The organism is Sulfurovum sp. MH2-6, from assembly GCF_058374785.1.
In genome coordinates, this window is record NZ_CM178170.1 from 1,719,313 (window position 1) to 1,776,983 (window position 57,671).

The 57,671-nt window shown below is 45.7% G+C and carries 58 protein-coding genes and 1 riboswitch (2 of these 59 only partly in view); of the genes, 17 read left to right on the forward strand and 41 right to left on the reverse strand.

Going from position 1 to position 57,671, the window contains the following annotated elements:
- Positions 1-1,000: the 3' portion of a heavy metal translocating P-type ATPase gene (locus tag AC4JOV_RS08855; RefSeq protein WP_229937941.1), read on the forward strand. The gene continues 917 nt to the left of window position 1, outside the view; 1,000 of the gene's 1,917 nt are visible here — the last part of the coding sequence; its start codon lies beyond the left edge, outside the window; the stop codon is at positions 998-1,000.
- A gap of 20 nt (positions 1,001-1,020) precedes the next feature.
- On the opposite strand, the gene AC4JOV_RS08860 is transcribed toward AC4JOV_RS08855, so the two are convergent.
- Positions 1,021-1,692: a DUF4386 domain-containing protein gene (locus tag AC4JOV_RS08860; protein ID WP_229937940.1), complete on the reverse strand. Its 672-nt coding sequence runs from the start codon at positions 1,690-1,692 to the stop codon at positions 1,021-1,023.
- A 340-nt stretch (positions 1,693-2,032) separates the two neighbouring features.
- Between AC4JOV_RS08860 and AC4JOV_RS08865 the strand changes: the two genes are divergently transcribed.
- Positions 2,033-3,205, forward strand: coding sequence for a sensor histidine kinase (locus tag AC4JOV_RS08865; protein WP_229937939.1), 1,173 nt, complete (start codon positions 2,033-2,035; stop codon positions 3,203-3,205).
- Between the two features lie 102 nt (positions 3,206-3,307).
- Here the strand turns inward: AC4JOV_RS08865 and AC4JOV_RS08870 are convergent, their stop codons facing one another.
- Complete coding sequence (locus AC4JOV_RS08870; protein WP_229937938.1) at positions 3,308-3,577, reverse strand: CDGSH iron-sulfur domain-containing protein; 270 nt, start codon at positions 3,575-3,577, stop codon at positions 3,308-3,310.
- A 52-nt stretch (positions 3,578-3,629) separates the two neighbouring features.
- Entirely contained in the window at positions 3,630-4,028 is a 399-nt protein-coding gene (locus AC4JOV_RS08875) for a hypothetical protein (protein WP_491522134.1), read from the reverse strand.
- A gap of 125 nt (positions 4,029-4,153) precedes the next feature.
- On the opposite strand from AC4JOV_RS08875, the gene AC4JOV_RS08880 reads away from it, so the two are divergent.
- Together AC4JOV_RS08880 and AC4JOV_RS08885 are read left to right on the forward strand one after the other, a co-directional pair.
- The gene (locus AC4JOV_RS08880; RefSeq protein ID WP_229937936.1) at positions 4,154-4,849 is read left to right on the forward strand and encodes a rhodanese-like domain-containing protein; all 696 of its coding nucleotides are present in this window, start codon (positions 4,154-4,156) and stop codon (positions 4,847-4,849) included.
- Between the two features lie 22 nt (positions 4,850-4,871).
- Positions 4,872-5,564, forward strand: coding sequence for a rhodanese-like domain-containing protein (locus tag AC4JOV_RS08885; protein ID WP_229937935.1), 693 nt, complete (start codon positions 4,872-4,874; stop codon positions 5,562-5,564).
- On the opposite strand, the gene proB is transcribed toward AC4JOV_RS08885, so the two are convergent.
- The 14 genes from proB to AC4JOV_RS08955 form a co-directional block, all read right to left on the reverse strand.
- Entirely contained in the window at positions 5,559-6,332 is a 774-nt protein-coding gene (gene proB, locus AC4JOV_RS08890; protein ID WP_229937934.1) for a glutamate 5-kinase, read from the reverse strand. The two genes, AC4JOV_RS08885 and proB, sit on opposite strands and share 6 nt — an antisense overlap.
- Before the next feature lie 136 nt (positions 6,333-6,468).
- The gene (locus AC4JOV_RS08895; RefSeq protein ID WP_229937933.1) at positions 6,469-6,624 is read right to left on the reverse strand and encodes a hypothetical protein; all 156 of its coding nucleotides are present in this window, start codon (positions 6,622-6,624) and stop codon (positions 6,469-6,471) included.
- The gene (locus AC4JOV_RS08900) at positions 6,611-6,829 is read right to left on the reverse strand and encodes a hypothetical protein (protein WP_229937932.1); all 219 of its coding nucleotides are present in this window, start codon (positions 6,827-6,829) and stop codon (positions 6,611-6,613) included. Before AC4JOV_RS08900 ends, AC4JOV_RS08895 begins: the two co-directional genes overlap by 14 nt.
- Entirely contained in the window at positions 6,829-7,362 is a 534-nt protein-coding gene (gene mog / locus AC4JOV_RS08905) for a molybdopterin adenylyltransferase (protein ID WP_229937931.1), read from the reverse strand. Before mog ends, AC4JOV_RS08900 begins: the two co-directional genes overlap by 1 nt.
- 177 nt (positions 7,363-7,539) lie before the next feature.
- On the reverse strand, positions 7,540-9,039 hold the full coding sequence (locus AC4JOV_RS08910) for an SEL1-like repeat protein (protein ID WP_229937930.1): 1,500 nt from the start codon (positions 9,037-9,039) through the stop codon (positions 7,540-7,542).
- 176 nt (positions 9,040-9,215) lie between these two features.
- Positions 9,216-10,031: an SDR family NAD(P)-dependent oxidoreductase gene (locus tag AC4JOV_RS08915; RefSeq protein ID WP_229937929.1), complete on the reverse strand. Its 816-nt coding sequence runs from the start codon at positions 10,029-10,031 to the stop codon at positions 9,216-9,218.
- On the reverse strand, positions 10,028-10,711 hold the full coding sequence (locus AC4JOV_RS08920) for a 3-methyladenine DNA glycosylase (protein ID WP_229937928.1): 684 nt from the start codon (positions 10,709-10,711) through the stop codon (positions 10,028-10,030). The genes AC4JOV_RS08915 and AC4JOV_RS08920 overlap by 4 nt, the downstream gene beginning before the upstream one ends.
- Positions 10,712-10,723: 12 nt before the next feature.
- Positions 10,724-11,143 (reverse strand): NUDIX domain-containing protein, encoded by a 420-nt coding sequence (locus tag AC4JOV_RS08925; protein WP_229937927.1) that lies wholly within the window; start codon positions 11,141-11,143, stop codon positions 10,724-10,726.
- 168 nt (positions 11,144-11,311) lie between these two features.
- Complete coding sequence (bioV, locus tag AC4JOV_RS08930; protein ID WP_229937926.1) at positions 11,312-11,824, reverse strand: pimelyl-ACP methyl ester esterase BioV; 513 nt, start codon at positions 11,822-11,824, stop codon at positions 11,312-11,314.
- Entirely contained in the window at positions 11,811-13,478 is a 1,668-nt protein-coding gene (locus AC4JOV_RS08935; protein ID WP_229937925.1) for an AAA family ATPase, read from the reverse strand. Before AC4JOV_RS08935 ends, bioV begins: the two co-directional genes overlap by 14 nt.
- On the reverse strand, positions 13,453-14,700 hold the full coding sequence (mtaB, locus tag AC4JOV_RS08940) for a tRNA (N(6)-L-threonylcarbamoyladenosine(37)-C(2))-methylthiotransferase MtaB (RefSeq protein ID WP_229937924.1): 1,248 nt from the start codon (positions 14,698-14,700) through the stop codon (positions 13,453-13,455). Before mtaB ends, AC4JOV_RS08935 begins: the two co-directional genes overlap by 26 nt.
- A complete protein-coding gene (locus tag AC4JOV_RS08945; protein WP_229937923.1) occupies positions 14,701-16,356 on the reverse strand; it encodes a mechanosensitive ion channel domain-containing protein in 1,656 nt (551 codons plus the stop codon).
- Positions 16,353-17,405: a 3-dehydroquinate synthase gene (gene aroB / locus AC4JOV_RS08950; RefSeq protein ID WP_229937922.1), complete on the reverse strand. Its 1,053-nt coding sequence runs from the start codon at positions 17,403-17,405 to the stop codon at positions 16,353-16,355. The genes AC4JOV_RS08945 and aroB overlap by 4 nt, the downstream gene beginning before the upstream one ends.
- Before the next feature lie 106 nt (positions 17,406-17,511).
- Positions 17,512-18,942, reverse strand: a complete 1,431-nt coding sequence (locus AC4JOV_RS08955) for a COG3400 family protein (RefSeq protein WP_229937921.1) — start codon at positions 18,940-18,942, stop codon at positions 17,512-17,514.
- Positions 18,943-19,053: 111 nt separating this feature from the next.
- On the opposite strand from AC4JOV_RS08955, the gene tgt reads away from it, so the two are divergent.
- From tgt to AC4JOV_RS08975, 4 genes are all read left to right on the forward strand, one after another.
- Positions 19,054-20,181 carry a tRNA guanosine(34) transglycosylase Tgt gene (gene tgt, locus AC4JOV_RS08960; protein WP_229937920.1) on the forward strand — a complete coding sequence of 376 codons (1,128 nt, stop codon included), beginning with the start codon at positions 19,054-19,056 and terminating at the stop codon, positions 20,179-20,181.
- Positions 20,182-20,393: 212 nt separating this feature from the next.
- Complete coding sequence (locus AC4JOV_RS08965; protein WP_229937919.1) at positions 20,394-20,900, forward strand: DUF2726 domain-containing protein; 507 nt, start codon at positions 20,394-20,396, stop codon at positions 20,898-20,900.
- A 437-nt stretch (positions 20,901-21,337) separates the two neighbouring features.
- Entirely contained in the window at positions 21,338-21,763 is a 426-nt protein-coding gene (locus tag AC4JOV_RS08970) for a hypothetical protein (RefSeq protein WP_491522135.1), read from the forward strand.
- A complete protein-coding gene (locus tag AC4JOV_RS08975) occupies positions 21,756-23,477 on the forward strand; it encodes a bifunctional lysophospholipid acyltransferase family protein/GNAT family N-acetyltransferase (RefSeq protein ID WP_229937917.1) in 1,722 nt (573 codons plus the stop codon). The genes AC4JOV_RS08970 and AC4JOV_RS08975 overlap by 8 nt, the downstream gene beginning before the upstream one ends.
- Positions 23,478-23,545: 68 nt before the next feature.
- On the opposite strand, the gene AC4JOV_RS08980 is transcribed toward AC4JOV_RS08975, so the two are convergent.
- Positions 23,546-25,171, reverse strand: a complete 1,626-nt coding sequence (locus tag AC4JOV_RS08980; protein ID WP_229937916.1) for a Na/Pi cotransporter family protein — start codon at positions 25,169-25,171, stop codon at positions 23,546-23,548.
- A gap of 87 nt (positions 25,172-25,258) precedes the next feature.
- Here AC4JOV_RS08980 and AC4JOV_RS08985 point away from each other — a divergent pair, with 87 nt between their 5' ends.
- Positions 25,259-26,695, forward strand: a complete 1,437-nt coding sequence (locus AC4JOV_RS08985; RefSeq protein ID WP_229937915.1) for a CYTH and CHAD domain-containing protein — start codon at positions 25,259-25,261, stop codon at positions 26,693-26,695.
- 110 nt (positions 26,696-26,805) lie between these two features.
- Positions 26,806-27,234 (forward strand): heme-binding domain-containing protein, encoded by a 429-nt coding sequence (locus AC4JOV_RS08990; RefSeq protein WP_229937914.1) that lies wholly within the window; start codon positions 26,806-26,808, stop codon positions 27,232-27,234.
- On the opposite strand, the gene AC4JOV_RS08995 is transcribed toward AC4JOV_RS08990, so the two are convergent.
- The 4 genes from AC4JOV_RS08995 to gltB form a co-directional block, all read right to left on the reverse strand.
- Positions 27,231-27,806, reverse strand: a complete 576-nt coding sequence (locus tag AC4JOV_RS08995; protein ID WP_229937913.1) for a thiamine phosphate synthase — start codon at positions 27,804-27,806, stop codon at positions 27,231-27,233. The genes AC4JOV_RS08990 and AC4JOV_RS08995 overlap by 4 nt on opposite strands.
- Positions 27,807-27,815: 9 nt before the next feature.
- Positions 27,816-28,649, reverse strand: a complete 834-nt coding sequence (gene accD / locus AC4JOV_RS09000) for an acetyl-CoA carboxylase, carboxyltransferase subunit beta (protein WP_229937912.1) — start codon at positions 28,647-28,649, stop codon at positions 27,816-27,818.
- Between the two features lie 15 nt (positions 28,650-28,664).
- The gene (locus AC4JOV_RS09005; protein ID WP_229937911.1) at positions 28,665-29,387 is read right to left on the reverse strand and encodes an inositol monophosphatase family protein; all 723 of its coding nucleotides are present in this window, start codon (positions 29,385-29,387) and stop codon (positions 28,665-28,667) included.
- 108 nt (positions 29,388-29,495) lie between these two features.
- Complete coding sequence (gene gltB / locus AC4JOV_RS09010; RefSeq protein WP_229937910.1) at positions 29,496-33,917, reverse strand: glutamate synthase large subunit; 4,422 nt, start codon at positions 33,915-33,917, stop codon at positions 29,496-29,498.
- Positions 33,918-34,107: 190 nt separating this feature from the next.
- On the opposite strand from gltB, the gene recO reads away from it, so the two are divergent.
- Positions 34,108-34,710: a recombination protein RecO gene (recO, locus tag AC4JOV_RS09015; RefSeq protein ID WP_229938367.1), complete on the forward strand. Its 603-nt coding sequence runs from the start codon at positions 34,108-34,110 to the stop codon at positions 34,708-34,710.
- Between the two features lie 98 nt (positions 34,711-34,808).
- Positions 34,809-35,009, forward strand: coding sequence for a hypothetical protein (locus tag AC4JOV_RS09020; RefSeq protein ID WP_229937909.1), 201 nt, complete (start codon positions 34,809-34,811; stop codon positions 35,007-35,009).
- 55 nt (positions 35,010-35,064) lie between these two features.
- Here AC4JOV_RS09020 and AC4JOV_RS09025 read toward each other — a convergent pair whose 3' ends face one another.
- The 19 genes from AC4JOV_RS09025 to AC4JOV_RS09115 all read right to left on the reverse strand — a co-directional run bounded on the left by AC4JOV_RS09025 (position 35,065) and on the right by AC4JOV_RS09115 (position 54,799).
- The gene (locus AC4JOV_RS09025) at positions 35,065-35,634 is read right to left on the reverse strand and encodes a PhnA domain-containing protein (RefSeq protein ID WP_229937908.1); all 570 of its coding nucleotides are present in this window, start codon (positions 35,632-35,634) and stop codon (positions 35,065-35,067) included.
- Positions 35,635-35,844: 210 nt separating this feature from the next.
- Entirely contained in the window at positions 35,845-36,234 is a 390-nt protein-coding gene (locus AC4JOV_RS09030; protein WP_229937907.1) for an allophanate hydrolase-related protein, read from the reverse strand.
- Between the two features lies 1 nt (position 36,235).
- Entirely contained in the window at positions 36,236-37,558 is a 1,323-nt protein-coding gene (gene atzF / locus AC4JOV_RS09035; protein WP_229937906.1) for an allophanate hydrolase, read from the reverse strand.
- Between the two features lie 13 nt (positions 37,559-37,571).
- Positions 37,572-38,462, reverse strand: a complete 891-nt coding sequence (locus AC4JOV_RS09040) for a DMT family transporter (protein ID WP_229937905.1) — start codon at positions 38,460-38,462, stop codon at positions 37,572-37,574.
- Positions 38,459-39,307 carry a sugar phosphate isomerase/epimerase family protein gene (locus AC4JOV_RS09045; RefSeq protein WP_229937904.1) on the reverse strand — a complete coding sequence of 283 codons (849 nt, stop codon included), beginning with the start codon at positions 39,305-39,307 and terminating at the stop codon, positions 38,459-38,461. The genes AC4JOV_RS09040 and AC4JOV_RS09045 overlap by 4 nt, the downstream gene beginning before the upstream one ends.
- A gap of 8 nt (positions 39,308-39,315) precedes the next feature.
- Complete coding sequence (uca, locus tag AC4JOV_RS09050; RefSeq protein ID WP_229937903.1) at positions 39,316-42,918, reverse strand: urea carboxylase; 3,603 nt, start codon at positions 42,916-42,918, stop codon at positions 39,316-39,318.
- Positions 42,919-43,014: 96 nt separating this feature from the next.
- Complete coding sequence (locus AC4JOV_RS09055) at positions 43,015-43,797, reverse strand: N-acyl homoserine lactonase family protein (protein WP_229937902.1); 783 nt, start codon at positions 43,795-43,797, stop codon at positions 43,015-43,017.
- A gap of 10 nt (positions 43,798-43,807) precedes the next feature.
- Positions 43,808-44,815, reverse strand: a complete 1,008-nt coding sequence (locus tag AC4JOV_RS09060) for a fatty acid desaturase family protein (RefSeq protein WP_229937901.1) — start codon at positions 44,813-44,815, stop codon at positions 43,808-43,810.
- A 4-nt stretch (positions 44,816-44,819) separates the two neighbouring features.
- Positions 44,820-45,440, reverse strand: a complete 621-nt coding sequence (locus AC4JOV_RS09065; protein ID WP_229937900.1) for an urea amidolyase associated protein UAAP2 — start codon at positions 45,438-45,440, stop codon at positions 44,820-44,822.
- 10 nt (positions 45,441-45,450) lie between these two features.
- Entirely contained in the window at positions 45,451-46,188 is a 738-nt protein-coding gene (locus tag AC4JOV_RS09070) for an urea amidolyase associated protein UAAP1 (RefSeq protein WP_229937899.1), read from the reverse strand.
- Positions 46,189-46,282: 94 nt separating this feature from the next.
- Positions 46,283-47,047: an ATP-binding cassette domain-containing protein gene (locus tag AC4JOV_RS09075; protein WP_229937898.1), complete on the reverse strand. Its 765-nt coding sequence runs from the start codon at positions 47,045-47,047 to the stop codon at positions 46,283-46,285.
- Positions 47,044-47,868, reverse strand: a complete 825-nt coding sequence (locus tag AC4JOV_RS09080; RefSeq protein ID WP_229937897.1) for an ABC transporter permease — start codon at positions 47,866-47,868, stop codon at positions 47,044-47,046. Before AC4JOV_RS09080 ends, AC4JOV_RS09075 begins: the two co-directional genes overlap by 4 nt.
- Before the next feature lie 8 nt (positions 47,869-47,876).
- Complete coding sequence (locus tag AC4JOV_RS09085; protein WP_229937896.1) at positions 47,877-48,950, reverse strand: putative urea ABC transporter substrate-binding protein; 1,074 nt, start codon at positions 48,948-48,950, stop codon at positions 47,877-47,879.
- A gap of 43 nt (positions 48,951-48,993) precedes the next feature.
- Positions 48,994-49,091: riboswitch (guanidine-I (ykkC/yxkD leader) on the reverse strand.
- Positions 49,092-49,231: 140 nt separating this feature from the next.
- Positions 49,232-49,732: a protein disulfide oxidoreductase gene (locus tag AC4JOV_RS09090; RefSeq protein ID WP_229937895.1), complete on the reverse strand. Its 501-nt coding sequence runs from the start codon at positions 49,730-49,732 to the stop codon at positions 49,232-49,234.
- The gene (locus AC4JOV_RS09095) at positions 49,729-50,580 is read right to left on the reverse strand and encodes a fructosamine kinase family protein (RefSeq protein WP_229937894.1); all 852 of its coding nucleotides are present in this window, start codon (positions 50,578-50,580) and stop codon (positions 49,729-49,731) included. The genes AC4JOV_RS09090 and AC4JOV_RS09095 overlap by 4 nt, the downstream gene beginning before the upstream one ends.
- Positions 50,581-50,799: a hypothetical protein gene (locus AC4JOV_RS09100; RefSeq protein ID WP_491522136.1), complete on the reverse strand. Its 219-nt coding sequence runs from the start codon at positions 50,797-50,799 to the stop codon at positions 50,581-50,583.
- Between the two features lie 18 nt (positions 50,800-50,817).
- Positions 50,818-51,792 carry an AAA family ATPase gene (locus AC4JOV_RS09105; protein WP_229937892.1) on the reverse strand — a complete coding sequence of 325 codons (975 nt, stop codon included), beginning with the start codon at positions 51,790-51,792 and terminating at the stop codon, positions 50,818-50,820.
- A 54-nt stretch (positions 51,793-51,846) separates the two neighbouring features.
- The gene (locus AC4JOV_RS09110; RefSeq protein ID WP_318532954.1) at positions 51,847-53,730 is read right to left on the reverse strand and encodes a TRAP transporter large permease subunit; all 1,884 of its coding nucleotides are present in this window, start codon (positions 53,728-53,730) and stop codon (positions 51,847-51,849) included.
- A gap of 559 nt (positions 53,731-54,289) precedes the next feature.
- Positions 54,290-54,799 carry a hypothetical protein gene (locus AC4JOV_RS09115; RefSeq protein WP_229937891.1) on the reverse strand — a complete coding sequence of 170 codons (510 nt, stop codon included), beginning with the start codon at positions 54,797-54,799 and terminating at the stop codon, positions 54,290-54,292.
- A 253-nt stretch (positions 54,800-55,052) separates the two neighbouring features.
- On the opposite strand from AC4JOV_RS09115, the gene AC4JOV_RS09120 reads away from it, so the two are divergent.
- The 5 genes from AC4JOV_RS09120 to AC4JOV_RS09140 all read left to right on the forward strand — a co-directional run.
- Entirely contained in the window at positions 55,053-55,535 is a 483-nt protein-coding gene (locus AC4JOV_RS09120; protein WP_229937890.1) for a DUF4405 domain-containing protein, read from the forward strand.
- Between the two features lie 20 nt (positions 55,536-55,555).
- Entirely contained in the window at positions 55,556-55,822 is a 267-nt protein-coding gene (locus AC4JOV_RS09125; protein WP_229937889.1) for a DUF2798 domain-containing protein, read from the forward strand.
- Positions 55,823-55,836: 14 nt separating this feature from the next.
- Positions 55,837-56,682 carry a YitT family protein gene (locus tag AC4JOV_RS09130; RefSeq protein ID WP_229937888.1) on the forward strand — a complete coding sequence of 282 codons (846 nt, stop codon included), beginning with the start codon at positions 55,837-55,839 and terminating at the stop codon, positions 56,680-56,682.
- Positions 56,683-56,912: 230 nt separating this feature from the next.
- Positions 56,913-57,653: a Rieske 2Fe-2S domain-containing protein gene (locus tag AC4JOV_RS09135; RefSeq protein ID WP_229937887.1), complete on the forward strand. Its 741-nt coding sequence runs from the start codon at positions 56,913-56,915 to the stop codon at positions 57,651-57,653.
- Positions 57,654-57,666: 13 nt separating this feature from the next.
- Positions 57,667-57,671 carry the 5' portion of a hypothetical protein gene (locus AC4JOV_RS09140; protein ID WP_229937886.1) on the forward strand. The gene runs 421 nt beyond the window's last position, so 5 of the gene's 426 nt are visible here — the first part of the coding sequence; the start codon lies at positions 57,667-57,669; its stop codon lies off the right edge, out of view.

A 57,671-nucleotide genomic window follows, 5' to 3' on the forward strand; every position in this document is an offset into this window, starting at 1 on the left:
AACCTCTTTAGGTGCCAGAAAAGGGATACTGATACGTCACCGTGAAGCCTTTGAAAAGCTCCGTGATATAGATGTGATATGTTTTGATAAAACAGGAACGCTCACCGAGGGAAAACTGAGTGTCACTGAGGTCTATCTCTTGGAAGAGGAAGAGAGAATGCTGCAGTATGCTCTCTCTTTGGAACAAAACTCCGAACACTCCCTGGCAAAAGCAATCAGTGATTATGCAAAAGAACGACAGATCAAACCCATACCGATAAAAGCGTTTGAAGCCTATCCAGGGATAGGAGCCAAAGCCGAAATCGAGGGGAAAAGAGTCATGATCGGAGGTATGCAGCTCCTGGAGAGAGAGTCACTCGATATTCCTGAAGCGATACAGGAGTATCAGAGTAAAGAGGCAAGTAAAGTATGGTTGGTCATCGATGGGAAGATCATGGGGGTATTTTTGCTTGAGGACTCTATCCGTAGAGAGACACAACAGACGATAAAAACCCTGGAGCGTATGGGCATCCAAAGTTATATGCTTACCGGAGACAATGCCCTGGCTGCTTCAAAAGTCGCAAGAGAGACAGGCATCACACACTACGAAGCAAACTTACTTCCGGATGAAAAACTTGAAAAGATCGACCAGCTCAAACAAGCAGGCCATATCGTCGCCATGGTGGGAGACGGCATCAATGATGCTCCGGCACTCTTAGAGGCAGATATAGGGATCGCTATCGGTGCAGGTACGGATATCGCCATAGAGAGTGCAGATATCATCCTGACAAAAAGTGAGCTTCTTCGTGTCACCGATGCGATAAAGCTGTCAAAAACAACCTACCGTAAAATGGTACAAAATTTATGGTGGGCCAGCGGTTACAATCTCATTGCGATCCCGTTGGCTGCAGGAGTACTCACATCATGGGGGATTATGATCAAACCTGCACTTGGTGCGGTATTGATGTCACTCAGTACCGTGATCGTTGCGCTCAATGCACAACTCCTAAAAGACCGATAAGCGTTATAAAGGCTTAAGTGTCAGCTCTGAATACCCCGGATCAAAAGCCATAAACAAAACGAAAGTTCAGTAACAAAAGCGATGATATAGATCGGCTCGATCCACGGTAGATACTCGGGGAGTAAAAATCGTGTATAACTCCCTATCAAGTAGACAACACCGGCTGCCAAAAGCCCGTACCCTAAAAGCGCCGGAAAGTAATCAGCTTTGATCAGCAGAGATCCAAGAATAAGCGTGGAAAGGGCAAAGAAGAGGAGAGCAAGGTCATACCCATAACTATGCATATCCAAAAACAGCATGACCAAAGCATTGACCTCCTCCCTATCAAAAGCCTTTCTATATACACTGCCGTCCAGAAGCAGTGCTACCGCATAATAATGGAGCAGATTAAGTCCCAGTATAGAAGCCTGCACCAACCTGAACACGGCTGCACTCAGTGCCAGTGTTTTGTCTACAGGTTTAAAGAGCAGGTAAAAGAGTACAGCGATAGCAACATCACAAAGCAGCATCACAGAGTCAGCAGCAAAGGCTATAAGGAAGTCTGTTTTGGAAGCCATAATATTGGCTACTGTAGCCGAAGCATCACCGCTGACGATCAATTCGGAACGGATAAACACCTCGCTATAGATTCCAGAGACTATGATAAAGAGATAGAGTATTCCTGCTGCTCTTGCATACACTGACAGTGACATACCTCTCTTTAAACCTCTCATTGCCGTACCCCTCACTTTCTAACGCTGATAGTGACTGTTTCCTTTTGGTTAAAAGATAATTCTATCACAAATATAAGGTTTTATACCCTGCTGAGTTTTTTAACAACCTTGAAGTCAAACAACTCCATTGAACGGCAAATCGTACCCACTCTCCCGCTTTTATGAAAAACGGTGAAGTTATGATAAAATAAACATATAATGCAAAGCGGTGATTTCAGGATATCTTATCTTTGATCTTCAATGGTTTCAGAGAAGATGGGTTTGTGGACACCGCTACTGACATTTTCAAATCCTATACCAATAAGTATGCAACAATCCTATGAAAAATGATCTCTACCACCGAAATACACAACAACTGTTTCTAAGACTGAGCAAACTCTTTTTTATCATCTCAATGTTTATTATCAGCGTAGATACCTATGAGAGTTACAAACATCATTTTTATACGATGGTGTGGCTGGAGACCACTGCGCTTATTGCACAAATGATAGGTTTTATACTCTATTATTTTCGTCTGATCTCACTCAGGCACTTTGCATCCATCCTGATCATTTCCGTCTCACTGCTGGTCACTATGGCACTTTTCATTATCGGTGAGAACCCCGAGTTTTCTCTCTTTGCTCTGGCTATCCTGCCGGTCTTTATCTTCTTCTTTTTAGGGGTAGAGAATGGAAAGAGATTTAGCCTGTTTATTGTGTTAATGTTGGCTTTGGCGGTATTAAACAGCGAATTGAGGATACTTGAACCTATTATATTTCCCTCTTCACTCTATGTCGAGATCTTGATCGGATATGTCGGTATCTCCTTTCTGCATTATCGGTTTGAGGAGTATCGACAAAGTTTTCAAATAGAACTGCTCACCTTCAGTAAGTCACAAAAAACACTCCTCAGAGAGCTGAACCACAGAGTCAAAAACAACCTCCAGATGATTATGGGACTGCTGCTTATGCAATCAAACAGAGTCAAAAGTGATCAATGCAAAAAAGTCTTATCTTCCCAGGTAAATCGTTTAAAAACGATCGGGCTGGTACATGAGCAACTCTCTTTAAGCAGTGAATCCACCACGGTAGATATAGAGAAGTATCTCAGAAGTATCATAAAAAGTCTGCAACTGCTTACAAAACATACAATCGTATTGAATGTGGAAAACGGACTAAAGCTGGATACCGCAACGGCAACCTATCTGGGATTATTTATAAATGAAGCGGTATCCAATGCCATCGAACATGCTTACCTCACACAGAGCGGTGAGGAGATCAGGGTATCATGTCTGGCGGAAAACCATACCTGCCGTTTAACGGTTGAAGATAGAGGACAAGGCTTTAACAGCAATGATGCACGAAACTCCCTGGGTCTATCATTGATGGAAAATATCAGTGATTTTTTAGAAGAGAGTTTTATGACACTGGAGCTTGAAAACGGTACCAAGATCACGCTTGAGTTCAATATCAAAAAAGACTCAAAAAAACTCCTCAACAGCGATCTGCTCTAAGTATACCATCGGACTGGCATAGGACAACAGAAAAGATTCTTCAGGGAAGTGCCTCTCAACCAAAGGCCAGAAGAACATCTCTTCGCAGTGTTTTCCTCACACTTAATCCACCGCTTTGCCCACATCCTCCTGACTGAACTTCTGATGTGTTCCGTCACAGTATGGCGGATTGCCGGTATGTTTACACATACACATCCACTTCTGGGTAGTGGCTTTGGCAGTAAACTTCAAGGGCTTTAGAGTGCTTCCTTTATGACTGCCGTCACAAAACGGCTGGGTTTTGGCCAAACCGCACGTACAGAAGAGATAGTTCTTTCCCTCTTCCAGAGAGGCGATGACCGGGGAATTATCCGCAATAACAGGCTTATCCATACCGACTCCTTTCAACGCTGTATTGCACTATTGTAGCATGATTTTGACAGTATCAAAAATTTGGATTGAGAAAGTAGGAACAGACATCGTCCTGTCCCAGATCACAGGCTCTTCTGAGCAGTCCTCTCCCCTCATTCTTATCTGCAGGAATACCCGCATGCTGATCTCCATAGTAAAGTGTCATCCCCGCAGTGAAACACCCGTCCCTATCATTAAGCCTACATCCTTTTTTTGCATAATAGAGGGCCTTTTTCTTATCTGCCTTCAGATCAGCAAGATAGGAGCGTTTACTGGAGATAAAATAGTAGTAAAGTTTGGCACATGCCGCACCGTTCTCCTCTTTTTCACATTGTTTCAAGGTCTGTTTGAATGCTGCCTGTGTCATCTGACCACCATAGAGAAAGAGAGTGAGCGATGATACCAGTATAAATAAACGTAGTGTTTTTTGCATGGCAGATTGTAGCATAATTGTCAGAGCCTGCTCAAACATTCTCTCTCTATTTTCTCAGTTACACATTGCTACACATGCCTTATGCTATTATCCGTAGAGAAGATCACAGTAAAAGAGGTATGGGTATGAATCTACAGATATTTATCATTTTTATCTTACTGAGTATACTCTGTGTTGCGGGAGATAAAGGCATAGAGTACAGCGGCGTCATGGCGAAGCATCACCTAGGTAAAAAAGATACGCAGCAGATACTTGTCAAAAGGAATATCCCTGCCCAGTGTGACAGACAAGCGTTTTTAACGAATGAAATGGTCTGGACAGGCAACTATGCCCATGCAAAAGTCCCCGAAGCATGTAAATCCACCTTTGTGCATACGACAGGACACCTGCAGCCTATGATACTACACAAAGAGTTGGAGACTTATGGTGAGCTTGAAACCCTGAAGTTCATCAAAGAGATGCAGTCACGTCAGGATATGATGCTGATCGACTGCCGTAAAAAGAAATGGTATGACTATATGACGATACCCGGTGCGATAAATATGCCGTTTCACTATTTCAAATACCGGGAAGTACATGAGTTCGAGTTTGAACATGCATTGCAAGAGATGGACGTAAAGGTGATCGATGATGAAGGGCATTATGATTTTACACAGGCCAAAACGATTCTACTCTTCTGTAACGGCCCATGGTGCAGTCAATCCCCAAAAATGATCCATGCCCTCCTTGAGGTCGGCTATCCTCCCCAGAAGATCAAATGGTACCGTGGCGGGATACAATCCTGGGTAGGAGCGGGGATGACCTCAATAAAAAGGAGATAAAAATCCTACAAAGGAGCCCATGATGAAAAGACTACTCTGTTTGACTCTCATCTTAGGTACGCTCTGTTACAGTGATACGGATCTGTTCATAAACGGTGTAAAGACCAAACATATCGATGAGAAGGGTCAAGAGGTTATCATCACGGTAAAACGCCGGATCGACACCTCCTGTACAAAAATCCCCATCACAAATGAAACTTTTTGGGAAAACGGGTATGCCCACGAGACTATCCCACGGGCATGTAAATCCACCTTTGTTACCAGTGCAGGAAAAACGATTTTCCCTATGATGCTCCACCCCAAGATAGAAACTGTATCAGAATCTGAAGTTCTGGACTTTATCCGGATCATGCAGGATGACCCAAATATGCTTTTAGTTGATACACGGGGTGAGGAGTGGTATCACTACCGAACTATCCCCGGTGCTGTCAATATCCATTACCTCTATATTCTGAAAGCCAAACTTTTCCCCGAGGAGTACCAAAAAGCACTTACTACTTTGGGCATCAAAACCGTGCATCATAGGCTGGACTTTTCAGAAGCCAAAGAGCTGCTTCTATTTTGTAACGGTGCATGGTGCAGCCAATCACCCCAGATGATCAAGGCACTGTTAAAATTGGGATATCCGCCGCAAAAGATGAAATGGTACAGGGGAGGAATGGAGGATTGGCTCGGGTTCAATATGACAACAACCAGAGCCAAGAACGCTCTATGAGTGAGGCTTGAAGAGTGTACCTTTGTTATGTCTCCCCTCCAAAAGATACTCTTTTGCAGTTGTCAGATCAAAACCGCTGCATAAAAACATCTCACGTCCTTTAGAGATCAGGAAGTCAGCCGCTACCAACTTGGTCACGATCCCTCCCGTGGCAAACTCATTATTCGGAGAATGGCTGGCCTGCAGCTCTTTCTCGGTAAGTCTGTTCACCTCTTTCAAGATTTTTGCATCGGGATTGTCGCTTGGATTGCTATCATAATATCCGTCAATATCACTGAGTATCACAAGTAACTCAGACTTCGTATGGTGTGCGACACGGGCAGCAAGCTGATCATTGTCACCGAAAAGCTGGTCCGGCGTACTGGAGATATCGTTTTCATTTACAATGGGAAGGATACCTTTTTCAAGAGAAGTATTGATGATCTGCCGAAATATCTCCGTACGTTTTCTCGAATCAAAATCATCTTCTGTGAGCAGTATCTGAGCAGTATCAACATCATAGATATCAAATTTTTTCTTATAAGAGCTCATCAAAATCGGTTGACCGACTGCAGCCAATACCTTCTTGCTAATATCTTTTCTCTTGTCAAGCTTCAAAGTGGTATAACCTGCTGATACGGCACCGGAAGTCACGAGTACCACTTCATACTTTTTACGCAGTTCTGCGATGAATGATACAAGGTTGTACATTCTCTCTTTTGCGATCTCACCGTCTTCAGTGAGTACCGAACTTCCTACTTTCAATACAATTCGCTTATAGGGTTGCATAATAGCCTTTTGAATGTTGGAGTGAGCCCGATAATATCAAAATAACTTTAAGTAGTGGTTAAGAGTAAAATAAGGTATGCTTCAGGAGGGAGTGAAGAAGCTTTAGAACTTTTTCACTCCCTCTCCCCCCATTCTGCTAAAGCATAAACATTGCCACGATCAGCAGCCCCATTGGTACCATTGCCCAAAGATAGACCTTCTTTTGTGTTTTCATCGCTTTGAGCGTTCCCCAAAAAAAGAGAACGATTGCAATGACGAACAGAAACAGTACGATACCGTTAGTCAGCTGCATCTTCCATCTCTTTCGTACTTACCTCTTCCACCATCTTGATACTCTCCACCGCATTGAGCAATATCTGTTTGGTAGACTTGAGCGGCTTCATACGCAGATTGGTCTGCTTTTTATCCAGAGATTGATCGGAGATCACCTCTATCACCTCTTTTTCAAGCTCTGCAATGATCTCATTGATCTTTGATTCGATAAATGTAACGTCCATTACTTTGCCTTAGGTCTAAACACTTTGATCACCTCTTCGTTCGCTTCCATATACGCACCGCCGATCAGGTCGATACAGTACGGTACTGCCGGGAATACCGCATCAAGGCACTCTCTGATCGACTTTGGTTTACCCGGCAGGTTGATAATGAGTGATCCGTCACAGATACCCGCTGTCTGGCGTGAAAGGATCGCTGTAGGTACATACTGCAGACTCACCGCTCTCATCTGCTCACCAAATCCAGGTAGAAGCTTTTGACAGACACTCTCGGTCGCCTCTGTCGTCACATCTCTTGGTGCCGGTCCCGTTCCGCCTGTAGTGACGATAAGATCGCAACTATGATCACGTGCCAGTTCAATGAGCGTATTCTCGATCAGATTCTGATCATCCGGGATACATCTATACTCATATTCACACTCGTTTTTCAGATACTCTTTCATTGTATCCATGATCGCAACCCCCGAGATATCTTCATAGATCCCCTGGCTTGCTCTGTCACTTGTAGTTACTACACCTATTTTGATCTTATCCATATCGTTCACCTAAATAATTGTTTTGAGGCATTATAGCGTAGAACTCTTTATTGATTTTTGTTTTCACTCTGTAGTACACTAAAAGAAAAGTGGATGAGAATATTTGATCCCTCACCCAAAGCTCCAGCTTCACGGTGAGATAAAACGCCTTCAGAAAAGAGGAGTGGACCGCATCTCTTATTTACAAAGCGAGGGATTTTCTTTACAAAGAATATCAAGGGTATATTGCGCCTTGGGAAATCCCTGCTCGGCCGCTTTCCGGTAAAGCTCTACCGCTTTTTGATCATCCTGCTTCACCCCTCGGCCATGAAGGTACATATCCCCTAGATCAGTTTGAGCCCTGGCAGCCCCCTGATCGGCCGCTTTCTGTAAAAAGAGTGCGGCTTTTTGATCATCCGGCTGCATCCCTTGACCCTTCAAGTACATCACTCCAAGATAATATTGAGCCCTGGCTATCCCCTGTTTAGCTGCCTTCCTGTAAAGCTCTGCCGCTTTTTGATAATCTTTCCGGACCCCCTGGCCGTCAAGATACATATCTCCAAGGTTACTTTGGGCCATAGCGTATCCCTGCTTGGCTGCCTCCCGGTAACACTCGACTGCTTTTTGATAGTCCTGCTGTATCCCATGACCATTTTGATACATCATACCAAGGATCGTTTGAGCCCTGGCATGCCCCTGCTCCGCCGCCTTTCGGAAAAGCGCTGCCGCTTTTTGATAATCCTGCCTTACCCCCTGGCCCTCAAGATACATATCCCCAAGGTTGGTTTGGGCCTCGGCAACCCCCTGATCCGCTGCCTTCCGGTAACACTCGGCTGCTTTTTGATCATCCTGCCTTACCCCACGACCATTCTGGTACATCACCCCCAGGATCGCTTGAACCTCACCAATCCCCTGATCCGCCGCCTTCCGGTAACATTCGGCTGCCTTTTGATCATCCTGCCTTACCCCTTGACCATACTCATACATCATACCGAGGATCGTTTGAGCCGTAGCATGCCCCTGATCTGCCGCCTTCCGGAAAAGTGCTGCCGCTTTTTGATAATCCTGCTTGACCCCCTGGCCGTCAAGATACATACTCCCGAGGTTGGTTTGAGCCGCTACGATCCCCTGATCGGCTGCCTTCCGATAAAGCGCTGCCGCTTTTGAATAATCCTGCTTGACCCCTTCGCCATGATCATACATCACCCCAAGGTTATAGTGTGCATCAGCATCTCCCTGCATCACTGCCTTCTTATAATACTCGGCTGCCTTGTGATAATCCTGTCTTACCCCACGACCATGTTGATACATGCCCCCAAGAATCGTTTGCGCCGCTGCAATTCCTCGATCCGCCGCCTTTTGATAAAACTCTGCGGCTTTTTGATCATCCTGAGTTACTCCCTTGCCATGCGCATACATTACCGCAAGGTTATAATGGGCATCAGCGTCTCCATGTTCGGATGCCTTTAGGAAAAGCGCTGCCGCTTTTTGGTAGTCCTGCTTGACCCCTTTACCATTTTCATACATCACCCCAAGGTTATTCTGGGCATTGACATCTCCATGCTCAGCCGCCTTTTCGAAAAACGCTGCCGCTTTTTGATGATCTCCCGCATTATAAGCGGCAATTCCCTCTTCAAAATCCCCACCAAATACCATAACAAAAAGTACGATAAATGCAGGAAGTAGTTTGCTTATCATCTTCTTCCCCTTTTCTTCCACTTTTAATTGTAATAAAAGCATTATCAATTTTAACTGACTTTTACGCTGCCAAGGCAACTTTGTAAGAACTCTCTTTAAAATTCATTGATGTGAGATGTAAGATGTGATAAAAAAATTTTGCCACAGAGAAAGAAGGGAAAGGAAACGAGAGAAAGTTACCCCACTCTCATCAGTATCTTATCGAGTAGAGAAGTACTCAGTATCCTCTTTAGATTCCCAAGCAGATAGGTTGCCTTGGTGATGTAGTATCGCGGCTTTGGCTTCTTGGCTGCAATGATCTCATAGACTACAGAGGCTACGGCATCAGCCTCCAGGTTGAATGGTACTTTTTTTCCTGTACCCCTGATATTTGCTTCATACTTCTCTTTGAAACGTGAATGCGCTATATCCACATTCTCCTGGAGTTTTTGCATCGCATTTTGGCGGAAATTACTGGTGATAGGACCTGTGTTGAGCAGAGAGACAGAGATACCGGTATCCATAAGTTCCAGTCTGAGCGTATCACTGAGCCCTTCGATGGCGTATTTGCTGGCATTGTACGCTCCCCTGCCAAAGAGTGAGATAAGCCCCAGTACCGATGAGTGCTGGATGATCTTCCCGTACCCCTGCGCTTTCATCACTCTGAGTACCTGAAGTGTACACTCATGCAGGCCAAAGAGATTGGTCTCAAACTGTGCTCTGAGCATTGCTGTGCTAAGGTCCTCTACCGCGCCCGGCTGTCCGTAACCTGCGTTGTTGAACCATACATCGATCTTTCCCTCAAGCTCCATCACTTGGCTGATCACCGCTGCTATCTGCTCAGGCTTGGTCACATCAAGCACCATGGCATGCTCAAATCCCAAGTTTTTGAGATGCGCCACATCTTTCTCATCCCGTGCTGTCGGATAGACAGAGATATATCTCTCCTTCAGATATAGCGCCGTCTCCAACCCTATACCTGTACTGCATCCCGTGATCACGATATTGGTCATATACTCTCCTCCAACGCTTTTAAAAGCGGTGCAACATCAACCTGTTTACCGCGGATATGTTTTTTGGCATATTCTACTATTTTCCCATGAAATCTGGCATAGACCGTTGCAAGATCTGCCTCTTCACCGTAGAGAACTTTGATCTTATGAAAGTTTTCCTCTATCCCCTGCTCCATCCACTCCTGAAGCTCTGTATAGCTGTCAAACGTATAACCGAATGCCCCCAGAAGCCTTTGTGTGTAACTGTCAACCACACACACCGGCCTATGACACGCATAGCATAAGATAGAGTCTGCACTCTCCATCCCTATGCCCTTTTGCGAGAGCAGCCACCTTCTGTCAACCTCATTGACAAATCTATCAAAGGTAGCAAAATCCTGACGTATATTTTCACAAAGTTTGATCACTCTTTGTGCCTTGGTATTGTAAAATCCGCTTGGTTTGATAAGTGAAGCTATCTGTTGTGCATCAGCATAGGAAAGTGCCTCAAGGGTGAGCAGGTTTGCCGCTTTAAGATGGGAGAGGGACGCTTCTACTCTTTCCCATTTGCTCTGTTGCGTAAGCAGTGCACCAACCACTACCTCAAATGTTCCGCTCTGAGGCCACCAGAAGGGATCTCTCCCGTTATGAAGAAAACCTAATTCTTTGAGTGCGATAAGCAGATCGAAGCTATCTTGCACATCCTCTCCCCGCTACTTACAGGTTTTCAAGTAGTCTGTTACGATCTTTCCATGATCAAATACGAGTTTTTCCACCGGAAGATCCGACAAGGTATAGAGGCTTGCAACTTTGGCATCATCACCGCCTTTTGGCTGACCTGAAGCTTTGGCTACATAGACAACCGTTGCCGTATGAAAACGCGGATCTCTATCAGGATCTGAGTATATACCTAATATCCTATCGATCTCCACATCCAAACCGGTCTCCTCTTTCATCTCACGTACCAGTGCCTCTTCAATCGTCTCTCCAATTTCAACAAATCCACCCGGTAAAGCCAACCCTAACGGTTCACACTTACGATCGATCAATACGATACCCTGAAATATACCCTCCTCATATACTTCGATAATACCATCTATTGTCAAATGTGGGGTTTTAGGTGTGAATGACATAATCTATCCCTTAATTCTCTTTATAGTAAAAGTATAACATATAAAACAGTGTTTCATCTCTTCAAATGTATCAATTTTCTCTTAAATAGGCAAAGTATCACACCCCTGAGATGAAGAGGAAAACACTCTATGAGATACGATCCGGCCCACCTCTCAATTATTTGAGATTTAATCCCTTAACAGATGCCCTGCACCCTTGATCAGATAAGTGACTGCATGCCGGGCAAAGAAATCAAAAGCGGCGGCAGCATCAATGATCCTGTCTTCACTCCCCAGGAAGACTTCGATCGTGGTACCTCTCGCCAGAATCTCACTGATCTTTTCACTCTCCCACCGGTAAGTCAGTAAAGATTCAAGTTCTTCATAGGTACCTGTATGGAGAGATGCAGAGAGATCATCCTCTGAAGGGTAAGCCGCATTGGCCAGAAACTGTTTGATATAGGCTTCCTCACCGCTTTTAAAATAACGCAGCTGGGTACGGAGGAAACTTGGCTTTTGATGCTGAAAAAAAGCCGGAGAGAGAAGGATAAGTCTATCTACCCGCCGGGTAGTGTTATAGACATACTCAAATGCCTGCTGTGCCCCGTAACTGAACCCGGACACACATAGGTCGCTTTCTATCAGGAACTCACGGAAAAACGCCTCTTCACCCTGAAGAGAGAAGCCGTTAAAATATCTCACGAAGTATCTCTCTACACTGGTCTTGGTCTATATTTTCATGCTCCAGAAGATAGGCTGAAGTTTTTTGCAGTGCTACATTGAGTGAGTTAAGAAGATTCGTCACTTCAGTCACAGAACTCTTCAGAAGCTCCTCTTCCTGAGATGGCGTGATAATGAAGTTCTCATTCATCATATACTCATAGACGACTTGATGCACCATCGCTTTCGCCTGCTTGATATCACTGCTTGCATTGGTAAACTGTTCATTGAAGTAGATCGAGTTTGCGATACTTCCTGACAGGTATATCTTGATACGGTTTAGCAGCTGTCCTTTTGAGAGTATCTCATGGTCTTCTCTCAGCAGCATCGTATTGACCAGGCCTATCTTGTCAAACTCGATATCAAACCATGTTGCTACAAGTGCTTTGGCTGCCTGATAGACGGCCTGAATCTCACGCTCTCTATCGGTCAAACTCATGATCTTGCGTTTACCCAGCAGCACCTTCTCTTTGACTGCTTCAAAGTCTGAGGTCTCGATCGCAGAACGGCCGTTACGCATCGCATAGATCGCTGCTTCATTGGTGAGCGTTGCAAGGGCTGCGGAGTTGAATCCTACCGTCATTCTGGCCACATGAGCGATATTCACGCTGTGAGGCTTTTTAGCCAGATAGAGTTCGAGTGTTTTTGCTCTCTCCTCAAGGTCAGGGAGTGAGATATGGATACGTCTGTCAAAACGCCCTGCGCGAAGCAGCGCTTCATCCAGTACATCGATCTTGTTCGTTGCCCCGATAACGATCACTCCCGAACTCTCCTCAAAACCATCCATCTCGGTCAAAAGCTGGTTGAGTGTCGCTTCTCTTTCATCATTCCTTAGTTCACCACGGCTTTTCCCAACCGCATCGATCTCATCGATGAAGATAATACTCGGTGCCATCTGTTTGGCTTTTTTGAAAAGTTCACTGACCCTTTTGGCTCCCATACCTACATAGATATGCACAAAAGAGGCCCCGCTTTGATAAAAGAACGGTACACCCGCTTCCCCTGCAACTGCCTTGGAGATCAGTGTTTTCCCCACTCCCGGAGGTCCGACCAGCAGTACCCCTTTGGGTAGACTGATATCCAGTGCCTTATATTTCTGCGGGGCTTTAAGAAAATCAATGATCTCCTCAAGCTCCTCTTTCACCGCACTGATCCCGGCGACATCCGAGAACCTTACATGTGAAGTAATCGCCTGTACCGGCTCACTTTTCCCTGTTTCATCTTCTCTTTGCAGATTGAGCTTCAACTGCTTGAACTGCTGTGCTCTGTTCTCTTTGATCATCTTAAAGAGCAGGAGGAATGCTCCCAGTATAATCAAGAGGGCAAGAATATCATAGAGGTATTCGTTGTTCTCTTTGACCTCTACAGGATATTTGGTAAAAAAGCTGTTTTTGTTGATCGCGTCCTGATAGACCTTATACTCTTTATCTGCTGTCTTGATACGGATATAGTCACCATCTACAACCAGCTTTGTGATCTTCTCTTGCGTAAAAAGCGCATTGGCCTGCTTGTGCGTAATTACCTCAGCACCATCTCTCAGTATGGCAAATGCCAGCAAAAGGCCCAATACCGCCAGAAGCGACAGAATGATCTTAAGGTGTTTGGTTGCTTTAAAGTGCTGCTTTATTGCCTTCACTGCTCACCTCGATATCATTTAACACTACCCAGTTTGAACTGAGGTCCTCATCACTTGTGACAGAGATACGGTTGAAGTACTGATCAAATCCCTGATAGACGCCGTCTTTTCCGCTCTCCAAAAGTACTTCCAGGTTACTGGTATGCTCACGTCTAAAGAGGTAATTTTTAGCCTTGACGATCTCTGTCAGCTCTCTATGTCTGGCTTTGGCGATATCCCCTTTTATTTCAGGCTTCATTGTAGCGGAAGGGGTATTGTCGCGCTTGGAGTAGGTAAAGGCATGGATATGCGTCAATGGAAGTTCTTTGACCCTGCTAATCGCTTCAGCCCACGCCGCATCATCTTCACCCGGGTGTCCTACGATATAGTCCGTACCCAAAGCATACCCTTTTTCAGCGATCTCCTGGAAGAGTTTGATATCGCTCTCAAAACGGTTACGCCGGTTCATCAGCTCCAGCATCTTGTCACTGGTGTGCTGCAGGGCGATATGCAGGTGTTTTGCCATCCATGGTTCCGTGAGCAGCTCCTTGAACTCCTCATCGATCTGGATAGGCTCCAGGCTACCGATACGGATACGTCTTACGCCACGTACCTGGGAAAGCTTTTTAAGCAATTTGGCCATGGATGACCCCTGGTCTTTCCCGTAACTTCCGACATTGGTCCCCGTCAGGATAAACTCACCGAAACCGTTACCGGCCAACCTGGTCACCTGCTCGATGATATCTGCCTCTCTGTGACTTCTGGCATCTCCTCTCACCGCAGGGATGATACAGTAGGAACATCTGAAGTCACACCCCTCCTGGATCTTGATAAATGCCCTGGACTTACCGACAAACTCCTCGACGATCGTGGAGTCGATATGGGTAAGGTCACCGATCTGATAGAAGGGCTGCTCCTGCTTGAGTATCTCGTTGATCTTCTCTTTTTCCGAGTGTCCCATCACGCCATGCACTTTTTTATCGCTGAAGAGTGCTTCGCCTTTGGAGTGTGCACCGCATCCCGCAAGGATCACCTTGGCATCCGGGTTTTTACGTTTCATGGAGCTGATGTAGTTTCGCACAGAAGAGTCTGCGCCGTTGGTCACGGTACAGGAGTTGACGACAACAATGTCCGCACTCCCCTCATCCATACTGATCTCATAATCTTTCAGCTTTGAGATCATGATCTGCGTATCAAACTGGTTGGTACGGCATCCGAACGTTTTAAAAAAAACTTTTTGCATTTACACTATATCCTTTGTAGGTGCTTCTATTGGTGGTTTTCTTACATCTTTATCCACATAGATAGACTGTGTAGGGAATGCCAGGTTGATATCCTCTTCCTCATGCAGCCTTGCAATGATCTCAGCCGAGATCGTACTTCTCAGTGTCAAAGTCGCATAGGAGTTGGTGAGGTACCATACACTGATCTTCATCCCGTAAGTGTCAATCAATGTAAAGATACGCGGTTCAACATTGGTATTCTTCATATGATATTGACTTCTCAGTTTATTGAGCTGTTTTCTGGTGATGTCAGTATACCCTTTAGAGTATTTTTTGGCAATCTCTTTAGAGATAGAGGCAGCTTTTTTGAAATTTGAGTCAAATGTCACGACAAACTCGATCCCGTCCCATACGGTCTTCAGCCCCGCGTGTGCATAGTTTGAGATCATATCCGTAAAGATGAAGTTGTTCGGTATAAAGACGATACGCCCTGCTCTACGGTTTGTCATCTGTGTTGTCAGTGTCACATCTTCATGCATCGTCATACGGAGCAGAGAGATATCGACGATATCCCCTACGTACTCCGTATTGCCGCGTACAAACTTCACACGGTCACCGACATGGATCGCACCACCGATCACGATCACAAACCACCCCATCACCGACATAAACCAGTCTTTCATCGCGATCGCAATACCCGCTGATGCAAAACCGAGGATCGTCACCAGGTAGCTCACGTTCTGAATATAGGCAAAAAGCAGTGTAAAGATCACAAAAATAAAGAAGGTCAGGTTCAGTGCTTTGTTGATCGTATAGTATCTGTCGATATCGGACATATAACGTTTGACGATATACTTTGCCAAGATCAGAAGAACAAGGAAAAAGAGGACCAATCCGCCGATATAGACAGTTTTCTTACTCTCATCAGCGATCTGCTTTTTGAGACTAAGGGTGATCTCATCTACCTTTTTACTGTAGACATTCTGCGTGGTCTTGAAGATATCCAACACTGATGCAAAGGTCATGATCTCCTCTTTGATATCGAGCAGAACCTTATGATACTTTTCATCCTTCCCTGAAATCTCATACATCTCTTTAATGATCTTCTCTTTGGCACGAAGCTTCTCTATCACATCTTCAAGCGTTTCATAGCGTGAAAGGTACTCATCCTGGGCAGAGATAAGTTTCTCCCGGTAAGAGATCGCACCGATAATCGCAAAAGGGTTACCTACAGTCGGCACCTCTTCGATCTTGGGAGGCTCAAGATATTTTTTGAAAGGATCCTTTTCATACTCGCTTAAAAGTTCCAGTTTCCCCTGCAGTGTTTCACTCTCAAGCAATAATGTATCCAAGTGCTCCTGCTCGTCTTGCGTCAGCCTCTTCTTGAGTTTAATACTATCGATGCTTTTTTGAATGGCATCATACTGTTTTTGCAGGATTTTGAGCGTAGAGTAGTTACTGTATATCTTTGCAAGCACACTTCTATCCAAAATCTCTTTATCGATTGCATCAGCCTGTAACTGCAACTGTGCCAAACGGGAAACGATATGCTGCTGTAGATTCTGTGTCTCCTGAATGTTTGATCTGTTGACTTCAGTGGTGTTCCCGTCAACTACTATCTCAGCAAATGCCAGATTTGCCAAGAAGAGTAACGAGAGAAGCAGCCTTGGTATCATTGATCTGCTCCAAACTGTTTCAATACTTTTTTGACGATCATCTCATCAATGTCATTGACGATCTTGTGGTTACCCATCCCCTCAGGCAAGATAAACTTGATACTTCCCTTGGCACTTTTTTTATCCAAAAAGAAATGCTCATAAAATGCATCGACATCTTTGATCTCGTAGCTTACAGGCAAAGCGGCTGACTCAAGCAGTCTCTTCACCCGGTCAGCCTCTGCCTGCTCGAAAAGCCCCAGTTCCACTGCCAGTGCATTGGCCATCACCATACCGATCGCTACAGCTTCACCGTGAAGATAGGTGCTATAGTGTGTCTCGTTTTCGATCACATGGCCGAAGGTGTGCCCGTAGTTGAGAACCGCTCTGATCCCGGCCTCTTTTTCATCCTGGTTGACAACCCATGCTTTCAGCTCTACGCTGCGTCGGATCATCTCTTTGAGTACCGCTTCATCATGGAAGTCCGCATTCCCCAGGAAATTAAAGAACTCGGCATCGAACATCACAGCCATTTTAACGATCTCAGCCACGCCTGCAGCAAACTCACGCGGCGGCAAGGTCTCTAAAAATTCCGGGTTGATATAGACTGCTTTGGGCTGATAGAATGCACCGATAAGGTTTTTCCCGTACGTGTTGTTCACGCCTGTTTTTCCACCTACACTGGCATCCACCTGGCTTAGTAGTGTCGTAGGCACCTGAATGAAGTCGATCCCGCGTTGGTAGAGACTTGCCGTAAAACCGGTCATGTCTCCGATCACTCCCCCGCCAAATGCAATCAACAGTGACTTCCTGTCAAACGTATGCTCAAAAAGTTCCCCAAGAATGTTCTCTACCGTTTCAAGTGTTTTATACTCTTCACCGTCAGGCACAGTCACAACATGTACTTCGGGTGCGTCGATTTTTGAGAGAAGTGTCTCCAGGTGCAATCCTGCGACAGTGGGATTTGTTACTATCCCCACTTTGGTATCAAATGAGAGTGTAGGAAGTTTGTCGATAAGAATATCATAGGAGATATCCTGTCTATTCTCCAGCTTGATAGGAACGATCATAAATAAAGCCTTGTTGATAAGGGCGCCAAAAACCCAAGGTGCCCTAACGTTATAATTTGCTTTATTTTATCTTATTTGTGGTTAAAACCGCTTGTAGGACCGATGATTATTGATCGTTGATAGCATACGGCACAAGAAGTTTTGGATGTTCCTGGGTGATCAGCAGGAAATCCTGTATTTTGGTAGAGATAAACCGTACAAAGTCATTGGCATTGAGATTCTCTTCAAACGGTGCGATCTGGAGGATATCCTGCCTGTTTTCAAGCTCTCTCACCGGATTGGCGATCTTCTGTACGATATTGATCTCGGTATTCAGAATCTGTGTCAGATTCTCGTAATGTTCAATGATCATCTTTTTACTTGCAAAGTCACCTTCCGGGTCAAAATCACACAGACAGAGCTTCAGCTTCAGCAGCTCCGAGATCTCAAATGCACTTGAAGAGATGGACTCCATCTGTTCTTTCTCTCCCATCAACACCACTGACTCTTTGACGTTATAGAGCGGTTCATCTCCAAAGAGATAGACGATCTTTCTCAGATCATAAAGCAGTTTTTTCAATTTATCACTCTCAAAGCGGGCGATCGAGTTCAGCACCAACCCGATATCGTATTTGTGAATATCATACTCGATAGTATGTTGATATTGATTGACATCATAACAAACCAGGATCGTCACATTTTCAGACTCATAGGCACGTAACTGCTCAAGCAACTCAAAATCACCATGGTTGAGTACACGTACAAAGAGCTGTTTATGTTCAAGCTGTCGCAAGAGATAGATACTCTCTTTAAGATAGATCATCGCATTCTCTCTATCGAGTGCAAAATCCAGGAGCAGATAGAGGTTCTTTCCAAACGGTTCAGGGAAGAGCCCCCTGCGTTTATTGATCGTTTTATAGACACCGTTGAGGACGATCGGCTTCCCCAGGACCAGCAGTGTATCATCGGGACGTATCATCGTCGCATGGGTAGGGATGATCTGCTTTTCATTACGGTAGATCGCTACGATCTTCCATTTTCGCTGCAGGATCGAGCCGATATGACGATAGGCAAACGAACTTCCGAAAGGCACGTGTATCTCCATGATCTCCCCCTGACCAAGCCCCACATTCTGTGCCACGACCGGTACATTGGGAAGATGGTCATAGAGGTGGGCTGCCAAGATATTATCACTGTCGATCACCGTGACATGCTCCAGTTTGAAGTCGATCTTCTCCTCTCCCCACTGGTGCAACAGGATCACCCGCATCTTGTCATCGATCATATGAATGTTCTCAAGTGCGTATTGTGCATCCTGCATATTTTTCAAAACGACATAGACGATACTGAAACGCACTTCGTGCATCACTGTATTGAGGCGTGCATAACTGGTCGGATCGATCTTTAACACAGAGATATTCTGCCCCATCTTTTCGGGTGCCATATCACTCTGGTAACAGGTCACATAATAGTTGTTTTCCGCTACACGCTTTTTGCTGATCCAGTCTACAAAGTGCTTTGCAACACTGCCGTCAGCCAATATCAATACATTCTTCATTAATCACTTTCTAAAATTGGGTACAATTACACAACTATTTTCAGGCATATGCCTGGACTTCTCAGGGGTTCACCCATGAAGAAGCCATTTTGAAGGGGTAATTATAACACAATGCAATTTCAGATAGATAAAACTGACGGCAAGGCCAGAGCCTGTACGATCACCACGGCTCACTCAACGATACAGACGCCGGTATTTATGCCTGTAGGTACCGTAGGAGCGGTCAAAGCACTGGATGCGACAGACCTGCAAACCTTTATCAAACCCGATATTATTTTGGGGAACACCTACCACCTCTATCTTCGTCCGGGAGATGATGTCGTAGCCAAAATGGGAAAACTGCACGGATTTACCAAGTATCCCAAAAGTTTTTTGACTGACAGCGGCGGATTCCAGGCCTTCTCTCTTTCAGACAATGTCAAGATCGACGAGAACGGTATCGAATTTCGAAGCCATATCGACGGGAGCAAGCACTACTTCACGCCTAAAAAAGTGATCGATATCCAGAACAACCTCGGTTCGGACATTATGATGATACTCGATGACCTGGTCGCACTGCCTGCCACACAGGAACGTATCAAGGCAAGTATCGAGCGTACGACGCGCTGGGCAGAGGAGTCGATCAACTACCACAGGGAGAACCAGAAAAAAGGGATCGGTGTCGATCAGAATATCTTCGCGATCATCCAGGGCGGTACAGACAAAGCTTTTCGGGAAAAATCGGCCAGGGAACTCTGTGCATTGGACTATGACGGCTTTGCGATCGGTGGTCTGAGCGTCGGTGAAGCCAACCAGGATATGTATGATACAGTGGCGTGGACCACACAATTCATGCCCGAAGAGAAACCGCGCTACCTGATGGGTGTAGGAACGCCTGAAGATCTTGTAGAAAACGTCTACAGAGGGATAGATATGTTTGACTGTGTGATGCCGACGCGTAATGCACGTAACGGTACCCTCTTTACCTCGTTTGGGAAGATGCATATCAAAAATGCCGCCTACACGACCGATGAGGCACCGATCGACCCCGAGTGTAACTGTATGGTCTGCCAGAACTACTCACGCGCCTATATGAGACACCTCTTCAGGGCCCATGAGATCACCTATCTCAGGCTCTCGACGATCCACAACCTCTACTACTACCTCGACCTGATGAAACAGATGAGAGAGGCGATCGTTGAGGAAAGATTCGAGGCGTTCAGAAAAGAGTTTTACCGTAAACGCGGCGTGGAGATATAACCAGGTTATGATCTTGTTCCATCCTCTCCTGAGGTGGAACACCCTACTGTGTCGATGCATTGAACAGAATATCCCGCAAGCTGGATCCTGGGGACGAGGGATATCATGTTACACGCTTTCTTTTACTACATAAACAGATGATCTGGCTTTTACCAAGAGCACCTGCATAAGTGATTGAACAACGCAATAAAAATAGTGATAGAGGAAAATAGATGGAGAGACTTCAGCATAACGATATGGCACTTCTGGCAGGGGCTGCTCTTTTCGTTTTGATACTGCTTTTGTGGGTGAACAGAAGAGAGAGGCTGCACTACGAAAAAGTTGCACTCTTTACTCCGGCAGAGAAGAAGTTTCTCCATGTTTTGGAGCAGGCATTGGGGAAGGAGTTCAGAGTATACGGGAAGGTACGCATCGCCGATACCATACTGCCGAAGCGAACGCTCTCAAGAAAAAAATGGAACAGACACTTCTTTCAGATCAGCAGTAAACATTTTGACTATGTACTCTGTGACAGAACAAGCATGGATCCTATCTGTGTCATCGAGCTCAATGACAGAAGTCACCAGAAAAAAGAGCGGATCAAACGTGATCAACTGGTTGAAAAGGCATGCAGATCGGCAAAGCTTCCTCTCATCTGGATAGCTGTTCAAAAAGAGTATGATAAAAGAGCTCTTCATCATCAGATCAAAAAAGAGATTACGCTACAAACAGCAGCATAGCAAGAGTGCATCTTACGGGTAATAGCTACACGATTTCCCTTCCGATCTTCTGACCGGAAATACAAACTTCCCATTTGAACTCTTCGTCCTCACAAGTGTAGAATTTTAATTAATGTGATAGGATCATATCCTGATCGATACCGTTTGAAGATGTACTATCTATCCCTTGACCAAATGTGTATAACCACAACGAAAACAGTAAAATCCCTATGAGTAATCTTTGCATACTCCCCCCTCTCTTACATATAATTATTGTAATAATATCAAATGAATGTGACACTAACGTGACAATGAACCAATTTATAAAAATCATCTCCCCCTCATTACAAAAACGTTATCAAAAATTATTATTATTAAAGTAACTTTATCTTAGAATTAGTTGTTTCAAAGGGGAAGGGGATATAAGTTTGAAATCTATACAATTCATAATTCTTATATTGATAACGATCAAAGTTTTACAGGGGAATGCATCTGAATACACTCAAGGTTCAATGCATGTAAAAATCTTTGAAGCAACACACATACTTCCATCTAGCCGGAATTACCCTGATATCTATCAATGTACTTTAAACGGCAACATTCTATCTGATTACACGCTTATCGATCCGTATACATCCAATGAGATACTTTCCAAAGCAGAAACATTTCAATGTTCTCAAGTGCTTCAAGTATATTCACCTCGCCGCAACTTTTTTCTCTCTACAGAGACGGAAAAAGGCAAGGTCCGCAGATACAAAAGCCCATACGGTTTGAACGATAAGTTTCCAAGCAACATGAGTGTAACCCAGATAGATGAAATCCATAAAAAAGTACTTGATACTAGAAAGAAAATAAAAATAGCACCAAGGACTTCCAATGTTTAATGTTTCAGCGATACTCTATGATAAATTTCCAAAGTTAAATCAACTGCCTCAAACTGTGCAGGATCTGATTGTTACATCTTTGCAAAACTTATTTCATGAAAGAGATTTTAACACTATCTATAAAGAGAATCATTTTCTTAAAGGCATCAACTATGTAAGCAGTATGTTGAGGCAGCTAAATATACACTATTGCGTTAAACCCAGGGAGTTATTGAACATTCCCTCAGAGGGCGGTCTGATCGTAGTGGCAAACCATATCACAGGGGCCTCAGATGCGTATTCTCTTGTAGAGCTTCTAGCAAATCAGAGAGAAAATAAAAAAGTAAGGCTTTTGGTAAACAGTATGCTAAGTGGGGTAAAACAGGCATCGGATATCATTATCCCGGTAGATAACATCACGGGTGCCATTACGAAAAAAAGTCTGAAGAGTGTATATGAGGCACTGGATAATGGCGAGGCTGTCGTTATTTTTCCTGCAGGAATCGTCAGCAGACTCACAGTGAAAGGAATAAAAGACAGTGAATGGAAACCCAGTTTTCTAAAAATAGCAAAAAAAGCATCCGTACCGATCCTGCCTGTCAAGATCAATGGAAGAAACAGTGCACTGTTCTACCTCCTCTCACTACTATTGCCTAACAAAATAACAGGCCTGATGCTGCCACGGGAATTTGCCATTGCAGGCAGACAAAAACCATTACAGTATACTATCGGGAAAGTGATCCCTGCCACCTCTTTTAGCGATGGGAATATCGCACTGGACAGTTATGCAAAGATGTTTTATGACCATCTCTATAATTTGGGAACCGACAAGGAAGAGATCCTCAAAACAGAGATCACTATCGCTCCTCCGATCAATCCAAAACTCTTAAAAGAAGAGATTGAAAAAGCAGAATTCTTGACCTATACCAGTGACGGGAATAAGCTTGTGATTGCCGATGCGGAAAACGCTCCCTGCCTGATCAATGAATTGGGACGTCTAAGAGAACTCTCATTTAGAACGATAGGAGGAGGGACAAAGAACTACCGTGACAATGACATCTATGACAGTTACTACAAACATCTGATCTTATGGAATGAAGAAGATCTTGAAATCATGGGTGCATACAGACTGGGACTCTGTCAGGAAATTGTCTCTCAAAGAGGTATGGAGGCACTCTATACCTATAACCAGTACCACTTTGATCAAGAGTTTGAAAATTATCTAGATCAGTCCATGGAAGTCGGTAGAAGTTTTGTACAACCCAAGTATTGGCGCTCCAGGGCACTGGACAATCTATGGAAAGGTATCGTGACCTATCTTAATATACATCCTGAACTACGCTATACCTACGGTATTGTTACCATTAATGCAGATATGCCGCAGAAAGCAGCATCGGCGATCGTCTATTTCTACTCTAAATATTTTTCTGCTGATGTACAGATGCTGAAAGCAAAAAGTAAATTTCATATCTCCAAAGAAGAAGAAGAGAAATATAAAAAACTTTTTGACGGTCTGAGCTATAAGGATGGATTGGCGGAATTAAAACACTATCTCAGAGAATTCAAGGTATCGATCCCTACACTTTTCAAACAGTATCCTGAGTTGTACAATGAGGGAGGAGTGAATTTTTTTGACTTTAGCAAGAACGACAAACTGCACGGTGTCATCGAAGGGTTGATTATCACAGATAATCGTAAAATGAAAGAAAACCGCAGAAGACGATATATCGCCTAGTATCTCTCACAAGATACAGGCTTTGATTCCCGTCTATAGCAGAAAATAACCGCACTGAAGTCTATCTTCTAAGTTGCGATCGGGGCCGTATTTATCTCCCCTGCCCTGGAAAATGCAGCTTCCATATGTTTGCTTATTCTGGCGATATGGCTACTGGTACGGCTCAGCCACTTAAGGGCTTCGAGTGCATTACCGCCCTCGATGATACTGACGGTATCATCTGCCATCAGTGCAGTCAGAGATTCTCTGCTCTCAAAGACAAACTTTTTGATCTTTTTTTCACTTTTTTTCCCAAAAATCGTCGATTCATTATAGTTTGAAATATCCAAACTCTTCAGTTGAAACTCGATATCTTCATATAACCACCCAAACCCCTCTTTCAGATACTCTGAGCGCATCAGGAAATCGATACTCTTCTGATCCTCCTGACACCTGTCTATCAGACGTTGCAGGTGATCGGTGATATGTATGATATCGATCAGCCGTTTCCAGTTGGTCTCTTCGCTTTGGGAGAGATGTATCTTGTCACAAAAGATCTCGATCTCCTCAAGTCGACGTTCTATCTTTTCAAGATCAAACTTTTCCGCTTCAACATGATTTGCCAAACGATAGTGCATATAAAGCAGGACATTTTTCCACTCATCCTCCAGATACTTCTGTACCAGACTGAGTGCCACCGGGATATCTTCCAGCAATGCATCTTCAAACCTGTAGTGCAGACTCCTCTTTGGTTTGGGGATAAGATGCTCCATCATCCCTGCAAATCTTTCGGCAAAGGGGAGGACCATAATCACTCCAAGGGTATTGAAAAAGGTATGGAACCCTACCAGTGCCAACTCGGCATGTTCACTCAACACATTTGGAACTGCCAAAGAGAGTACCGCAGTATAAGGCGTAATCAAAAGCAACGCCATCACCCCTGTAAAAAAATTATAGATCACATGCGAAATTCCCGTCCGTTTAACCTCTACCGAACCTCCTATCGTCGCCATTGCGGCAGTAAAAGTCGTACCTACATCCATCCCTATGACCAATGCTGCGGCCTGTTCAAAGCCTATCAGGCCTGTATAGAGCAGTGTCAGAGCTGCTGCCACACCCGCGCTGGAGGATTGGGTAATGACGGTGACAATGATCCCCACGATAAGCAGCTGAAAGCGCCCCAACCAGCTCTCTTCAGGCAGATACTTTTCTAAAAGCACACTCTCTACCCCCGACATCGCCCCCTGCATCCACTCTATCCCCACAAAGATCAGACCAAAACCCGCCAGGGCATACCCTATGGCGGCAAATTTATCAGAGAAAAAAAGTTTGAGCATAGCTCCCAGTAGAATAAAGGGAAGGATTACCGTCCCCAGTTTGAGTTTGAAACCAAGCAGTGCTACCATCCATCCGGTAATTGTTGTACCGATATTGGCACCGAAGATAATCCCCAAAGCCTCAGGGAAAGCAAGCAACCCTGCCCCGACAAACCCTACTGCCGCTACTGTCGTAGCACTCGAAGACTGCAGGATCGCTGTGGTAATGGCTCCGGTGAGTGCACCGCTTGAGGGTGTCTTGGTAAAATGCATTAATGCTTTACGTATACGGTCCCCTGCCAAGGCGCGTAACCCTTCGGTCATAATGATCATTCCGATCATAAAAATACCGATACCGCCCAGCAGTTGAGATAGACTAAAAATGGTCTCTAGACCCACCTCCAGCTCCTTTCCAGCCCTTTTTTATATCATACCATAGTTGTCTCTAATCTATGGTAGAATAAAGGGTATAAAAAGGAGTATAAGATGGTTGAGCTTGAGATAGAACGCAAGTTTCTTCTACTGCCCTGCAGAGCAAAAAAGTTACTGAACTTTTACAATATCCCTTACAGGAAAGAACGTCTTGAACAGTATTATGTCTCAACCCAGGCTTCCCCCTATACCCGTTACCGTAAAAAGGGGGATAGCTACTATCAGACGATCAAGAGCGGTGAAGGAATGGTACGTGAAGAGAGAGAGTTTGAAGTCTCACCTAAGACCTATCAAAAACAGAGAAAAGAAGCACTCGGCCGTATCATCACCAAAAACCGCTACACTTTTGAGTATCAAGGCGATACCTATGAGATGGATATTTTCAAAGGGGTGTTGAAAGGGTTATGCTATCTTGAAATCGAATTTCCGGATGAAAAGAGAGCACATGCCTATCAGATTCCGGAAATATTTGAAAAGCTTCTAGTCACTGAAGTCACCTATGATCATGCCTTCAACAACTCGGCACTAAGTCATTCCGAGACTTTCCCTACGCCGCAGCTCAACCATCCTTACCTGGAGGAGAATAGATCTCTTTACACCATCACACCGTTCCTGGCGATCCATCATGCGCTGGATACAATGCTCTATCAGCTTACAAACGGGATAAAGCAGTATCAGAGACTGCTTCAAAATGATCCCGAAGATATAGAAGCACTCCATCAGCTTCGGATCCATATGCGAAAACTACGTGCAATGCTCCAGGAGTTTGAACCTTTTTTTGATCCCAAATGGCTGAAAACACATAAGAGGGTACTTGCAGATCTGATGGAACAGACCAATGCCAAACGGGACAATGATGTAGCACTGATCGACATCGATACCTTTCAAAAACAGCTTGACGGTAAAGGTAAAAAATATTTGAAGAAATTAAAAAACAGGCTGCAACAAAAAGAGGAAACACTGGAAACTACACTGCTTCAATTTCTAAACGGGGGAAACCTCACAGCGGAACTTCTTGCATTAAGAGAGCATTTTAACAGCGATGCTATCTATAAAAAGACTGCAAAACAACCTCTTATTCTTGTAGCAATCACCATCATTCATCAAAGTATTCAGGAGATTATCACGGAAGGAAAAGAGCTTAAAGCAGACGCATCCCAAAAGGCTTACCATAAACTTCGTATACGGTTCAAAAAACTGAGATATCTTCTGGAACTGCTTTCTCCGATCATACCTCAAGATAATCTCAAAAACGCACTCAGCCACCTAAAAAAGATACAGACAATTCTAGGTGAGATCAATGACCTTCAAGTACAGAAAAACGAGCTCAGATCCTTCTCTAAAGCCTCTAAAGGTAAAAAGAAAAGTGCACTGAAAGTACTGGAAAAGAAGATGAGACGCAAAGAGCAGAAGAGACTTGCTTCCTTTGAGAAAGCATTTCAGACCTTTAAAAAAGAAAAATCACTGTATCAGAAACTGCTTTATCTATAACCGCCAAGAGTCGACCAGTTACAGATCACAACTTCACTGTCGTTACACACGGAAGCAACACTAAACAGATATGATAGGGAGAAAGATCCTATAAAAAAAGGAGTTTTGTGATGAAAAAATCTGTTTTGGGAGTGATCGCACTGTTTCTCTTGATCCAGTTTATACCGATAGGACGGGATCATACCAACCCGCCTATCCAGGCTGAACCGCAATGGGATTCACCCAAGACAAAAGCGCTTTTTGACAGAGCGTGTGCGGATTGTCACTCCCATACCACAGAGTGGCCGTGGTACAGCAATCTTGCCCCACTCTCATGGATCATTGCTGACCATGTGACGGAAGGCCGCGAGCATTTCAATGTATCCGCATGGGGAGTTCAAAAGCACAATGAAGGTGAAGAGGCAGCTGAGGAGCTCGAAGAGGGTGAGATGCCGGTATTTGGCTATACGCTCACCCATCCGGAAGCACGTCTGAGCAAAGAGGAGAAACAACGCCTTATTCAGGGCTTAGAGGCTACCTTCGGGAGAGAAGAGAATTAACGGTAGAGCGCTGAACCGATCACCTTATAGAGGATCGGTTTTTCAAACGCATCTTCGAGTTTTACCCCTCCGATGATACCGACAGGATGTTTGGAGTGTTTCGCTGCCTCCAGCAGTGCTTTACCGCCTACATTCGCTTCAGATTTTGTTTTGGTGGAGCGGTAGGCTCCCAGTCCGATATAGTCCAGATCAAGCCTGTTGGCTTCTTCTATTTCGGAGAGATTATGGGTAGAGAGACCAAGCAGTTTTCTACCGATCATACCACGTACTTTCCTGACTGATTCATTGAGATCAGAACCATACTCCCGTATATCCTCCTGACCGATATGCAAGCCGTCTGCATAGGCTATCAGTTCGATCGTATCATTGATGATAATCGTCCCCTCGTAATATTCCCGTATCCTCAGAAGGTCGGATTTTTTTTCTTCCAGCGTGCCCTTTTTGTTACGGTACTGCAGGATAGGGATATCAAAAGATTTGAGATGTTCCAGATGGAGGATAAGTGAGACACCCTTTTGTTTGAGTGTCTCTTTATCTACAAGTGCATAGATTGCAGCAGCATTTTGAGACATACGGGGTGTTTACCCTGCCTTTGTATTGAAAAGTTTGAAAAGATCTGAAAGTGTCTGTTTCATCTGCTCACGGTTTACTACCATATCGATCAGTCCATGCTCAAGCAGGAACTCTGCACGCTGGAACCCTTCAGGGAGATCAACACCGACAGTCTGCTTGATCACCCTCTGTCCTGCAAATCCGATCAATGCATCAGGTTCAGCCATGATAATGTCACCCAGCATTGCAAAGGATGCCGATACACCACCCATCGTAGGATCAGTCAGGATAGAGATAAACGGCAGACCTTTTTGGTGCAGTCTATTGAGCGCAGCAGAAGTCTTACTCATCTGAAGCAGTGAATAGGTACTCTCCTGCATACGTGCACCACCTGAAGCAGAAACGATGATAAACCCGCACTCTTTTTCGATCGCTCTGTTGATACTTCTTACGATCTTCTCACCCTCAACAGAACCGAGACTCCCACCCATGAAGGAGAAGTCAAATACAGCGAGTTCTACAGGCTGTCCATTGATCGTAGCACTACCGCTTACGACTGAAGAGGTTTTACCCGTTTTTGCTTTCGCCTCTTCCAAACGTTTTTTATACGACTTCTTGTCTGAAAATTTCAAAGGATCGACAGGAGCGAGTGTTGCATCCATCTCAACAAATGATCCCTCATCAACGATCGATTCAATACGTTTATCTGCACTGATACGGAAGTGATGGTTACACTTTGGACATACGTTGAGTTTTGACTCAACCTCTTTATAGAACATCAAGGAGGTACATTTAGGACACTTTATCCACTGGTTGGGTGTCTCTTTTACGCTCTCATCTTTTTTGAACAGGTTTCCAAACATTGTTTATTCCTCCAATTAAACCGACTGGATCAATCCAACGATTCTATCTACAATATTTTTATCTTGCGATACTATAACATAATCCTCATCAACAACCACTTCAAGACCCTCACAAAGTGCCAATCCCGCAGCAAAATCATAGATTCGAAACGCTCCGACATAGAGTACAAACTCTACACTATGTGCATAAGCGAGTGAAAGTGCCACTGCACCGGGGGCCCGGAACTTGATTTTCTCTTGGTGTAACTTCTCTACCAAAGCACTGTTGGCATAGGCTTTTTCAAAGAGCCCTATCTCACTTTTAGCGTTTTTTTGCAGCGGAGTAAAATCCTCACTGAAAAGTTTTCCCTGCACTGCCTCTTTCCCTGCCTCTTTGATAAAGATATCCCCATTGGCAAAATTACAGACGATCGCACTATCAAGTACACCCTCCCCATTGATCTTGGCAACAGAACTGCCAAAATAGGGAAAATGGGACAAGGCGTTGGAGGAACCGTCAATAGGATCGATGATGATCTGCTCCTCACCCTCCCCTATCACACCGCTCTCTTCGGACTCAATGACGCCATACGAACCGAGATACTTCACAAAGACCTCTTCGGCAAAGAGATCCAGCTTTGAACTTACATCTCCGCCTGCACCGACTTCACTCTTTTCATACCACGTGTTTTCAAAGTTTTGCAATGCATTGAAGATCTCTTTATTGGCGTTAATGACAGCTTGAATAAATGGGGTCATGATATTTCCTTCGTGTAAGATGCCCGGTTTCCCCGAACTACGAAATGATAAGTAGAAAATAGTGCGTCAAAGACGCATCGCTGGACGCTAAGTTCGGCTTTGCCGAACTTATTCACCTTTCTTTTGTGCTTCAAGTGTCGGCTTTGTACCTCTTGGAACAACCATCCAGAACTTTCTGATCTCCGTTCTGAACCCTTCCAGGATTTCCGTAGCTCTCTGGCTGCCTGTTTTTTCGATGTAGTCTTTAAGAAGCTCTTTAAGCTCAAACATCTCCGTATCATACTCATCCGTATCGATACGGAATGCCTCGATAAGTTCCGGGTTCATCTTTTCATAGAATTCACCGTCAATATCATAAACAAATGCTTTACCGCCTGTCATACCTGCACCGAAGTTCACACCTGTTTTACCAAGGATCGCAACCACACCGCCTGTCATATACTCACATGGGTGGTCACCTGTTCCCTCTACGACTGCTGTAACACCCGAGTTACGTACCGCAAAACGCTCACCAACCATACCGTTGATATAGACTGTACCGCCTGTCGCACCATAAAGACACGTGTTACCGCCAAGGGCAAACGGTGCACCTGCGATCTTATCCGCAGTGATCACGATACTACCGCCGTTCATCCCTTTACCGATATAGTCGTTCCCTGCACCTTTGACATTGATATTGATCCCTTTAGAGAGGAAAGCGCCCAGAGACTGACCTGCCGTACCGGTGAGATCAAGATTGATCGTACCTTCCGGAAGACCTTCGTTACCGTAACGCTTCGCTATCTCTCCTGAAATTCTCGTACCGAAACTTCTATTGAGGTTGTTGATCTCTTTCGTCAAAGTGATCGGTGCTTCAGGATTTTCAATCGTAGGAAGAAGCTCTTCAATGATCGCTTTTTCATACTCGTTCTGATCATACGGTTCGTTAGAAGCCACCTGGCATGTATCTACACCCTCTACTTTTTGAAGTAGTTGCTCAAAATCAAACTTCTTGGCAAACTCATCATCGATCACTTGAAGCAGTTCTGTCTTACCGATGATCTCTTCAAGCGATCTGTAACCAAGACTTGCAAGGATCTCTCTGATCTCTTCACCGATAAGGTTGAAGTAGTTGATCACTTTTTCTACGTTCCCTGAAAATCTCTCTCTCAGTTTAGGATCTTGCGTTGCAACCCCTACCGAACAGGTATTGAGGTGACAGATACGCAACATCATACATCCTACGATGACAAGTGCAGCAGTACCAAATGCATACTCTTCTGCACCGAGGATCGCTGCTTTGACAACATCCATACCTGTTTTAAGTCCACCGTCGGTCTCTACGGTTACCTGTCCTCTAAGGTTGTTTGCTTTAAGTGCATTGTGTGCTTCAACCAGACCAAGTTCCCAAGGGTTACCTGCAAACCTGATAGAACCGATCGGTGCTGCACCCGTACCACCGTCTGCACCTGAGATGATGATCTTATCGGCATACGCTTTGGCAACACCTGCAGCGATCGTACCGACACCTGCTGTTGATACAAGTTTGACCGCTACTTTTGCTTTCGGGTTAGCCTGTTTCAGGTCAAAGATCAGTTGCGCCAGATCCTCGATAGAGTAGATATCGTGGTGTGGCGGCGGCGAGATCAATGTAACACCAGGTTTCGTATATCTCAATCTAGCGATCAGAGGAGTTACTTTTGCCCCGGGAAGCTGTCCACCTTCACCCGGTTTCGCACCCTGTGCTACTTTGATCTGAAGCTCTTCGGCATTCTGTAGATATTCCGGAGTAACACCGAATCTACCGGAAGCAACCTGCTTGATCTTGGAGACTCTGTTCGTACCGTAACGTGCTTCATCTTCACCTCCTTCACCGGAGTTAGACTTACCGCCGATGGTATTCATCGCCATAGCCAACGTTTCATGTGCCTCTTGAGAGATCGATCCCATAGACATCGCTGCTGTCGAGAAACGTTTGAAGATTTCGCTTAAAGGCTCTACCTCATCGATACTGATCGGAGCTCTCTCGCTCTTGAATTCAAAGAAGTCACGGATAAATTTTTCGTGTCTGTTATTGACAAGTTCTTTAACTTTTTCGTAATCCTCTTTACTTCCGCTTTCAGCAGCTTTTTGGATCGCACTGATCGTGGTTTTTGAGAAATCGTGGAACTCTTCACCTTTTCTATACTTGTAGAATCCGCCTTTATAGAGCACATGTCTTTCACCCTCAAATGCATCTGTAAATGCTTTTTGATGATTACTGTTAAGTCGCGCTTCGATATCACTGTATCCAAGCCCTTTCAAGAGGCCTCGTGTACCTTTGAAACACTCTTCAATGATCTCTTCACTTAGACCTATCGCATCAAACAATTGAGAGTTTCTATAGCTTGAGATCGTTGAGATACCCATCTTTGACATGATCTTCATCAGACCGCCACCGATCGCTCTACGCACCTTTTTAAACAGCGCTACACGCTCTTCACCCTCTAAGTCAATCAGAGTATCTACCGTATAGTAGAACAGGTATGGGAAGACTGCTGCGGCACCATACCCGATCAGACATGCAGCCGAATGAGGATCGAACACTTCCCCTGTAGCAGCTACGACACTTGTAAGGTGTCTTAGTTTACGCTCAAGCAGTACCTGGTTCAGACGCCCTACTACCATCATGATAGGCATTACTTTATTGTCTGCAGTCAATCCCCTATCATCAAGGATGATGGTTCTTACACCGTTATCTCTAACATCTACGATGATTTTTTCAATCAGTGCATCAAGACTTGCTTTAAGATCATGTGTAAACGTAGTATCGTAGTGTCCACATTTATAAGCAGGATCATACTTCTCGTTATTCTCATCTCCAAACTCCTGAAGGATATGGAATTTCTCAGATGACATAATAGGAAGTACCGTCTTAAGTCTTTTTGCATGCTCTGCATCATCAGAAAGCACATTTCTTACTTCACCGAAACCGGTATTGAGGCTCATTACCGTTTTCTCTCTGATCGGGTCGATCGGAGGGTTAGTGACCTGCGCGAACTTCTGTTTGAAGAAGTCTGTAAAGTTTCTCTGCTCTTTAGAGAACGCTGCGATCGGCGCATCATCACCCATGGATGCAGTCGGTTCTTTCCCCTCTTCAACCATCGGTTTGATCACTTCTCTGATCAGTTCAAGCGTGTAGTTGAAGTAACGCTGTTTAGACTCCATATCTTTTTGATCACCGTATGGTTTCTCTACTGTTGTATTGGGTACATGCTCCTGAAGATAGCTCATATTCTCTCCGAGCCACTTGTTGTACGGGTGTCCTGCTTTGATATACTCGTTGATATCTTCGTTGTAAAGTACTTTACCGAACTTAAGGTCGATCCCCATCATTTCACCGGATTGAAGTCTACCACGCTCAACGATCTCATCTTCGGGAAGTTCAAGCACCCCATACTCTGAAGAGATAAGAAGTCTGTTATCTGTTGTCTTGATGTACTTGGACGGTCTCAAACCGTTTCTGTCAAGTACACAACCGATATAACGGCCATCAGTCATACTCACTGCTGCCGGACCGTCCCACGGTTCAAAACAGGTACTCGCATACTCATAGAACGCTCTCAGGTCGTTATCCATATGCGGCGCATTGTGCCATGGTGCAGGGATCATTGAACGTGCTGCTTTAAAGAAGTCTACACCGTTGATACGCAAGAACTCCATAAAGTTGTCAAGACTTGCAGAGTCACTCATACCATCCTGGATCACATCCATGAGTCTGCTCATCTCATCATCACTGAAGACATCACTTTTTACTGCATTCATCTTCGCAGCGACATTGAATCTATTGGCTGTAACAGAGTTGATCTCACCGTTGTGTGCGATCATTCTAAATGGCTGTGCAAGTTTCCACTGCGGCAATGTGTTTGTAGAGAATCTTTGGTGGAAAAGACAGAATGATATCTCAAAGTTTTCATTTGCAAGATCTTGGTAAAACTCTTTGATATGGGTTGGCATCACAAGGCCTTTGTACGATACCACTGCTGTAGAGAATGAAGGGATATAGAAATCTTCATCCTCTTTTAATGCGGCTTCGATCTCTTTGCGTGAAAGGTAGATCAGGGCATCAAAACGCTCTTTTGCTACTGCAGATTTAGGTGTAACAAAAACCTGTTTGATATCCGGAAGTGTCTCTAGTGCCTGCTTCCCTAGCGCATTGGTATCAACCGGTACCGTACGTGTATAGATCACTTGAAGATCATTATTCTCACATACTGTCTTGATCACATCAAAATTGTTTTCATTTTTTGAAAAGACCATTGCGACTGCATAGGTTTCAGGAAGTTCTACACCGTCTTGACTTGCCTCTTTTGCAAAGAAAGATCGTGGAATAGAGAGTAAAAGCCCCGAACCGTCCCCTGTCTTACCGTCTGCTGCAATTGCCCCTCTATGCATCATACGCTCTAACGATGTGACAGCGTCTTCGAGGTTTTTGTGTGAAGGAATATTGTCGATGGATGCCAAAAGTCCAAATCCACAATTGTCCTTGAATGAAGTATATAAATCTTGCATTATTCAGCCTTAAATTTTGGTATAGAGAACACTTAAAGGTGTTCATAAAATAGGCCCGATTATACAGAAATAGCCGTTAAATATTGTTTAATCGGTCCTTAATTCCCTTCTGCGGGGGTGTTGTTTAATGCTCTTTTCATTATAATTTACCGAAATATCAAAAAAAGGAAATGCTATCAGAGGATTTATACTGGGTGTCAAAAAAGCCAAGAACGAAGACTCGATCGCCGTTGTCTTAAGTGAAGAGAATATACGCTCTTATTACCGTTTTTACGGCGCCAGACACTCGATCCTGCAGCTTGGAAACCTGGTGGATTTTGAAGTGGACGGTGAGGATGGCAGATTTCTTCCCCGTATACGTGCGCTCTCTCATATCGGTTTCCCCTGGCTTTTTGACAAGAACAGGCTGCTGCTCTGGCATAACTTTATCCGGCTTTTTGAACCGCATCTCAAAGATGCTGAAGAGATAGAGCGTTTTTATTTTGACCTGCTGATGGATGCTGCAAAAAGATGGCACAGGCAAAACCCCAAACGTATCGTCTGCGAAAGCTATATCAAACTTTTAGAATATGAAGGGCGTATTCATCATGACGAGCAGTGTTACATTTGTGAAACACCTCTGGGGGAACAGATCTCTTTGATGCAATCCTTTATCCCCGCACACCCCGAATGTCTCTACAGTGCTTCACTCCCAAAGCAGAAACTCTTTGCATTTTTTGAAAGCAAAAAAACGGTCTTTCTGGAGGATGATGACGTTGACTACCTCTATGAAACGGTAATGAAAGGATTATGATTGACATCTTCCGATGAAGGTAATATAATAGGATGTTTTATTACCGTTTCGACAGAGTGTGGTTTTAAAATAAAATAAAATAAAAAGGGGTGTCGTTCATGGCAAAAGTCTTAAAGAAAAAAGCAGTGAAAAAGGTAGCGAAAAAAGCTACAAAGAAAGCGGTAGCAAAAAAGGTTGTTGCTAAAAAAGCAGCAGGGAAAGTACTCAAAAAAGTCACTAAAAGAGTGTTGAAGAAAAAACCTGCAACAAAGAAAATCGCCAAAAAAGTAGCGAAAAAAACGATCAAGAAAATGGCTTGATCTTCAAGGAGTAGTCTCTGCTACTCCTTTTCATACTTTCAAAATGTTCCCCATATTATAACTTCTTCAAAAATTCCGTTTTCAGATAGATCAAGGTCCCGTTCACCCGTCCCTGTATATGCGTCGGATCATCGGCTACCATACGGATATTTTTTACCGTAGTTCCCTGCTTGGCTGTAAATCCCGCACCTTTAACCGGAAGGTCCTTGATAATAGTGACACTGTCTCCCTCTTGGAGTAATGTACCGTTTGCGTCTCTTACCTCCGGTTGATTCTCCTCTTCCAGTCCTGCTTCTGCCCACTCCTGAACAGAGGGTTCAAGATAGAGCATATCAAGCATATCCTGCGGCCATCCCTCGGAAGAGATCTGTTTGAGGATACGGTATGCCATCGCCTGTACTGCAGGTTCAGGGCTCCACATGGTGTCGTTCAGGCAGTGCCAGTGGTTGACATTATCCATCGGGTTAGCCACCAGTGATTGACAGGTACTGCAAAGCAGTATAGACTGCTCTGCACTTCCATCTGAAGGCTCTACCTGGTAGACACCCAATCCATCAGTCGAGCCGCACAACTCACACTTGTCACCGCTACGGTCGCCGAGTATACTTGCAAGATCTTTCATCATCTACTCCCTTGGATTGCTCTTAAATATATTCTAGCGAAATGCTACTTCAAGACTCCAAGCCTTCCTTTCAATCCCGATATACCCATAGGGATCAGACGCAACCACTGCAAAAACCATACCCAAGGGTTACCATTACAGGTGGAGGTCTGCATGCGCCATACAACTTACCCCCATCCATCGATCAAAAGCAACTTCGGGAACAAACAGTGGCTATGCGATATAGTTTCTCCAGCTTTTCAGATCACTGATCTCTTTTGCATCCTTTAGAAAGTCAGCTTCACATAAAAACCCGTAAATACCGTTTCCATCTTCCAGATATACGGTGCCGATCCCGAGAGGCGAAGCGATCTGCTTCATAAACTTTCCAAAGTTCTCTACAGGCATCGACCACACTTCAAGCTCAATCTGTGTATCGCTGCTACTGTCATATATCATCCCCGGACGGATCGGATCTCTGTTTTCCAGTACAAACAACCGATACCCTTTTTGGGTTCTTGTTTTTTGGACAAGTGTTGCATCAAGCGCTGTCAACTGCCAGTTCAAAGGCAGCCCTTCCATATGCGCACCGCATACACCTACCAGTATCTCATTCTCTTTCATGTTAAACACCTAAATAGTTTGAAGCATAATCCATGATTTTCTCTTCTTCAAATGTGTCAGCAATGATGGTTACCCCAAATGGCAGACCATTCTCCCTGAAGCCGGCAGGCACGGCAATAGCACAAAGGTCAAGCAGGTTCATAAAGTTGGTGTAGTATCCAAGGTTGGTATTTAACTGTATCGGATCAGCATTTACCTCTTCTATCGTATAGATCGTTCCCGTTGTCGGCGTAAGCATGAACGCATATTCATTGAATATCCTGTCCATGATTTTTCTATTTTTCTTTAGAGTATATTCAGACTCAAAATAGTTGATCGCATCTATCTTGTCTCCGCCGGATATGATCGTTCTTACTGTTTCATTTACCACTTCAGGGGTCTTTGTAATCGTATCTTTGATAGCGATATATCTCTCAGCCACCCATGGACCGCTGTAGAGAAGATTGGCACTCTCATCAAAAGGCGTATAATCTACCTCTACCGCTTTTCCACCTAAGGATTCAAATTTTTTAACAGCCTCTTCAAAAAGTTGTTGCGCCTGATCATCACCGAAGAATTTTAAATGCTTTTTTTGAGGGATTGCAAAAGTGAAACTTCTTTTTGCTTTTTCTTCTGTCGGAGTATAGGCTCTGCTATAGATATCCTCCTGGTCATACCGGCTGATGATATCAAATACGGTTTGGATACAGGGAAGCTCTGCAGCAAAAACCGTAACACAGTCAAGACTCCTACAGGCAGGCACCACACCACCGGTACTCACGACACCTTTGGAAGCTTTCAAACCGATCAGGTTGTTAAATGCCGCAGGAACCCTTCCTGATCCTGCCGTGTCCGTTCCAAGTGAAAAGGCCGCCATATCAAGGGCCACACTTACAGCACTGCCCGAACTTGAGCCTCCGGAGATGTACTCGGGACTGATACTGTTTTTACAGGCACCGTAAGGGGAGCGCGTGCCTACAAGCCCCGTAGCAAACTGGTCAAGATTGGTTTTGCCTACAGGTATTGCCCCGGCTTGGATAAGCTGTTCAACGGCAAACGATGAACGCTCCGGTGTGTAAGCAAACTCAGGACAGGCTGCGGTTGTCGGCACGCCGGCAAGGTCAATGTTATCCTTGATGGAAAAAGGGATACCATAGAGCGGGAGAGAATCGATATCAACACCTTCCAGCCGTGAAAGATATGGTTCAAGCTCTTCGTCACTAAGAACGTAGAGATAGATCGGATTATCGGTATGCGCTTTGATACGTGCTTTGATCTGCGCGATCACGTCACGCGGTGCAGTTATTTTGTTTTTATAGTCATTCAGTAATTTTGATATAGTCATAATCTATCCTTATTTATATAGACGTTTCTGCTGAAGGAACGTCGTCATCTTTTGTACGCAGCGCTTCTATGAATGCTGCTGTCATGATCAGTCCCCCGCCGAGTATCTCGACAGGGCTCATCGTCTCCCCTGCAATGATCGTTGCAGAGATGACAGCGGTGATCAGCTCCATAATGATGATGATCGAAGAGCGTCCGGCTTCCATATGGGTGACACCCCACTGAGAGCCGATATTTGCTGCAAGCAGCCAGATCAGTGCGTAAAGCGCAAGTGCAAGCCAGGCATCCATTGAAACAAAGGCTGGCATTGGTTCGACATTACCGGCTATCAGTATAGCTGCAAGGATAAAACATCCGTAAAACATTACAGTAATCTTTGAGACAACAGGAACAGCCTGTGCCGCCCTGAAAACAAGATTGTTCATGGCAAAGAAAAAGCCCGATAGCAGGGCAATCAGATCGATCCATGACGGTGCACCGCCGAGGGCATCAAAGCCGCCTAAGACAAGAAAAGCCCCGCCTATAGCCAAACTTACGCCCAGCCAGCGCCAGCGGTCGATCTCCTCTTTCAAAAAGAACTTTCCGCCTAAAACTCCCCAGACAGGAAGCAGGTAAAAAAGTACCATAACGCGGATCACCTCACCGTTGATCAATGCATAGGTGAAAGCAAGATTGGCACCGCCTCCAAGCAGGAAGATCAATCCCATCATCTTCTTATGGTTACGCCAGATAGATACCTGCCCCAATAGGAACGGGGTCAATGTCAATGCTAATATGCCGTAAGCACTTAAGGTTAAGGCTATGCCGTCGATCCCCATACCGTTGATGGTTTTTAACGGCAGCCATGAAAGGCCCCAGAGTATGGAAGCGCTCAGCAGTACGATAACGGGAAGTCTTGAACTCATGAGGCATCCTTCATAATATCGTTAAAATGTTCGGTTTCGGTTCTAGCCATCCAGCAGTTTATCTCCCATAGATCAGCTACCGGTGCCTGTGTAAAAGGCAAGGTGTGCAGATAACCGTCCGGTCCGAATTCCGGGGTTATCGTACTCATCTCGAAGCCGCGATCCCGCTGGAGACGCCAGATACACTCCCAGCATTGCTGATGTGCTTTCAGGGCATCAGCATACTCAGGTGCCGCAGGATGGGGTACCTGGGGACCCTGATCATAGCCGACACGGGCATGGATATGACGTACATTGGAAGCGATCGCTTCAATGGTCTCAAACTCCGTATCCATCTGCCGTTCACATACCACGCACCAGTGGCTTATATCTGCTGTCAACGCGATCTGCGGCAGCTTTTGCACGATACGGCGTGTTACCCATGGATTGAAGAGCGAGCGGCTTCGGTGGGTCTCGAAGCTGATCTCGAGGTTATAATGTGCTGCCGCTTTCATTGCTTCTTTGAAAAAGTGCAGACTCTCTTCCTCGTACCAGGCATCCACTCCTCCGATACAGGTAACAAACAGCGGTGCAAGTTCTGCACTGCGCCGAAGGATCTCTTTAAGATCCTTCAGATGCTCTTCTGCATCCATATCACGGCGGGGAACATAGTCACCGCCTGTCACCGCTTCTGCGATATAGAGCAGACCATGCTTTTCAAGGCACGCTTTCCAGTATCTTCGTTCCTCCGGGGAGGTCGGTGCAGCTCCTTCGATACCGTCAAAACCGGCTGCTTTTGCTTCCAGACAGGCGGTCTCGAAGTCACCTTCAAATCCCCACATCGTTTTAAAACATTGTAGTTTCATGGCAGTCTCTATTCCAACGGTTCGATCACGAAAAGCAACTTGCCCGCATGGATATTTTCCCCTTCATGGCAAAGCACCTTCACCACTTTTCCCGCCTCGGGAGCTTCAATATCAACTTCCATCTTCATCGCTTCAGCGATAGCAAGAACTTCACCCTCTTCGACAATATCACCAAGCTTAGCCGTCACCTTCCAGAGGCTGCCCTGTACCGGAGACTCCACTGCTTCTTCGTTTTCGCCAAGCTCGATCACTTCCATTGTCTCGGCGTTCGCTTCACTGCTTTCAGAAGTAAAGTTTGCCAAGCCTGTGCGTTCCCACATTGCACGCTCTTCATCAAAGGCATTTTGCTGTGTCGTCTTGAATGCTTTAATACTTTCATCATGCTTTTCAAGGAAATCTTTGTACTCCTTGAGACTGAATGTTGTCTCCTCTACTTTAAGCTTCATACGTCCACGGGGAAACTCCTCGCGCATCTGCTGAAGCTCTTCGGCACTCACCTCGTAGAACTTTATCTGGTCAAAAAAGCGCAGCAGCCAAGGTTTGCCCTCTTTAAAATCTCCGGTCTGACGGTGACGGTTCCACATCTGCACGGTACGGCCGACGAATTGGTATCCGCCAGGACCTTCCATTCCATAGACACACATGTACGCACCTCCGATACCGACGGCATTTTCAGGGGTCCAGGTACGTGCCGGGTTGTATTTGGTCGTAACCAAACGGTGGCGAGGATCAAGCGGTGTCGCTACCGGTGCGCCAAGGTATACATCACCCAGACCCATCACAAGGTAGTTGGCACCAAAGACGATCTTCTTGACCTCATCAATACTCTCAAGACCATTGATACGGCGGATGAATTCGATGTTACTTGGACACCAAGGGGCATCAGGACGTACGGTCTTCATATACTTATCAATGGCGATACGGGTTGATTCGTCATCCCATGAAAGCGGCAGATGTACGATGCGTGTCGGTACCTTGATATCATCGATAGACGGCAGGGTAAGTTCGATCTCTTTGAGACGCTCGATCAGTGCTGCACGGTCGCACACTTTCGGATCGAAGTGAATCTGCAGCGAACGGATACCCGGAGTGATATCCGTAACCCCCTCTACCGCAGCTTCTTTCACCGCCTCCATCAGTACATGGGCTCGGAAACGCAATTCGATATCAAGCTGCATCTCTCCGTATTCGACCAGCAGGTTTGCATCTCCCGACTGACGGATGACCATAGCCGGAAGCTCCCCTTTTGCTTCATCGGCAAAAAGGATAGGTGAACCGACCGGTTTGGGATCAAGAAAAGAACGCTCATCATAGGTAGAAAGCGTAGCAATCGCCTCTTCCTGTGCACTGAGCATCTCCATTGCCGTGTCGTGTTCCACCGGGACAAATTTCACCTTGTCGCCCGCACGCAGCTGACCCATCTTCCATAATTCCGCACTCACGATAGTCACGGGACAGACAAATCCGCCTAAACTCGGACCGTCAGGACCGAGAATGACCGGCATATCACCGGTGAAATCCACTGCACCGATCGCATAGGCATTATCATGGATATTGGACGGGTGAAGCCCCGCTTCACCCCCATCGGTACGTGCCCATTGCGGCTTGGGACCGATAAGACGTACACCGGTACGGTTAGAGTTGTAGTGGATCTCCCACTCTGTCTCAAAGAAGGTCTTGATATCCTCGTCGGTGAAGAAATCCGGTGCCCCATGCGGTCCATAGAGCACACCGATCTCCCATCTGTTTTCAAAGTCGTGGCGTGGTCTGGCTGTTCCTTTAGCGATATCACCATCGATCATCTCATCGATGTGAAGGACATCACCCGGTACAAGCGTACGTCCGGCATGTCCACCAAACTGTCCGAGCGTAAAGGTAGAACGGCTGCCAAGATACTCAGGTACGTCAAATCCTCCGCGAACGGCAAGGTAGGTTCTAAACCCTTCATTATGTACCTTCTTGAGCTTGAGCACACTGCCTGCCTTGAGATACAGAGCTTCATTCATCCCAACAGGTTCATTGTCAATGAACGCATCGATCTGCGCACCGCAAAGTGCGACAACACTGTCTGTGTTAAATCGCAGCGTCGGACCTGCAATAGCGATCTCTAGCCCCGCTGCCCTTTCATCATTACCGACAAGACGGTTGGCATAACGGAAACTGAAACTGTCAAACGGCCCGGAAGGCGGCACACCGATATCCCAGTATCCGCTGCGCCCGGGGAAGTCCTGGATCGTTGTCTGTGTCCCGGGTCTCAGAACGTCAATGCTGCGCGGCGTGAAGCTGAAACCATCAAGATACTTTGTCGTCTGTTTGCCCGCGTTAAATACATCGGAAGCAACGATCGCACCCAGGTAGCGCAGGTTTGTCTCGATACCGTCAATACGGGTATCGGCAATAGCGCTGCTGATTTTCTCAAGTGCCTCTTTTCGGTCACTGCCTTTGACAATAAGTTTGGCGATCATCGGATCATAAAAAGAGGAGACACTCAGACCCGTTTCGATAAAGGTATCACAGCGGATACCCTCTGCAAAATCCACATTGGTCAAGACACCGGAACTCGGCTGGAAGTTTTTCATCGGATCTTCCGCGTAGACACGTACCTGAATAGCATGTCCTTTGGGTGCATGGACATAGCTGTAAAGCCCGGGGTTTTCACCGTAAGCCGTACGGATCATCCACTCAACCAGGTCAACACCCGTCACCTCTTCCGTGATGCCGTGTTCGACCTGCAGGCGTGTGTTGACCTCCAGGAAATAGAATTCGCCGCTCTCTGTATCGTAAACAAACTCGACGGTTCCTGCCGAACGGTAAGCAACCGATGCCGTAAGGTCTTTGGCCGCTTTGTAGAGTGCTTCTCTTATCTCATCGGAGATCAGTGGTGCAGGCGTCTCCTCGATCACCTTCTGGTTACGGCGCTGTACAGAACAGTCACGATCTCCCAGTGTTGCGACGAAACCTTCCCCGTCACCGAACACCTGTACTTCGATATGGCGTGCTTTTGCAACATATTTTTCCAAAAACATTCCGCTGTCAGAGAAGTTGTTCTCGCTGAGTCGTTTGACAGAGTCGTAAGCATTGATAAGCTCAGACTCCTCAAAACAAAGCTGCATCCCTATCCCTCCGCCTCCGGCAGTACTTTTGAGCATGACAGGATAACCGATGCGTTTTGCTTCGCTTTTGGCGTTATCCAGGTCACTCAGCAGAGATGAACCGGGAAGCAGCGGCACATCATTTTGTTCTGCAAGTGAACGTGCCGTGTGTTTGAGCCCAAACTCTTCCATCTGCTCCGGACGCGGACCGATAAAGGCGATCCCCGCTTCTTCACAGGCACGGGCAAATGCAGCATTCTCACTTAAAAAACCGTAACCGGGATGGATGGCTTCAGCACCGCTTTGCTTTGCAACATCGAGGATCTTCTCAGTATCGAGATAACTCTCACTTGCAACACCGTGGCCGATATAGTAGGCCTCATCAGCAAGACTGACATGCAGTGAATCAGTATCAGCGCCTGTATAGACGGCAACTGAACCTATGCCCATTTTTTTAAGCGTACGGATAACGCGGCAGGCAATCTCCCCGCGGTTGGCGATCAATACTTTGCTAAACATTCTATTTCCTTCATTTTCAGAGTCATTTCGGGCCGTCCCGGTCGTCTCTATGCCACAGGTCGTCCAGCGGCACGGGAAGAGTTATACTTCTTCTTATTATTCAAACCATTTCGGAAAGCGGTTTTTGCTTTCGAAAAAATGCATATCATGGTTGGGCCAGAGCTCGGCACCAGTTTCATCAGCAAGCTTCTTGAGCTTCCTGATGCTTGCAATGGCCATCGCTTCGTCATCATGCCAACAGAGACCCGGTGCGATCTCCTTTTCAAGGTTTTCACACAGATCCGCCGCATCGCCGCAAAGAAGAATAGGTGAGCCTTTTGGCATCTCAATCAACATCGACATATGTCCGGCGGTATGACCGGGGGTTTCAACAGCCCGTACACCGGGGACAAGATCGTATTCTCCCTTGTATACATGCCAATTAACGGGGCATGCTACATCCTCTTTGAAGTACGCTGCATCAGCAGGTTCATAAAAGGCTTCCAGCTCCTTCTGATGCACGTGTACCTCTGCACCGCAGAACTCACATACACCGCCTGCATGATCAAAGTGCAGATGGCTGCAGAAGACAACATCGATATCCTCTTTTTGCAATCCAAGCTCGGCCAATCGATTGGGCAGACGCTGCTCCTCGCTCATCTGCGGCGGTCCGAAGGGGAACTCCTCGTTTTCATAGAACTTCTTGCGCTTCACCTCATCCGCGATCTTGGCGTAATCGCAACCGACATCATAAAGGATACGGCCATTGTCAGTTTCGATAAGATACGCCAGGATCGGCGCATTTATAATGATACCTTCACCGCATCCACGGGTAGAAAGTCTCTTTTCATAACGGTGGGTTCCGGTAAGGATGGGCCAAAACTTCTTCACCTGTGTCATTTTTTCTCCTTTAATGCGCTGTTAGAAACGATACACCGTCAACACCGATAAAGTCTCTTCCTTTATGGACATCGGTATCTGTTGCATCCGAGTTTATCACCCGTTGCACACGGTAACGGTGGTAGCTTTTGAGCAGATTGACGATGGAGAGTACCTGTGTCTCATTCTTTCCATAAAGTTCCCTATGAAGCGCCGGCAGACGATACCAGGGCTGCATCTGCCTGTCGTGGTGGACATTGTGATACGAAAAATTCAGTACCAGAAGGTTTAGCCACGGATATTTCTGTGACAGCAGATTGGAAAAGGTATTGCGTTTTTCAAATGCACTGTCATACTGTCGCACCTCATGCCCGCTGGAGTGATCAAGTGTTTCGTAGAGATCATAGGTATGCTGGTGTACATCCATAAAACGCATTACCGTCATAAAGAGCATATATGCTACAGGATAGAACAGAAGCACTTTCCACGAGATGCTTGCCAATAGAGCGAAAAATGCCAGACGCAACATCAGCACCGTCACGACACGACGGCGAAGATGACGGCGACTCTCTTTTACAAACGGCAGGATTATCACAAGCGCATGCATCATGATCTCAAGCGCAGGGATATAGAACCACTCAAGCACCTGAATCAGCTTCAACAGCTTCGGATACCGCTGCAGACGCGTACGGAAATCAAAGGAGACGATATCCGCACGGTCCATATGGTGACGGACATGTTTGTGTTTGATCGCCTCGTAGTCACTGTAGGAAGCACCGCACAACCAGAGCAGCAGTTCACCGAAAAAGCGGTTGTGACGACTCTTTTTAAAGAGTGATTCATGTGCACATTCGTGAACAAAATAGGCTGCGATCACCATAGCATGTGCTAAAAAAAGTATACCCAGCACATTCAGCCACAAAGCATCGGCCAGTATCGCTGCAAACCCGAAAATATACGCTGAAAACATATAGCTCCATGCCAGAAGGCTGGGAAGCACTGCATCATCAAATCTAAAGTATTTGGCAGCCGTTTTCATCTTCTTAATCGTCCCAGATAACCATCTGAATAGGAGAGGGATCGTAGTCGTTGCACGGGTTGTTCAACTGTGGACAGTTGGATACCAATACCAGGGTATCCATCTCCGCTCTCATTTCAACATAGTCACCCGGTTTGGATATACCGTCTACGATAGCCAGGTGACCGTCCTCTTCAACCGGGACATTCATAAAGAAGTTGATATTGTTGGTAAGGTCTCTTGGATCCATCTCCAACTCACCGATCTCGAACAGATAGTTGTCACGGCAGCTGTGCATATATTTCGTATCATGTGAATATCGCACCGTGTTACTTTCGGCACTGCAGTGACCGCCCAGTGTATCGTGGTTTCCACAGGTATCCGCAGTGATCTCCATCATCACATTGTCATCGGTGGAGATAAGTTTCGTCCCTGTTGTCACAAAGATGCTTCCCTGTTCTCTCACGGTATCCGGGGCAGAGTAACGCTCTTCATGGTCATTGGCATTGTAAAATAGCGTATCGACCGCCTGACACCCTTTAAGATCGATAATACGAAGCGTCTGTCCTTTTTTGACTACATAGCTCCATGGTACACCGGCCGCGATCCTTTCGTTATAGATTGCATTGTTAATCTCTCTGCTCATTATTCTCTCCTTAGGCAAAATAGCGTGCGTTGTTGATGAAGGCACGTTGGGATTGTGGGCTGAAGTTGACGCAGAGGTCGTCTTCTGTAACAGGCGCAGCCTTGTAGATCGTCAGCTGTACATCACTGGGGTTGTACCCTCCTTCTTCCATCACATGCGGTGTGTTTGAGAGTAGCAGCAGTATATTCATCTCTGCACGCAGTTCGATGTAGCTTCCAGGTTTGGGGCGTCTGGATGAGAGCTCCAGTCTGCTTCCCTCTTTGACATCCACTTTTCTAAAAAAGTTGATCGCAGGGATCATATCACGTTTACCCATACCGTACTTTCCCAGTTCGACGAGGAAGTTCTCTCTGTCACTTTTGTAGTAACGGTTACGGATATGCTCGAAGTCGCCTTCACCGAAACGCTCTTTGATAATGCGGGGATTGCTTATCCCTGCGATGGCATCGAACATCCCATCTGTCGTGTCTTCAGTGATCGAAAAGAGCACACGTCCCAGCTCTGAGTAAAGTACTCTTCCTTTACCGAAATAGGCATTGTACTGGATCTTTACCGTATCAGCAGAGTTGAAACGTTCAGCTGTATTATCGGCATTGTAAAACATAGCCGAAAGAGAGCCCAAGCCGTTTTCCGTCGTAATGCGCAGCTTGTCTCCGCGTTTAATGATTTTCGACCATCGTGCCCCGCCCGGGAGCACTTCGTCGAGGATAATTGATTCTGGTTTCAGATTTTTGTGTTCAGTTATCACTGTTTCTCCTTCATAATTTCTTCGGGCCGTCCCGGTCGTCTCTATGCCACAGGTCGTCCAGCGGCACGGGAAGAGCTATACTTCCCGGTATGATTCAAACCTTTATGGTTCTATCGATCTCATCTAACACGGTTTCATTCGTTTCTCCGACAGGAATGTCGTACGTGATACGTGCACCATAGGCATTCGGCAGCTGCGGATCGTGACGTACCTTGTCAAAGACCAGCAGTCGGGTCCCCAGATAGAAGCCCTCATGCAGGTCATGTGTCACCATAACGACTGTGAGATTATTCTTTCTCCACAGCTCCAGGATCAGAGCATGCATATCCGCACGTATCCCCGGGTCCAGAGCACCGAAAGGCTCATCAAGCAACAGGATCTTCGGCTTTTTCACCAATGATTGCGCAATGGAAAGGCGCTGCTGCATCCCTCCCGAAAGCGCACTGGGATACTTCTCTGCCGAATCGGCAAGACCGACAGCTTCAAGCATCTCCATCGCTTCTTTCTCAGCCGCTTTCTTCGCTTTTCCAAACAGACGTCCGAAAAACCTCGACTGTTCCAGTTCTATACCCAGCATAACATTTTCCAGTACACTGAGGTGTTCAAACACCGAATAGCGCTGAAAAACGATCCCTCGTTCTACACCGGGCTCTTCAGGGAAAGGCTTACCGTCCAGCAGGAAGGTACCCTTGGTTGGATACTCCTGTCCCAGCAACATTTTTAAAAATGTCGTCTTTCCGCATCCCGATGGACCGACCAACGTACAGAACTCGCCCGCTTCGATGTTGAGCGTCAGCTTCTCGAGTACGACATTATCGCCGTAGCTTTTCCAAAGGTTCTTGATAGATACGAGACTCATGAACGCTCCTTTCCTGCGTCATACCACTTAAAGGTACGGTAGTTAAACTGTTTCAACAAATAGTCAAACAAAAATGCCAGCAGGGTGATCCAGACCACATAAGGGAGGATCACATCCATCGAGAGATAGCGGCGCACCAGGAAGATGCGGTATCCCAAACCTTCTGTTGCCGAGATCGCTTCTGCAGAGATCAAGAAGATCCACGCCGTACCGAGTGTCAACCTGACCGCATCCAGTAGACGCGGAAAGATCTGCGGCAGTACAACACGCAGGGTGATCGTCCAGCTGCTTCCTCCCAGGGTCTGGGCCTTGATGAGCTGTTCAGTCGGCATCTCCATGACCCGCTGCTGCAGATCGCGAACGATCAATGGTGTTACCCCGATAACGATAAGTGCTACTTTAGCCATCTCACCCATCCCAAAAACGATGAATAAGATGGGCAAAATAGCCATGGGCGGCACCATCGAAATAGCCGCAACAAAGGGAGAGAGTCCTGCGCGAACGAACGGAACGAACCCGAGGGGAATCGCTATCAACAGTGCCAAAACGGCACTGATCATCACCCCCAGACCCAGACGCTCAAGTGAGGCAAGCGTATCTTCAACAAAAAGATATTCGCCCGTACGTTTGCTCGGTGTAAAGGCCATGCGATCAACCGCTTCGACAAAACTGCTCATTGATGGAAGCAGTTTGTCGTTCGGGTTTTCCGCCAGTCTTACATCGGATGCTACGATATAGATCAGCAAGACCACGATAAAAGGCAGCAGTCCCATAATCAGGGCCGTCGGTTTGGACGGTCGGAGGTTCATTAAACGTTTCATGGTAAACCTTACAGTTTTCCTTCCGCAGCCATCTTGACATAGGTGTCAATAAAACGAAGCTTGATATTGCCTTGATCGCCAAAGGTTTTGCCGCCAGGGAACTCCATACCGATAAATGCTGCATCCGGTGCACCTTCACCCAGAATTCCGTGTTCAAATGAGAATTCACTCACTTTTTTCATCGTCTTAGGCAAGGCTTCACTGTTAGCAAACTTGACCGCATCCGACGCTTCATAGAACATCATGGTCGAATCCAGCTGGCTTTTGTATCCTGCAAGGTCCGTACCTGAAGCTTTCGCCATAAACGTCAGTGCTTCCTCATCCCCTTTTTTCATCAGATCCATGACTTCAAACCATGCACCCGTCAGTGCCTTAGCAAGTTTAGGATTGTCATTGAGCGTCTCTGTATTGATTACCAGCATATCGATGATCTCACCGGGAGTCTTACTCGAATCGAAAACAAGATTTGCACTTGGGTTGGTAGTGAGTATCTCACTGAGCTGCGGATTCCACGTTGTCATTGCCGTCACTTCATCCGTACCGTAAGCTGCGACCATGTCTGCGTCAGAAGTGTTGAGAACCTTCACATCTTTTTCACTTAGACCGACTGTTTCAAGTCCACGTGCAAGAAGGTAATGCGATACAGAGAGTTCGACAAGATTAACCGTCTGTCCCTTGATCTCGGCAAGGTTTTTCTTCCCTTTTAGCAGGATACCGTCATTACCGTTGGAGTAGTCGCCCATGATAAGCGCCGTAGAGTCAACACCTCCGGCTGCGGGAATCGTAAGTGCATCCATATTAGTCATAAGACAGCCATCGAACTTACCAGCTGTGTACTGGTTGATCGATTCGATGTAATCATTGACCTGCACCATTTCGATCTCAATGCCGTACTTCTTGGCCCACTTGTCGACGATCCCTTTTTGCTGGGCATAATCCCAAGGCATCCAGCCGACATAGATCGTCCATGAGACCTGGAACTTCTCTTTGACTTCAGCATATGATGAATTGATTGAAAGTCCTAAAACCAGAACAGTGAGTGCCATTTTTTTAAAAAGTTTGGTAAATGTAGATGAGTTCATCTTGTATCTCCTAAATAGATTTGAAACACATAAGAGGTAGTATTCCTCCCGGGCTTTTATCCCTCCGTGTAACCCTACTTAAGAGCCGGTTGCTCTCGGACCAGTCATCTTTAAAAGATCGGAACCCTAGCTACCTTGTTGTCGTAACAATACGAGGTTGTTTAAACCTCTTATATAATTTCGTTAAAGTAAGTATATAGTATTTATGACTATTCATATACCGTCATACTGTATAAAAAATATACAATTAACTTAAATTATTATTAATTTTAATATAATAATTATTCCGCAATACCCATACGGCCCTTTAATCCCAGTGTCGTCGTGTAGCCGACCTCAGTAAACTGCAACTCCCCTTTTGAATCAAAGATAAATGTCGTAGGAAAAACCTCAACATGAAAGATCCCTGCCCATTTTCCCCGGGTATCATTGAGTACACGAAAGTGGTAGCCGTTTTCCCTCATATACCTCTTGAGTACCTCATCTGATCCCGAATTCACCGCGATACTCACTACCTCATACTCCTCAGAGACCGCCTCTATATTGGAAGCTTCGGCTTTACAGGTGGGGCACCAGGTCGCCCAGAAATGTACAATGAGGGGTTTCCCCTCCATCTCCCTGCTTCTAAAAGTGCTGCCATCTATCAGCTTAGCCTCTATTTGCGGTAATTGGCTGCTTTGAAGTTCGGGACTGCGGAGATAACTCAGGAGGCTACTGACCACAAAGAGCAATACGGCAAAGATCACGATCTCTTTGAGTAACTTTCGGATATTCACTCTCATACCTTTAGAGACTCCAGTCTCTGCTTCAGTTCGATGATATATCCCCCTCCGTAGAGTGCAGCATGCACCAGCAGCGGATAGATCTGGTAAAGTGGGACCTTGGTCTCATAAAACTCCCCGCTTAGAGCATGGACTTTGGTATACTCCTCGAAAAATTCTTTCCCGAAGGTATGAAAAAGCAGGAGAAAAGCCAGCTCCATCTCCCTGTCTCCAAAGTAGATCGCCGGATCGATAAAACATACACCGCTCTTTTCATAAAGCAGATTGCCGCTCCATATATCCCCATGCAGCAACGATGGTGTGATCCGGCTCATATCGATACGTCTATAGAGCCCGCTGCAGAGAGTCTCAATCCGCTTCAGCAGAGACTTCTCCAGGACGCCTCTGTCATAACACAGCTTTGCCATCGGCAGGATGCGCATCTGGGAGAGGAACAGTGCCCAGTTGTATTGTGTCTGTTCGTTGTTTTGGGTGAAGGAAGCAATCGTTGTGTTGTAGTAGTAGCCGTACATCCGGCTATCGTTACTCACCTGATGCAGTGATGCCAACGCTTTGGCAGTTTCGATCTCTTTATCATAATGGATACTGCGGCAAGGAGTGATATACTCCAGTACCAGCGCCGCTTTGGTGGAGACGATCACTTCCGGGACACGCACTCCGTTCGTTGAGAGGTCCTGAAGCATCTTTGCTTCTATCATCAGGTCAGCTCTCTCCTCTGCCGTTGTCTTGATCACAACAGAACGGTGATCCAGTCGTGCCTGATAGATATCCCCTATCTGTCCGCTGCTGAGATAGGTGAGATCAGACACCTCCCTGTCCAACAGTTCGGAGACTCTTTGCGGTGTCACTTAGAGATCCACACCGTCCCAGAACTCGTCGTAGTCCAGGTTGGTCATCATATTCTCATTTTCAAGATTCTTCTCCAGCAGCATCTTCTGCTGGGCCTCAAAGTAGAGCTCCAAAGCCTCTTCAAGCATGGTATTGACATCTTTGCCGAGCAGTTCGCTGTAAAGTTTCAGATTCTCTACCGTGGATTCTTTAAATTCTATTATCATATCATTCTGCATACGCTATTTTAACAAAAATTACTTTTCAGGTGCGGGCACATGCGCCAGAACGATATCAATGATCTTATCATTGGTAAAGTCGTTGAACTTGGCATGCTCTGTCTGGATGATCCGGTGACGGAAGACATCATGGATCACCTCTTTGACATCAGAGACAGCGACTTCATCCCTCCCCTGCATCCAGGCATGGACTCTTGCACACAGGTCCAGGGCCATCGTTCCTCTGGGACTCACCCCTACTTCGATCAGCATCTCAAGCTGTTTACTCCGGTAGCGGAGCGGATAACGTGTCGCAAAGACCAGCTCGACAATATATTTTCCTATCTCTTCGCTGCGCCCGATACGCTCAAGCTCATCACGCGCGGCAAGGATCAACTCCTGGGGAATCTTCGGCTCCTCTTTTAGCGCTGTTTTCATCCGCTTATTGTGCGCCAGTTCAAGGATCTGATATTCAGAAGCCGTATCGACATAATCGATCTTTACATGCATCAAAAACCTGTCTTTTTGGGCTTCCGGCAGCGGGAAGGTACCCGTCTGTTCGATCGGATTCTGTGTCGCCAGAACGATAAAGAGCTCAGGAAGCGGATAGGTCTTCCCGGCGATTGTCACCTGTTTCTCTTCCATCGCCTCAAGCATGGTTGACTGTACTTTGGCAGGAGCACGGTTGATCTCATCAGCCAGGATCACATTCCCGAAAATGGCACCCTTCTCCAGATGTAAAACGGGTTTTCCCTCTACTTCAAAGACCTTCTCCCGTCCCAGGACATCCGAAGGCTGAAGATCGGGAGTAAACTGTATACGGGAGAACTTGGCATCGATCACCTCTGACATCGCCCGTACGGTCTGCGTCTTGGCAAGCCCCGGCAATCCCTCTACCAGAACATTACCACTTGCAAGCAGTCCCATAATGAAACGGTCTACAACCCTCTCCTGACCAATGATCTTTTCATTCATCTGTGTTCTCAGTGAATCTATCGCTTCCCGTGGCGTCATACTTACTCCTTCGATTTCTCTATTGTAGCAAAAACCTGACAAAAGATCAGGATATCACTTCCCAAGCAGGTAGATAAGATCAGGGAAAAACACGATGATCATCAACGCAAGCAGCTGCAGAAGGATAAACGGTATCACCCCTTTATAGATCGCAGAAGTCGTGACCTTATCTCCTGCTGCACCTTTAAGATAAAAGAGTGCAAATCCAAAAGGCGGGGTGAGGAAAGAGGCCTGAAGGTTCATCGCGATCAGGATCGCAAACCAGATAGGATCGATCCCGAAAGAGGCAATGATCGGAACAAGGATCGGCACCACGACAAAGGCGATCTCGATAAAATCGATAAAGAACCCAAGCACGAAGATCACGACCATTGCGATCAAAATAAACATCCACTTATCGCCCAGATCACCGGCAAAGAACGCCATTGCCATATCTCCGCCGCCAAGCTCATTGAAAACCAATGAGAATGCGGTCGCACCGATCAGGATCATAAAGATCATTGCTGTCAGCTTTACTGTCTCTATCGCTGCATAACGCAACATCCCTAGTGAAAAGCTTCTCTTTCCTGCTGCTAACAGTACCGCACCCAGTACCCCGATCGCTGCAGATTCGGATGGTGATGCAATCCCGGCAAAGATAGACCCGAGTACCACGCCGATAAGCAGCAGCGGCGGTATGATCTCCCTGATCGCTTCTTTCACTACTTCACCGTAAGGTTCATCGGAGACGATCGCAGGTGCCACCTCTTTGTTCAAAAATGAGATGATCAGTATATAGAGGATATAAAGTCCGATCAAAATAAGACCGGGGATAACAGCAGCTTTGAACAGATCCCCTACGGAAAGGTGCATCTGATCACCCAGGATGATCAGCACGATTGAAGGCGGGATCAACTGTCCAAGTGTACCGCTTGCAGCGATACTTCCCGAAGCAAGTGCCGGCGAGTAGTTCTGCTTCAGCATCAGCGGCAGGGCGATCAGGCTCATCATCACTACAGATGCCCCGACGATTCCCGTACTTGCAGCGAGTATCGCCCCTACCAGTACCACAGAGACCGCAAGACCGCCCCTCACTCTACCAAAAAGCTTGCCCATAGAGATCAGCAGCCCCTCCGCCATTTTTGATCTCTCCAGTATCAATCCCATAAAGATAAAAAGCGGTACTGCCATCAGGGTGACATTCCCCATGATCCCGTAAGTTCTGTAGGGCAGCATCTCCAGGACATGGAGTCCCACCTCATCGGTGATCAAAGCAAAGAAGAGTGCCGCTCCGGCAAAAACAAATGCCACCTGAAACCCGCTCATCAGTAGAAATAGGGTCAAGGCAAACATCAGGATCACAGGGTCGATCCAGTAGGCCATTCGGTGATACCATGCGGCATAGACAAGCATCCCCAGCAGAGCGATAATCCCCAGCGACTTCCAAAGCACACTTTTATGCTCTACTCTTTTGTATGCCTTTATCATCTCACTCAGTGACTGGACGAGAAGCAGTACGAATGCCACTACAAGCATTCCTTTGATCAGCCACCGATGCGTCAATCCTCCCGGATCAGATGAGACCTCCTGCTGAATGTAGCTTTGGTAGGTCATATCATAGGCATCATAGATAAAAAGCAGTGAAAAGGGGATCAGAAGAAGGAGCTGTGAGAGTATCTGTACGACTGCCTTGGTCGTGACACTGTAACGGTCAAAGAAGATATCCACCCTGACATGTTTGTCATGTTTGAGCGCATAGGTCAGCCCCAAAAGAAAAATGATATCAAAAAGATGCCACTCCACCTCCTGCAGCGCGATGGAGCCTGCACTGAAAAGGTAACGCATCACCGCATCATAGGCTACAAGCAATGAAAGTAGCACAACCAGAAAAGCTGCAAAAATACCACTGTATTTGGAGAGTCTATCAAAGTAATAGGAGAGTTTCAAACCTTCGCTCATTGTTGTTGATTGTCCATTTTATTCATAAAAATATTTTACCCTATCTCTACTTCATATCCATCTATTTTTTCAAAATAGATCTTTACGGAACTGCCAGATGTAAAGTAACAACCAGGAATCGGGGTGCAGAAAGGTTGTTTTATATTACCTCATCTTCAATAGATAGCTATTCCAAGCGGGTTACTGCTTTGTAATCAATAGATCTTATCATTACACTCATTATGGATGAACAATGATCTACGCTGTACGCACTGCCTAAAGACTTTTCATTTTCAGTGAGATAACATACATTTAACATAGATTATATACAATGAGGGATTGGCAGAAGATCAAATATTTTTTGACAGGGAGGGGGAATTGAAATGGAATCACGGAGATATTGTCCGCATTGTAAAAGTTTTGATATCCAGAGGAAAAAAAGAGGATTTTTGAGAAAATTCCTTCTCAGGGTCCCGCCTCTCTACAAATGCAACCACTGCAACAAGCTCTTTACCGCACAAGAGATGAGAGAGAAAAACAGAGCCTCGGAATGAAAAGCCTAAAGATCAGCATCTATGACCTAGTCCAATAGAAGCAACAATCCCGACGAAGCGTCACCGAGAATCGCCGACACACCCCTGTTCCCCAAAAGTTTTTTGATCCCGTTTTTGGCCTCCTTTTTCTCTTCCGCAGTCATATCGCTAGCGTCTATTCTCTCCATCAGTTCAATAAAAGCCTCAGGAATATTCACAACATGATCATCCCCTGTTGCCAGCCTATTGGGATTTTCGAGACTCTTTTGGAGAGCTTCTCTTTCCGCTTTCGGGTTCTCTTTATTTTCAATCGTTAAGAGATGTTGGGGAGGAATTCTATTGATCCCCTCCTGGAACGTATACCCGGTGACGGTAAACACCATCTCGCCGCCATCATCAAGCGGTCTGACAATCCAGTAACCGGTATCTACCACGATTTCCAGGGCTTCATCCAGAAAGGTCAGCGTGTTCCCGCTTCCAAACCTTGTTTTGTATGGTCCCCTTCTCTTCCCCTCTCCATCTATAATATAAGCATCATCCGTATACAACTTCTCCAATATCATGCCTGCAACCTGCCTTAGAATTGATAAAATACTATACCATAAACAGTGTTTTATAGATCAGCGACACTACCCTTAGTATCTTTCTGGGAAGATATATTTAAGTCCCCTTATGCTATCTTTATGCAAAGCTATGCCGGAAGAGGCTTTCCAGCAGGTGATCTACTTATTTCCTCGTCTCTGATGTCAGGGAGTTACAGCGTTGACAAAAGCTAACCGTATGAGGATTTACTTCAAACAAAGGATAGAGATGACAGACCAAGAGATAAAGACAGGTATCACCTCATTGACGGCACTGGTATTTATGGTCGTCGGTACGACCGGGGTACTCCTCTACTTCCATCTTATTGAAACATATATTAAAGCGCTGCATGAGATACTCGGGCTCTTTTTTGTCGGGGTCGCCGGCCTGCATCTATACTCCCACTGGAAACCGATGCAGCGTCATATGAGAAAGAGACAGTTTTCAGTCTACCTCTTGCTTCTGGGGATTATCTCTCTTTTTTTTATCGCTTCGTCAGGAAATGGGGAGAATCCGAAACAAAAGATCATTATCGCTGTACTGGATGCACCGTTGGAGGTTTCTCTGCCTCTCTTAAAAAGTGATAGAGAGAGATTTGAGTCAAAATTAAAAGCCATGGGGATCACGATAAACAATGCCGACACTATCCGTGATATTGCCAAACAAAACCGCCGTTCTCCGTTTGATCTGGTCAATGCAATGACAGAGTAACCGATAGAGAAAGCAGCCCTATGATACCAAAAAAGTACGAACAGTTACTCTTTGCTTTTCTCATTTCCCTCAAAATGTCACGCATTATGTCAGGTGTTATTACCTCTATCAAGCCCGGTCTGCCTGACACCTTTTTAGGACGTTGGTACAACGCCTGGTATCAAGCCTTTATGGTTGCGCTCCCCGCCATTTTGCTGGTTGGCCCTTTGGTACGCAAATCAATCATCCTCCAAATAGCCCTTCTAAAAGGCAGGAGATTTAGCCGTATAGGCAATTTTATACTATAGATGGAGTCCTTTTTATGGATCGTTATACTCACTTGATTCAAACTGTTTTTGTTCTGCTTGGCGCACTCTCACTTGCCTTTGGTGCAGTAGGGTTTCTCTCTCCCAATGAGATCATCACCGGAGGGGGTATCGGTATCTCTTTACTCCTCCATATGCTGTTCCCTTCATTGACGCTGGGGACACTGATTGCACTGGTGAGTATACCCTTTATTGTTTTGGGCTATTTCTATTTTGGGAAATATTACACACTCAAAACATTTATAGCGATAGCATTGACCTCACTTTTTACTGACCTTTTCAGAGAAGTACTGCTCCTGCCTGCCCTGACACACGATACGTTACTCTCAGCCATTTTTGGCGGTATATTTATCGGTCTGGGTGTCGGGTTGATCATAAAAGGGCGTTCATCGACAGGAAGTACCTCGGTAGTGGGGGAGATCGTAGCAATGAAGAGCCGGTATAAAACCGGGGAGGTACTGTTGCTCATCGATGCGATGATCATGGGTGCTTCACTCTTTGTCTATGATCGTATCGACCAGTCTCTTTACAGCATGGTAAGTGTCTACATTACTTCAAAGGTCGTTGATATGCTTTTAACCGGCCGTTCTTCCCGTAAACTGGTAAATATCGTTTCAGACAATACAGAACAACTTACCGATCAGATACGCGAACTGATCGAAGAGCACGGTACGATTGTCAGCGGTATAGGGCTGCACAAGGGTCAGCAGAAACGCATTATCTTCCTTGCTGTAGATGTTTCACGTATCGAAGCACTCAAGCGTCTGATTCAAAAGAGTGACCCCGAAGCACTGCTCATTATTGCCGAGGCCAGTGAGTTTCAGGGACGGGGATGGAAATAAGCCCGGAATATGCGACCACCTTGCATCATTCACAGGGGTTCGAGCGATCCGCTTTTCCTCCCTATATCTTCAAAACGCACCACGGATAGGCCTAATACACGTAATGGAACCCCTTTTTATCGCTACAAGCAGAAAAAAAATGCATTATGATCACTTAATTAAATTATTTAATAGAATTTTCATCTATCTGTACTTATAATAAATAGATAATTTTAACCATAAGGATTCTAATGCAAAGAAGAAGTTTTTTAAAAATCACAGGAGCTTCAGCTATGGCTGTCGTAATCGCTCCCTCCCTTATCACACAGAGGCTCTATGCAGAGGATGGGCTTTCACTTTATGAGAGCTATGAGAAGGTACAGCTGAAAGATGCAGAGGGCAATCCGCTCAAAGCAAGTGCCTTGACGGTCGAAGAGAACTACGTGTTCAATTTTCCCCATATCGCTACCCCCTGTATCCTGGTAGATCTGGGACGCCCGGCAAACACAAATGTCAAACTCAAAGCAGATGACGGTACGGAATATATCTTCAAAGGCGGTCTTGGAAAAAACAACTCTATCGTAGCCTATTCGGCGATCTGCCCGCACCAGATGACACATCCTACTCCCGATGACAGCTTCTTCCAGTACCTTGAGAGAAAAGGGAAAACACTTGCCCTGCCCAAAGCAGAAGAGGCAGGCGTATTTGTCTGCTCCTCCCACCTTTCGGCTTTTGACCCGGTCAATGGAGGAAAAGCCATTGCAGGGCCTGCAACAGAGGGATTGACACAGATTGTACTCGAGATCGATGACAATGATGAGATCTGGGCAGTAGGGGCGTTGGGACCGAACCGCTTTCACGACTATATGGATGCGTTCAAACCGGAATTCAAAAAATACTATAAAAATAAAAGAAAAGCAAAAAGACTCGTGAAAGATGAGGCAAAAGTGGTTACGCTTAAGCATTTTTCTAAAGATATTATTCAATACTAAACAGGAGCAACACATGAT

Coding starts and splice junctions, on each gene's coding strand:
- AC4JOV_RS08985 (WP_229937915.1), top strand. CDS start 25,259: ATGGTTGAGCTTGAGATAGAACGCAAGTTTCTTCTACTGCCCTGCAGA.
- AC4JOV_RS08955 (WP_229937921.1), bottom strand. CDS start 18,942: ATGAAGAATGTATTGATATTGGCTGACGGCAGTGTTGCAAAGCACTTT.
- aroB (WP_229937922.1), bottom strand. CDS start 17,405: ATGATCGTTCCTATCAAGCTGGAGAATAGACAGGATATCTCCTATGAT.
- AC4JOV_RS08880 (WP_229937936.1), top strand. CDS start 4,154: ATGAATCTACAGATATTTATCATTTTTATCTTACTGAGTATACTCTGT.
- gltB (WP_229937910.1), bottom strand. CDS start 33,917: ATGCAAGATTTATATACTTCATTCAAGGACAATTGTGGATTTGGACTT.
- tgt (WP_229937920.1), top strand. CDS start 19,054: ATGCAATTTCAGATAGATAAAACTGACGGCAAGGCCAGAGCCTGTACG.
- AC4JOV_RS08910 (WP_229937930.1), bottom strand. CDS start 9,039: ATGATAAGCAAACTACTTCCTGCATTTATCGTACTTTTTGTTATGGTA.
- AC4JOV_RS08945 (WP_229937923.1), bottom strand. CDS start 16,356: ATGATACCAAGGCTGCTTCTCTCGTTACTCTTCTTGGCAAATCTGGCA.
- AC4JOV_RS08865 (WP_229937939.1), top strand. CDS start 2,033: ATGAAAAATGATCTCTACCACCGAAATACACAACAACTGTTTCTAAGA.
- AC4JOV_RS08860 (WP_229937940.1), bottom strand. CDS start 1,692: ATGTCACTGTCAGTGTATGCAAGAGCAGCAGGAATACTCTATCTCTTT.
- AC4JOV_RS09120 (WP_229937890.1), top strand. CDS start 55,053: ATGACAGACCAAGAGATAAAGACAGGTATCACCTCATTGACGGCACTG.
- AC4JOV_RS08875 (WP_491522134.1), bottom strand. CDS start 4,028: ATGCAAAAAACACTACGTTTATTTATACTGGTATCATCGCTCACTCTC.
- AC4JOV_RS09060 (WP_229937901.1), bottom strand. CDS start 44,815: ATGAAAACGGCTGCCAAATACTTTAGATTTGATGATGCAGTGCTTCCC.
- AC4JOV_RS09065 (WP_229937900.1), bottom strand. CDS start 45,440: ATGAGCAGAGAGATTAACAATGCAATCTATAACGAAAGGATCGCGGCC.
- mog (WP_229937931.1), bottom strand. CDS start 7,362: ATGGATAAGATCAAAATAGGTGTAGTAACTACAAGTGACAGAGCAAGC.
- accD (WP_229937912.1), bottom strand. CDS start 28,649: ATGTTTGGAAACCTGTTCAAAAAAGATGAGAGCGTAAAAGAGACACCC.
- AC4JOV_RS08990 (WP_229937914.1), top strand. CDS start 26,806: ATGAAAAAATCTGTTTTGGGAGTGATCGCACTGTTTCTCTTGATCCAG.
- AC4JOV_RS09040 (WP_229937905.1), bottom strand. CDS start 38,462: ATGAGTTCAAGACTTCCCGTTATCGTACTGCTGAGCGCTTCCATACTC.
- AC4JOV_RS09135 (WP_229937887.1), top strand. CDS start 56,913: ATGCAAAGAAGAAGTTTTTTAAAAATCACAGGAGCTTCAGCTATGGCT.
- AC4JOV_RS09080 (WP_229937897.1), bottom strand. CDS start 47,868: ATGAAACGTTTAATGAACCTCCGACCGTCCAAACCGACGGCCCTGATT.
- AC4JOV_RS09075 (WP_229937898.1), bottom strand. CDS start 47,047: ATGAGTCTCGTATCTATCAAGAACCTTTGGAAAAGCTACGGCGATAAT.
- AC4JOV_RS09125 (WP_229937889.1), top strand. CDS start 55,556: ATGATACCAAAAAAGTACGAACAGTTACTCTTTGCTTTTCTCATTTCC.
- AC4JOV_RS08900 (WP_229937932.1), bottom strand. CDS start 6,829: ATGGACGTTACATTTATCGAATCAAAGATCAATGAGATCATTGCAGAG.
- AC4JOV_RS08895 (WP_229937933.1), bottom strand. CDS start 6,624: ATGCAGCTGACTAACGGTATCGTACTGTTTCTGTTCGTCATTGCAATC.
- atzF (WP_229937906.1), bottom strand. CDS start 37,558: ATGACTATATCAAAATTACTGAATGACTATAAAAACAAAATAACTGCA.
- AC4JOV_RS09045 (WP_229937904.1), bottom strand. CDS start 39,307: ATGAAACTACAATGTTTTAAAACGATGTGGGGATTTGAAGGTGACTTC.
- AC4JOV_RS08965 (WP_229937919.1), top strand. CDS start 20,394: ATGGAGAGACTTCAGCATAACGATATGGCACTTCTGGCAGGGGCTGCT.
- AC4JOV_RS09090 (WP_229937895.1), bottom strand. CDS start 49,732: ATGAGAGTGAATATCCGAAAGTTACTCAAAGAGATCGTGATCTTTGCC.
- mtaB (WP_229937924.1), bottom strand. CDS start 14,700: ATGCAAAAAGTTTTTTTTAAAACGTTCGGATGCCGTACCAACCAGTTT.
- AC4JOV_RS08870 (WP_229937938.1), bottom strand. CDS start 3,577: ATGGATAAGCCTGTTATTGCGGATAATTCCCCGGTCATCGCCTCTCTG.
- AC4JOV_RS09130 (WP_229937888.1), top strand. CDS start 55,837: ATGGATCGTTATACTCACTTGATTCAAACTGTTTTTGTTCTGCTTGGC.
- AC4JOV_RS09005 (WP_229937911.1), bottom strand. CDS start 29,387: ATGACCCCATTTATTCAAGCTGTCATTAACGCCAATAAAGAGATCTTC.
- AC4JOV_RS09025 (WP_229937908.1), bottom strand. CDS start 35,634: ATGATGAAAGATCTTGCAAGTATACTCGGCGACCGTAGCGGTGACAAG.
- AC4JOV_RS08995 (WP_229937913.1), bottom strand. CDS start 27,806: ATGTCTCAAAATGCTGCTGCAATCTATGCACTTGTAGATAAAGAGACA.
- AC4JOV_RS09020 (WP_229937909.1), top strand. CDS start 34,809: ATGGCAAAAGTCTTAAAGAAAAAAGCAGTGAAAAAGGTAGCGAAAAAA.
- AC4JOV_RS09100 (WP_491522136.1), bottom strand. CDS start 50,799: ATGCAGAATGATATGATAATAGAATTTAAAGAATCCACGGTAGAGAAT.
- AC4JOV_RS08925 (WP_229937927.1), bottom strand. CDS start 11,143: ATGTCATTCACACCTAAAACCCCACATTTGACAATAGATGGTATTATC.
- uca (WP_229937903.1), bottom strand. CDS start 42,918: ATGTTTAGCAAAGTATTGATCGCCAACCGCGGGGAGATTGCCTGCCGC.
- AC4JOV_RS09030 (WP_229937907.1), bottom strand. CDS start 36,234: ATGAAAGAGAATGAGATACTGGTAGGTGTATGCGGTGCGCATATGGAA.
- AC4JOV_RS08975 (WP_229937917.1), top strand. CDS start 21,756: ATGTTTAATGTTTCAGCGATACTCTATGATAAATTTCCAAAGTTAAAT.
- proB (WP_229937934.1), bottom strand. CDS start 6,332: ATGCAACCCTATAAGCGAATTGTATTGAAAGTAGGAAGTTCGGTACTC.
- AC4JOV_RS09085 (WP_229937896.1), bottom strand. CDS start 48,950: ATGAACTCATCTACATTTACCAAACTTTTTAAAAAAATGGCACTCACT.
- AC4JOV_RS09110 (WP_318532954.1), bottom strand. CDS start 53,730: ATGAGCGAAGGTTTGAAACTCTCCTATTACTTTGATAGACTCTCCAAA.
- AC4JOV_RS08885 (WP_229937935.1), top strand. CDS start 4,872: ATGAAAAGACTACTCTGTTTGACTCTCATCTTAGGTACGCTCTGTTAC.
- AC4JOV_RS08915 (WP_229937929.1), bottom strand. CDS start 10,031: ATGACCAATATCGTGATCACGGGATGCAGTACAGGTATAGGGTTGGAG.
- AC4JOV_RS09105 (WP_229937892.1), bottom strand. CDS start 51,792: ATGACGCCACGGGAAGCGATAGATTCACTGAGAACACAGATGAATGAA.
- AC4JOV_RS09055 (WP_229937902.1), bottom strand. CDS start 43,797: ATGACACAGGTGAAGAAGTTTTGGCCCATCCTTACCGGAACCCACCGT.